The following is a 57,671-nucleotide window of genomic DNA, read 5'->3' on the forward strand; positions in this document are numbered from 1 at the left end:
GCCCAGGGGCTTTTGTTTGGGCGTCGGGGCTTTGAATGCGTTGGCTAGGGCAGGCTGGACAGCCTGGCGGCGGGCCTGAAAATGAATGCCTGACGGAGCCGTCAACAGGGCTGCAAGCCGCGTCAATGCTGATTGTGCCCAATTAACAACGCTCGTGGGCCCAATGGTATTGTGCGGTAAGATTGACCGAGTCAATTGTTGGAGCGTAATCGTGAGTGATACCCAGACCCCCGCGCCCGGTACGGCATTAGACCTGCGCACGCTGACCCATGTGGCCTATGGCTTGTTTGCCTTGGGCTTTCTGACCAGTGGCTTCCTGGGCATTGCTACGCTGGCTGCCGTCGTGCTGATGTACCTGAAGCGTTCGGATGCCGCTGGCACCGTTTACGCTGCCCATTTCGACTGGCTGCTGCGGACCTTTTGGTGGGCTCTGCTGTGGTTGGCCATCAGCGGCCTGGCGCTGGTGATCTATATCGGCTGGATCGGCGTGGTCGCCACGGTTGTCTGGGGCCTGTACCGCCTGATCAAGGGCTGGCTGTCGCTGTTGGAAGGCACTGCACCGACCACCTACGCCTGAACGTACAGCGTTCCCTGGAAAGGCCGGCATGCGCCGGCCTTTTTTATTTCCAGGGTCCATAAGCGCAGCAAGAACAAGGGCGATATGGACAGACAGGCGACCCGAGCGCACTTGAACGCGATGGGAGCCTGGGAGGGAGTGTTCACCTGGAGATATTGACGAGCTTTCGCTCGCTTTCGGATCGGCGTGCATGCGCGTAGCAGCCGCCTCACTGCCGGCGCTGCGGCTGAGCGAAACCCATCAAGCGTGCGGCATGAACGGCCGTCGAGCACATGGTGCGCAGGGCTAAGGAGCGCGCGAGGTGTGTGCGACTCACATGCGCAGGCACCGAAGCGTAGGTCGTGCGTGGGAATTCTGGCCGTGCCCATCGCGGGTATGGGTCTGGCGGCGCTAGGCGGACAGCCTGTGCGGAACTGCTGTGGGCGGTAGGTGCCGGAAGTCGAGTCCGCCCGGCGTTCAAGCCAGGGCGTCGCGACAGTATCGAGGCAGGGACGTACGACGTACGCCCTTTGCCTGCTTACTTCAGATGTGCGTTGACCAGCTTGGTCAGTTCGAACATCGTGACCTGATCCTTGCCAAAGATCGGGCGCAGCTTGGCATCGGCGTTGATGTTGCGCTTGTTGCTGGCGTCTTGCAGGTTGTGCTTCTTGATGTATTCCCAGATCTTCTTGGTGACCTCGGTGCGCGGCACGGCTTCCGAACCGATCACAGCCGCCAATTCGGCGCTGGGAGTCAGGGGCTTCATGAATGCAGCGTTCGGCTTGCGCGCGGTCGCGGGTTTGGAGGTTGTGGCCATAATGCGGCGCTCCTTCTCTGGCTGTTGGAAAAATTGTCCTGCGGCCGGAGCATAACGTGTCTCTCCCGTAAAGACAAAGGCATTTATCCTCTGTAGCAACTAAAATGTCCGGACCGTCCCCCATCCCACGTCATTCTGTAACCTCCTATGTACGCACGTTCTCCTTTGGAATCAATTCGCCTCTTTCATGACGAATTGACGGCGCTGCGGCGCGATTTGCACGCCCATCCGGAATTGGGCTTTGAAGAAGTTCGGACCTCCGGGATCGTCGCGGGTGCGCTGGAGGCGCTGGGAATCGAGGTACACCGCGGCATCGGCAAGACCGGTGTGGTGGGCGTGATCCGCGGCAAACGTTGCGACAGCGGCCGGATGATCGGCCTGCGCGCGGACATGGATGCCTTGCCCATGACCGAAGACAACGACTTCGGCCACAAGTCCACCAAGCCTGGCCTGATGCACGGCTGCGGCCACGACGGCCATACGGCGGTGCTGATCGGTGCGGCCAAGTACCTGGCTCAGACGCGTAATTTCGACGGCACGGCGGTACTGATCTTCCAGCCGGCCGAAGAAGGGCGCGGTGGCGCGAAAGCCATGCTCGAGGATGGGTTATTCGATACGTTTCCGTGTGACGCGATCTACGCCCTGCACAACTGGCCGGGCCTGAAGCCAGGCACCATCGGCATCAATCCGGGGCCGATGATGGCGGCGGCCGATCGCTTCGAGATCCAGATTACCGGCCGCGGCGGCCACGGCGCGCATCCCTATCAGACCATCGACCCGGTGACCATCGCGGGCCAGATCATCACGGCATTGCAGACCATCGTGTCGCGCAACGTCAATCCGCTGGATTCCGCGGTGGTGTCGATCGGCTCGATGCAGGCGGGGCATCCCGGTGCGATGAGCGTGATTCCGCGTGAAGCCAAGCTGGTGGGTACGGTACGCACGTTCCGCAAGTCGGTGCAGGAAATGGTCGAGACGCGTATGCGCGAATTGGTCACTGCCATTGCCGGCGCGTTCGGCGGGACGGCCGAACTGATCTATGAGCGCATCTATCCCGCGACCCTGAACACGCCGCAGCACGCCAATCTTGTCGCCGACATTGCCACCGAGATGATCGGCAAGGAGAACGTCGTGCGGGACCTGGTGCCGTCGATGGGTTCGGAAGATTTTTCCTTCATGTTGCAGAGCAAGCCCGGCGCGTATTTCCGGCTGGGGCAGGGCGGGGCCGATTCCGGCTGCGTGCTGCACAACTCGCATTTTGATTTCAACGATGCCGTCATTCCCCTGGGCAGCGCGATGTTCTGCGCGTTGGCCGAACGGGGCATGCCGCTGGCAGATTAAGAAGCTTCCCATGTCTACGCAAACACCCCAGCAACTGATCATCACCCGCCCCGACGACTGGCATCTGCACCTGCGCGATGGCGCGGCGCTGGAGGCCGTGGTGGCGGACACCGCCAGGCAATTCGCCCGCGCCATCATCATGCCGAACCTGAAGCCGCCGGTGACCACCACCGAACAGGCGCTTGCTTACCGCGGCCGCATCCTGGCCGCGCTGACCAAAGCGGGCGGCAACGCCGACGCGTTCACGCCGCTGATGACGCTGTACCTGACCGACAACACCTCGGCCGAAGAAATCTATCGCGCGCACGAGTCCGGCCAGGTCTACGCCGTCAAGCTGTATCCGGCGGGCGCGACCACCAATTCCGATGCCGGCGTGACCGACCTGCTGGGCAAGTGTGCCAAGGCGCTGGAAGCGCTGGAAAAATGCGGCATGCCGCTATTGGTGCATGGTGAGGTGACCGATCCGTCGATCGACGTGTTCGACCGCGAAGCGATCTTCGTGGAGCGCGTAATGAAGCCGTTGCGCCGCGCATTCCCGGCGCTCAAGGTGGTGTTCGAGCACATCACGACCAAGGAAGGCGCGGAATATGTGCGCGACGCCGAAGGTCCGATCGCCGCGACGATCACGCCGCAGCACATGCTGTACAACCGCAACGCCATTTTCCAGGGCGGCGTGCGGCCGCACTGGTATTGCCTGCCGATCCTCAAGCGTGAAACGCACCGCCTGGCGTTGGTCGAAGCCGCGACCAGCGGCAGCCCGCGGTTCTTCCTGGGTACGGATAGCGCGCCGCATGCCCGCGGCCTGAAGGAGCATGCCTGCGGCTGCGCCGGCTGCTACACCGCGCTGCACGCCATGGAGCTGTACGCCACGGCGTTCGAGGCCGTTGGCAAGCTGGACAAGCTGGAAGGGTTCGCCAGCTTCCATGGCCCGGACTTCTATGGTCTGCCGCGCAACACCGGCACCCTGACGCTGGTGCGCGAGACCTACGAGATTCCGGATGAAGTGCCGTTCGGCAATACGGCGCTGGTGCCGCTGGCCGCGGGAGAAACCCTGGCCTGGCGCGCCGCAGTCTGATCGCGGGCGGCCTCGCCGCCCATCCATGACATGCCACTATCTATATATATAGATAGTGGCAATGTCTTCAGAGGGCGCCTTCGCGGCGCGCCTCCAGCAGTTCCCAGCGGGCGAATTTTTCTTCGAGCTCGCTTTCGAGCTTGGACAGTTCGCCGTTGATGCGTTCGACTTCGGCCGGGGCATCGCGGTACAGGCTGCCGTCGGCCAGCTTGCCGGCCAGTTCGGCCTGCCTGGCCTCGAGCGCGGCGATGGCCTCGGGCAGGCCTTCCAGTTCGCGCAATTCCCATGAGTTCATCTTGGCGGTCTTGGCCGGCTTGGGCTTGGCGGCCTTGGCGCGCGCCGCGGCTTCGTCGGCAGCCTTGATGGCCTTTTCGGCGTCTTCGCCGTTCGCCGATGCCGGGCGCTGGGCAACCCATTCGTCATAGCCGCCCACGTAGTCGCGCCAGCGGCCGTGACCTTCGTAGGCGATGGTCTGCGTCACGACGTTGTTCAGGAAGGCGCGATCGTGGCTGACCAGCAGGACGGTGCCGGAATATTCCTGCAGCAGTTCTTCCAGCAGTTCCAGCGTTTCGATGTCCAGGTCGTTGGTGGGTTCGTCCAGCACCAGGACGTTGGCGGGGCGGGCGAACAGGCGCGCCAGTAGCAGCCGGGCGCGCTCGCCGCCTGACAGGCTGCGCACGGGCGAGCCGGCGCGGGCGGGCGAGAACAGGAAGTCGCCCAGGTAGCTCATGACGTGCTTGCGCGTGCCGCCGATCTCGACCCACTCGCTGCCCGGGCTGATGATGTCGACCAAGGTGGCGTTTTCATCGAGCTGAGCGCGCATCTGGTCGAAGTAGGCGACCGAGACATTGGTACCCAGCCGGGTCTTGCCGCTGTCGGGCTGCATTTCGCCCAGGATGAGTTTGAGCAGAGTGGTCTTGCCGGCGCCGTTGGGCCCGACGATGCCGATGCGGTCGCCACGCAGCAGCGTAGTGGAGTAGTCGTCCACCACGATCTTGTCGCCAAAGCGCTTGCTGACGTGTTCCAGCTCGGCCACCATCTTGCCCGAACGTTGGCCTTCGGCCAGCGCCAGCGACACGTCGCCGACGCGTTCACGGCGCTCGGCGCGTTCGACACGCAGGCGTTCCAGGCGGCGCACGCGACCCTCGTTGCGGGTGCGGCGTGCTTCCACGCCTTTGCGGATCCAGACTTCTTCCTGGGCCAGCAGCTTGTCGAAGCGCGCCTGCTCCAGGCGTTCGGACTCCAGCCACTGCGCCTTGCGTTCCTGCCATTGCGAGAAATTGCCGGGGAAGCTGAGCAGGCGTCCGCGATCGAGTTCGACGATGCGGGTGGCCACCGAGTCCAGGAAGCGGCGGTCGTGGGTGATGATGACCGCCGCGCCCTTCCAGGTGCGCAGCATCTCTTCCAGCCAGGCGATGCCTTCGAAGTCGAGATGGTTGGTGGGTTCGTCCAGCAGCAGCAGATCGGGTTCGTCGACCAGCGCACGCGCCAGCGCGACGCGCTTGCGGGTGCCGCCGGACAGGCCAGCGATCTGGGCGTCCGCGGGCAGGCCCAGTTTTTCGAGCACCGAGCGCACGCGTGACGGGCGTTGCCAGTCTTCGTGGTCGTCGCCCAGGTTGCAGACGACGTCAAAGACCGTGGCGTTTTCGTCGAGCTCCGGTTCCTGTTCGACCGTGGCGACGCGCAGGCCCGACGTACGGGCAATGTCGCCGTCGTCGGGCAGGGTGCGACCGTCGAGCAGGCGAAGCAGGGAAGACTTGCCGGCGCCGTTGCGGCCGATGAGGCCGATGCGCTCGCCGGCCTGGATGGCGAAGTCGGCGTGGTCCAGCAGTGGGTGGTGGCCGTAGGCCAGCTGGATGTCGGTCAGGGTGATGAGAGTTGCGAGGGCCATGTAGTAGTCGTGTCTGCTGCGTCTAGGCGGATCAAGCGCTATTGTCGCAGGAACCCCGCCGGGTCGTTTGGCCCCTCTGGGGGACAGGCTCGCAACCTGTACTAGAATACGCACCGCAAGGCGGGTTGGGCGATCGCGGTGGATGCGAATCCATCGAGGAAGGTCCGGACTCCATAGGGCAGGGTAACGGCTAACGGCCGTCCGGCTGCGTCTTCGGACGCGGACGAGGAACAGGACCACAGAGACGAGTCTGCGGGGCGGGCGCGCCAGTCGCGCACTGATACGGCCATCTCCGTATTGCGCCGGTCGGCAACGATCGGCGGCATCGCAGGGTGAAACGCGGCAACCTCTACCCGGAGCAACATCAAATAGGCATGCGTGCGGCTTTCGGGTCGCGAAGGGCGGCTCCGTCCAAGCATGCGGGTAGGTGGCTACAGCGGCTCAGCAATGATCCGCGCAGAGGAATGATTGCCCGCCAGGGAAACCTGGCGTACAGAATCCGGCCTATAGACCCGTCTTGCATTGAATTTCTCCATCCGTGCGGCGTGGGCGGCTTTTTTTCAAAGCCCGAATCGCGGCAGCCGGCGCGGAACGCCCGCCAGTCTTCGACCAGCGGGCCAGGTAAAACAATGCAAAGGCATCGTTAGCCGCCACTTCTTAAGAAGCACTTTTAGTTAGTGACGCAACCTCCTGATTTAATGGGAGGTTTTTCTTTTTGCGCATTTACAAGTTGCTCTAAGTCCTTGTTGTGATTGAAAAAATTGCAACCGCGCGCTTGACCGCCCCATTGCCATACCGTAGAGTGGGAAATAGTAGGAAATTGTGCAATTAAGTGGGGTAAAAGTGGTGTTTCAGGGAAGCAGCGCGCTCACGCTGGATGCCAAGGGACGGATCTCGATTCCGACCCGGCATCGTGACGCGCTGATGTCGCAGGCGGACGGCCGCCTGACCCTGACCCGCCACCCAGACGGCTGCCTGCTGGTGTACCCGCGGCCCGAGTGGGAAAAGAAGCGCGAGCAGATTGCCGCCTTTCCCATGACGGCTCGCGCGTTGCAGCGGCTGTTGCTGGGCAACGCTCAGGACGTGGAACTGGACGGCTCCGGCCGCGTCCTGATCGCGCCTGAACTGCGCAACGCTTCCGGTATGACGCGCGATGTGATGCTGCTCGGTCTGGGCGCTCATTTCGAGCTGTGGGATGCCGCTACCCTGGCAAGCCGAGAGGCTGAAGACCTGGCCAAGGGTATGCCGGATGTGTTGAATCAGTTTTCGTTCTGAAAAAGTTATGGAATTCGAACATCGGCCCGTCCTGCTGGAGCCGACGGTGGACGCGCTGTTGCTGGCCGATTTCGGCGGCAAGGGCGCGACCCGGTCGCACCTCCAGGACGAGCCGGCCGCGGCTACGCGGGCGGAACGTGGCGTCTTTGTGGACGGCACGTTCGGACGCGGCGGTCACAGCCGGGAGTTGCTCAGCCGCCTCGGGGCGGGGGCGCGGCTGGTGGTGTTCGACAAGGACCCCGAGGCCATCGCGGTCGCCAATGCGTTGGCGGCGGCAGATTCCCGGGTGACGGTGGTGCATGGGGGCTTTGCCACCATGGCCGAAGAATTAGGGCAGCTCGGCATCGACAAGGTCGATGGCGTGATGCTGGATCTGGGCGTGTCGTCGCCTCAGATCGACGATGCCGAGCGCGGTTTCTCGTTCATGCGGGACGGCCCGCTCGACATGCGGATGGACACCACTCGTGGACCCACGGTGGCGGATTGGCTGGCGCAAGCCAGTGTGGATGAGATGCGGGAGGTCATAGCGGATTATGGCGAAGAACGGTTTGCTTTTCAGGTTGCAAAGGCGATTGCTGCTCGCCGCGCAACAAGGCCGCTGCGCACCACGCTCGAGCTTGCCGAGTGCGTCGCCAGCGCCGTCCGCACGCGCGAAAAGGGGCAGCATCCGGCCACACGCACCTTTCAAGCTCTACGGATTTACATCAATCGGGAACTCGAAGAGCTCGCGCGCACCCTCGCGTCAGCTTTAGATCTGCTTGCCCCAGGGGGGAGGTTGGCGGTGATCAGCTTTCATTCGCTTGAAGACCGCATGGTCAAGCAGTGCATCGCGGCGGCGGCTCGTCCGGCGGCCGCGCATGCACGCCTGCCGCTGCGCGAAAGCGAAATGCCCCAGCCTGTGTTGCGTTCCCTGGGACGCGTGTTGGCCGAAGACGACGAAGTCTCGGTCAATGCGCGTGCCCGCTCGGCGGTGCTGCGCGTCGCCGAGCGTACCGATACCCCGTTGTCCGCCGAAGGTGGCGCCGCGTTCGTCAAGATCGGTTCGCTGCCGGGCAGCGACCTGGCCCCGCCGCCTCGCCGCGGTGGCAAAGGAGGGCGCCGCTGATGGGTCGCGTCAACCTGATCGTTGCGGCTTTACTGATGCTGTCGGCCATTTCCCTGGTCACCAGCCGGTATCAGTCGCGCCAGCTCTTTGTCGAGCTGGGCCGCGATCAGGCGCAGGCACGTGACCTGGAAACCAACTGGCGGCGCCTGCAACTGGAACGTGCCGAACTGGCGCGTAACGCGCGGGTCGACCTGATTGCGCGTGACAACCTGAAGATGATTCCCATCGTTCCGGATCGCACGCTGTACCTGAATCAGGCCCCGGTGCCGACCAGCGGAGGCGCCCAATGAAGCGCGTTCCGTTCTTCGACAATCCGGTGCTGCGCGGTCAGTTGCCGACCTGGCGCGCCCGCCTGGTGCTGATCCTGCTGTTCGGCGGTTTTACCGTGCTGGCCGGCCGCGCCCTGTTCCTGCAAGGCCTCTCCAACGAATTCCTGCAGCAGCAAGGCGAGCGCCGCTACGAGCGCACGCTGACACTGTCCGCTACGCGCGGCAAGATCATGGACCGTAACGGCGCCGTGCTGGCCTCGAGCGTGCCGGCGCGGGCCATCTGGGCCATTCCCGAAGATCTGAAGCAGGCCACGCCTGCGCAGCTGGACTCCCTGGCCAAGTTGCTGGAATCCCCGGTTGCCGATCTGCGCCGCCGGGTCGAGGAAGACAAGAACTTCGTCTACCTGAAGCGTCAGGTCTCGATGGATGTGGCCGACAAGATCAAGCAGCTGGGCCTGCCCGGCGTGCACCAGCAGCCCGAGACCCGCCGCTACTATCCGGACGGCGACGTGATGGCGCACGTGGTCGGGTTCAATAGCGTCGAAGACCAGGGCCAGGAAGGCGTCGAACTGACCTTCAACCAGCAGTTGTCGGGCCGCCCGGGCAGCCGCCGCGTCATCAAGGATCGCCTGGGTCGCGTCATCGAAGACGTGCAGGCCGTGACGCTGCCGGTCGATGGTCGCGACCTGCGCCTGTCCATCGATACCCGCCTGCAGTACCTGGTGTTCAAGGAACTGAAGGACGCCATGGACAAGCACCAGGCCAAGGGCGCAACCGCCGTGGTCGTCGACGTGCACACCGGCGAGATCCTGGCGCTGGCCAATGTGCCGACGTTCGATCCGAACAAGCGCGAGACCTTCCACGGTGCCAACCTGCGCAATCAGGCCATCACCGACACGTTCGAGCCCGGCTCGATCATGAAGCCCTTCACTGCCGCGCTGGCGCTGGATCTGGGCCGCATCACCACGAACACCCTGTTTGAAACCGGCAATGGCCGCTTTACCTACCAGGGCAGCACCATCAGCGACGTGAGCCGCAACGGCACGCTGGATGTGGCGGGCGTGCTGCGCAAGTCCAGCAATATCGGCATGACGATGATCTCCGAGAAGCTGGAATCCCGCGAAATGTGGGACCGCTTCACCGAGTTGGGCCTGGGGCAAGCGCCGCAAGTGGGATTCCCCGGCGCGGCGCCCGGTCGCCTGCGCCCCTGGGACCGCTGGCGCCTGATCGAAAAGGCCACCATGGCCTATGGCTACGGCCTGTCTGTGTCGCTGCTGCAGGTGGCGCGCGCCTACACCGTGTTCGCCCGCAACGGCGACATGGTCTCGCTGACCCTGGTCAAGCGCGACAGCGATCCGACCAGCGTCAAGATCTACACGCCCAAGACCACTGCCCTGGTCCGCGGCATGCTGGAAGCGGCTGCCGGACCCGATGGCACGAAGGCCGCCCAGGTGCAGGGCTACCGCGTGGCCGGCAAGAGCGGCACCGCTCGCAAGATCGTCGATGGCAAGTACAGCATGCAGCGCTATCGCAGCTCGTACGTGGGCTTTGCGCCGGTGTCCGATCCCAAGATCGTCGTGGCGGTGTCCATCGACGAGCCCACGGTCGGCGGTTACTACGGCGGCGCGATTGCCGCACCCGTGTTCTCCCATATTGTCGGCGGGAGTCTGCGGTTGATGGGCGTGAGGCCGGACGCGCCCTTCGAATCCACTATTGTTGCCGGTATCAAGGAGCCAGGCAGATGAGCGCCAAAGGCTTCCTCTCATCCCCCGCCGCCACGGTCGAACAAGCCGTGGCGTGGTTGCATTCGCGCGTGTCGTTGACCGCGCACCTGAAACTGGACTCCCGCGAGATCGAACCGGGCGACGTGTTCGTCGCCTGCCAGGGCCTGTCCAGCGATGGCCGCCTCTATATAGAGAAGGCCTTGGCGCTGGGCGCCAGCGCGGTACTGTTCGAAGCGCCCGCCACCGAGGCCATCGAGGCCGCCGCCGCAGCGGGCGATACGCCCATGTTGCCGGTCACGGGCCTGCGCGCCCTGCTGGGCGAGTTGGGCGACACCTGGTATGGCCGCCCCTCGTCGGCGTTGGCCGTGGTAGCCGTCACCGGCACCAACGGCAAGACGTCGTCGGTACAGTGGATTGCTCATGCGCTGGGCCGCAACGACAAGCCTTGTGGCACCATCGGCACCCTGGGCGCCGTGCTGCCGGATGGCCGCACGCTGGGTGGCAGCCTGACCACCCCCGACGTGCTGACCGTGCACCGCCTGCTGGCGGCGATGCGCGACGCCGGCGCCAAGGCGGTGGCCATGGAGGCCTCTTCCATCGGCATCGAACAGGGCCGCATGGATGGCGTGCGCGTGGCGTTGGCCGCGTACACCAACCTGACCCGCGATCATCTTGATTACCACGGCACGATGGAAAGCTACGAGGCCGCCAAGGCCCGTCTGTTCCGCTGGCCTGGCCTGAATGCCGCCGTGGTGAACGCGGACGACGAAGCCGGACGCCGCCTGATCGCCTCGCTGCCGGCCGACGTATCGGTCATGGGCTACAGCCTGAGCGCGGACGCCGCAATTCCCGCCGCGATGCGCGCGCGGGATCTGCAGGCGACCGCCCAAGGCCAGATATTCACGCTGGTGTCACCGCATGGCGAGGCGCAGATCGTGACGCGCCTCTTGGGGGCGCACAACGTGTCCAACCTGCTGCTGGTGGCCGGCGTGCTGTACAAGCTGGGCCTGCCGTTTGCGCAGATTGCACGTGAATTGGCCGCGACCGATCCGGTCGATGGCCGTCTGCAGACCGTGGAACCCGTCGTCTCCAGCACCCAGGCCAATGCCGGGCGCGGGGCGCTGGTGGTGGTGGACTACGCCCACACGCCGGACGCGTTGGCGCGCGCGCTGACTGCCTTGCGCCCGGTGGCGCAGGCGCGCGCCGGTCGCCTCATCTGCCTGTTCGGCTGCGGTGGCGAGCGCGATCCGGGCAAGCGTCCGGAAATGGGCCGCATCGCCGCGGAATTGTCTGACCACGTGGTGGTTTCCAGCGACAATCCCCGTTCCGAATCCCCTGACGCCATCGTGGCGCAGATCCTGGCCGGCATTCCGGCGTCGGCAGGCGCTGACGTGCAGGTCGACCGCGCCCGCGCCATCATGCAGACCATCTGGGCGAGTTCGCCCGAAGATGTGGTGCTGCTGGCGGGCAAGGGCCACGAGACCTACCAGGACATCGGTGGCGAAAAGCTGCCCTTCGACGACCGCGAGTGGGCCCGCCTGGCGCTGCTCTTGCCGCTGGTGAAGGGCGTGTCCACGGACACCCGCCGCATCGGCGCAGGCGAATTGTTCGTGGCGCTGGTGGGCGACAACTTCGATGCGCACAACTACCTGGACCAGGCTGCCGAGCGCGGCGCCTGCGCGGCCGTGGTGGCGCATGCCGTGCCGGAATCGAATCTGCCGCAACTGGTGCTGGGCGACACTCGCCTGGCGCTGATGCGCATTGGCGCCGCCTGGCGCGCCCAGTACACGCTGCCGGTGGTGGCGGTGACGGGCAGCAATGGCAAGACGACCACCAAGGAAATGATTTCCGCCATGCTGGCGGGCTGGAAGGGCGAGGCGACCCGTCTGGCCACTGCGGGCAACCTGAACAACGATATCGGCGTGCCGCTGACGTTGTTGCGCCTGCGGTCCGAGCATCGCGCCGCGGTGTTCGAACTGGGCATGAATCATCCGGGCGAGATCGCGCAGCTGGCTGCCATCGCCGCGCCCAGCGTGGCGTTGGTGACCAATGCGCAGCGCGAGCACCAGGAATTCATGCACACCGTGGAAGCGGTGGCATATGAAAACGGCGCGGCCATCGCGGCCTTGCCCGACGACGGCGTGGCGGTGTACCCCGGCGACGAGCCTTATGCGGCCATCTGGGACAAGCTGGCCGCGCCGCGCCGCGTGCTGCGCTTTGGCCTGCAGCCCGGCCTGGACGTCTATGCGGAACAGATCCTGGCGGACGTCGATTCGACGCGCTGCCGCGTGGTGACGCCGGTGGGCGCCGCCGACCTGACGTTGCCGGTGCCCGGCCTGCACAACCTGCGCAATGCCCTGGCCGCCATCGCCAGCGCCATCGCTGCGGGGGCGCCGCTGGACGTCGCCGTGCGCGCGCTGGCCGGGTTCAGCCCCGTGGCGGGCCGTATGCAGTACAAGAAATTGAGTGACGGAACGTTGCTCATTGATGACACCTACAATGCCAACCCCGATTCGGTTCGCGTCGCCATTGATGTGCTGGCGCGCATCGGCGGCACCCGCGTCCTGGTACTGGGCGACATGGGTGAGGTCGGGGACAACGGCCCCGCCATGCATGTCGAGGTGGGCAATTACGCGCGCGAGCATGGGCTCGACGCGCTCATCACGCTAGGCGAAGCCAGCCGGGCGGCAGCCGCCGCCTACGGTTCGGGCGCGCACGCCTGCGCATCGGTAGACGAAGTCGTTGCCGCGTTGCGCGGCCTGCGCGCGTCCTGCGTATTGATAAAGGGATCGCGCTTTATGCGCATGGAGCGGGTAGTGACGGCTTTTACTTCGACTGACGGGCAAGTGTCCAAGGGGCAGGGAGACCACCATGCTGCTTGAGATCGCCCGTCTGCTTTCCGATGATGTGCGCGTCTTGGGCGTGTTCGAATACATCACGCTGCGCGCGGTGCTGGCTTGCGCCACGGCCTTGTTGATCGGCCTGGTGGCGGGGCCTCGCGTGATTCGCAAGCTGACCGAAATGAAGATCGGCCAGGCCGTGCGTTCGTACGGCCCCGAGACGCATCTGGTCAAGACCGGCACCCCCACCATGGGCGGCGTGCTGATCCTGATTTCCATCGCCATCAGCACGCTGTTGTGGGCCGATTGGACCAACCGCTTCGTGTGGGTGGTGCTGCTGGTGACCTTCGGCTTCGGCTGGATCGGCTGGATGGACGATTACCGCAAGGTGGTCTACCGCGATCCGGAAGGCATGCCGGCACGGCAGAAGTTCTTCTGGCAAGCCACCATCGGCCTGGTGGCCGCGGTCTACCTGGCATTCGCCGTGTCCGCGCCGGCCAATACCGAACTGTGGCCGCTCTTCAAGGCCTGGGTGGGCAGCGGCTTCACGATGGCGCTGCCGACGCGCGCCGACCTGATCGTGCCGTTCTTCAAGACCGTCAGCTATCCGCTGGGCGTGCTGGGCTTTGTTGCGCTGACCTGGGCCGTGATCGTGGGCACCAGCAACGCCGTCAACCTGACCGATGGCCTGGACGGCCTGGCGATCATGCCCACCGTGATGGTCGGCAGCGCGCTGGGCATCTTCGCCTACGTCGTTGGACGCGTCGACTATTCGAAGTACTTGTTGTTCCCGTATATCCCGGGCGCATCCGAACTGATGGTGCTGTGCGCCGCGATCGGCGGCGCCGGCCTGGCATTTTTGTGGTTCAACGCGTATCCGGCGCAGGTCTTCATGGGCGACGTCGGTGCATTGGCTCTGGGCGGTGCGCTGGGCACCATCGCGGTCATCGTGCGCCAGGAGATCGTGCTGTTCATCATGGGCGGCGTGTTCGTGGTCGAGACCCTGTCGGTGATGATCCAGGTGACCTGGTTCAAGTACACGAAGCGACGTTATGGAACAGGTCGACGCATATTCCGCATGGCGCCGCTGCATCATCACTTTGAAGTGGGCGGCTGGAAAGAAACCCAGGTGGTCGTGCGTTTCTGGATCATCAGCATGATGCTGGTGCTGATTGGCCTCTCTACCCTGAAGTTGCGATGAATACGATGGAAACCTCCCGCGCTGACGCGCCGCTCGTCCTGATCCTCGGATTGGGCGAGTCGGGTGTCGCCGCCGCTCGCTGGAGCGCCCGACAGGGCGCCCGCCTGCGCGTGGCCGACACGCGCGCAGCGCCGGGCGGCCTGCCGGCGCTGCAGGAAGCGCTGGCGCAGGCAGAGGTCGAATACCGTCTGGGTTGCGACACCTCGTTCGACGTCGCTCTGCTGGACGACGTGAACCAGGTCGTGATCAGCCCGGGCCTGGCGCCCACCGGTGCGCCGGCCGAAGACCTGCTGCGCGAGGCCAAGGCTCGTGGCATCGAAGTCATCGGTGAAATGGAACTGTTCGCCCGCGCCTTGGCCGAATTGGCCGAGACCCGCGAATACCGTCCCCGCGTGCTGGCCGTGACCGGCACCAACGGCAAGACCACCGTCACCGCCCTGACGCGCGACCTGGTGCAAGCCAGCGGCCTGTCCGTGCTGGCTGCCGGCAATATCAGCCCGGCCGCGCTGACCGCGTTGATGGGGGCGCTGGATGCCGACGAACTGCCGCAGGTGTGGGTGCTGGAGTTCTCCAGCTTCCAGCTGGGAACCACGCATACGCTGATGGCCGACGCGGCCGTCGTGCTGAACGTCACGCAAGACCATCTGGACTGGCACGGCGACATGGACGCCTATGCCCAGGCCAAGGCGCGCCTCTTGAAGATGGCGCGCGTGGCCATCGTCAATCGCGAAGATCCTTATACGGCCGCCATGGTGCCGACGCTGGATGCGCTGAACGCGCGCAGTTTCGGCCGCGACGTGCCCGAGCGCGTGGGCGACATGGGCCTGGAACAGGGCCAGGGCGTGGCCTGGCTGGTTGCCGCCGAGCCGGTCGACTTCGACGAGCCGGTCGCGCCCGTGCGCCGCAAGAAAGACGCGCCGGAGCCCGTGCGTGCCAAGGGCCGCATGAGCCGCCTGATGCCGGTGGATGCGCTGCGTATCCGCGGCATCCACAACGCCTTGAATGCCCTGGCCGCGCTGCAACTGGCGCGTTGCCTGGACCTGGGCTGGGGCGCCATGCTGCGTGCGCTGCGCGACTACGCGGGCGAGCCGCATCGGGCCGCCTTCGTGCGCAACATCGGCGGCGTGGACTACATCAACGACAGCAAGGGCACCAACGTGGGCGCCACCGTGGCCGCGCTGGAAGGCCTGGGTCAGCCCGTGGTGCTGATCGCCGGCGGCCTGGGCAAGGGCCAGGATTTCTCGCCCTTGGTTCCGGTCGTCTCGCGCCATGCGCGCGCTGTCGTGCTGATCGGCCAGGATGGCCCCGAGATCGGCCGCGTGCTGGCTGAAACCGGCGTCGACTGCATCCAGGCCGCTTCCCTGCACGAGGCCGTGCGCCGCGCCGCCGATCTGGCGCAAGCCGGCGACGCGGTGCTGTTGTCGCCCGCCTGCGCCAGCATGGACATGTTCCGCAACTATCCGCACCGCGGGCAGGTGTTCGTGGAAGAGGTCGAAGACCTGGCCCGCGACCGTGGAGAGGTGGCATGAGCCTGATCGCCGATCTCACCGCCAGCGTCAACGCCGTACGGCCCGGCCGTACCCGCATGCGCAACTTCGATCTGCCGCTGGTCATCGCGGCTTCGACGTTGCTGCTGCTCGGCTTGCTGATGGTGTATTCGGCGTCGATCGCGCTGGCCGACGGCCCGCGCTATGCCTCGTATGGCCGCTATTACTTCGTGATCCGTCACGGCCTGTTCGTCAGCGCCGGCCTGCTGGCCGCCGCGATCGTGCTGGCCATTCCCATCCGCGTCTGGCAACGGCTGGCCGTGCCGCTGTTCGTGGTGGCGATGGTGCTGCTGGTGGCCGTGCTGGTGCCCGGCATCGGCCGTGAAGTCAATGGCGCCCATCGCTGGATTCCCCTGGGTCCGCTGAATTTCCAGCCGTCCGAACTGATGAAGCTGGCCGCACTGCTGTACGCCGCCGACTACACCGTGCGCAAGCAGGAACACATGCAGGCCTTTGCCCGCGGCTTTTTGCCGATGGCGTTTGCGCTGGCCGGCGTGGGCATGCTGCTGCTGCTCGAGCCCGACCTGGGCGCCTTCATGGTGATCGTGGCCATTGCCATCGGCATCCTGTTCCTGGGCGGCATCAACGGCAAGTACTTCAGCAGCCTGCTGGCGGTGCTGGTCAGTACCTTCCTGATGCTGATCTGGCTGTCGCCGTGGCGCCGTGCGCGCCTGTTCGCCTACCTGGACCCCTGGAACGAAGACAACGCCTACGGCAGCGCGTATCAGCTGTCGCACTCGCTGATCGCGCTGGGGCGCGGCGAATGGTTGGGCGTGGGCCTGGGCGCCAGCGTCGAAAAATTGCACTACCTGCCCGAAGCGCACACCGACTTCCTGATGGCGGTGGTGGGCGAAGAACTCGGTTTTGCCGGCGTGATGCTGGTGATCTCGCTGTTCGCCATCATCGTATATCGCGGCTTTGACATCGGCCGCCAGGCCATCGCCATGGAACGCACCTTCGCGGGCCTGGTAGCGCATGGCGTGGCGATGTGGTTCGGCGTGCAGGCCTTCATCAACATGGGCGTGTGCCTGGGGCTGTTGCCCACCAAGGGCCTGACCCTGCCGCTGATGAGCTACGGCGGTTCGGGCGTGGTGATGAATCTGTGCGCCCTGGCCATGCTGATCCGGGTGGACGTCGAAAACCGCATCATGATGCGCGGGGGGCGGACATGAGCGCCACGCCCCGCACCATCCTGATCATGGCCGGCGGCACCGGCGGCCACATCATGCCCGGCCTGGCCGTGGCCGATGTGCTGCGCCAGCGCGGCTGGCGCGTGCTGTGGCTGGGCAATCCCGACAAGATGGAAGGCAAGCTGGTGCCGCCACGCGGCATCGAGCTCGTGCCGCTGCGCTTTGCCGGCGTGCGCGGCAAGGGCGCTGCCGCGCTGCTCAAGCTGCCGTTCCTGCTGGTGCGCGCGTTTGCGCAGGCGTGGGGACGGCTGTCCGCGGTGCGCCCCGACGTCGTGCTGGGCATGGGCGGCTATGTCGCCTTTCCCGGCGGGGTCATCGCGGCGCTGCGCGGCACGCCGCTGGTAGTGCACGAACAGAACGCCGTGGCCGGCACCGCCAACAAGTGGCTGGCCCGCATGGCCCGCCGCGTGCTCAGCGGCTTTCCCGGCGTGCTGCCCAAGGGCGAAGCCATGGGTAATCCGGTACGCGCCGACCTGTGCGCCTTGCCCGATCCGGCCCAGCGCTACAGCGGCCGCAGCGGTGCGCTGCGGGTGCTGGTGGTGGGCGGCAGCCTGGGCGCCCAGGCATTGAATACCGCCGTACCCCAGGCGCTGGCGCGCCTGCCGCAAGACCGTCGGCCGGTGGTCGTGCACCAGGCTGGCGAACAACATTTGCCGGCGCTGCAGCAGGCCTACGCCCAGGCGGGCGTGACGGCCGACTGCCGCGCTTTCATCGACGACATGGCCGGCGCCATGGGCGACGCCGACCTGCTGATCTGCCGCGCGGGCGCCATGACGGTGTCCGAAGTGGCCGCAGCGGGCGTGGCGGCACTGTTCGTGCCGTTCCCCCATGCCATCGATGACCACCAAACCGCCAACGCGCGCTTCCTGAGCGACGCGCAGGCCGCCTGGCTGCAGCCGCAGAACGCCTTGAGCCCCGAATGGCTGGCGGACTGGCTGGGCCAGCGCACTCGTCAAGAACTTCAGGCTGTCGCCGAACGGGCCCGCGCGCATGCGCACCCCGAAGCGGCGGCCCATATCGCCGACGTCTGTGAACAAGCAGCGGGGCGTTCATCATGAAACACAGAATTCAACATATCCATTTCGTAGGCATCGGCGGCTCGGGCATGAGCGGCATTGCCGAGGTGTTGCTCAACCTGGGCTACACCATCAGCGGTTCCGACCTGAACGAGTCGGCCGTGACGCGCCGCCTGGCGGGCCTGGGCGTGAACATCGCCATCGGCCACGTCGCCAGCAACGTCACCGGTGCGGGCGCGATCGTCACGTCGACCGCGGTGGCGGGCGACAACCCCGAGGTCATTGCGGCGCGCGCCGCGCGCATCCCGGTGGTGCCGCGCGCCATCATGCTGGCCGAACTGATGCGCTTGAAGCGTGGCATTGCGGTGGCCGGCACGCACGGCAAGACCACCACGACCAGCCTGGTGGCCAGCATCCTGGCCGCGGGTGACCTGGACCCGACCTTCGTGATCGGCGGCCGGCTGAATTCCGCCGGCGCCAATGCGAGGCTGGGGCAGGGCGACTACATCGTGGTCGAAGCCGACGAATCCGATGCTTCGTTCCTGAACTTGCTGCCGGTGATGGCCATCGTGACCAACATCGATGCGGATCACATGGACACCTACGGCCATGACGTGGCGCGGCTGAAGAGCGCGTTCATCGAGTTCACGCAGCGCCTGCCGTTCTACGGCAGCGCCGTGCTGTGCACCGACGACGCCAACGTGCGCGAGATCATGCCATTCGTGTCGCGCCCCATCACCTCGTACGGCCTGAACGACGAGGCCATGGTGCGCGGCTACGAAGTGCAGCCGGAAGGCACGCGCATGCGCTTCAACGTGCAGCGCAGCCATCGCGAAACGCTGCTGCCGCCGCTGCAGGTGGTGTTGAACCTGCCGGGCCTGCATAACGTGCGCAACGCGCTGGCGGCGATTGCCGTGGCGACCGAGCTGGGTGTGTCCGACGAAGCCATCTGCGACGCATTGGCCTCGTTCAAGGGCGTGGGCCGGCGGTTCACGCAGACCGGCGAATTCCCCGTGCCTGCTTCGCATGGCGGCGGCACGTTCACGGTGATCGACGACTACGGCCACCACCCGGTCGAGATGGCCGCCACTTTGGCGGCCGCCCGCGGCGCCTGGCCGGACCGCCGCATCGTGCTGGCGTTCCAACCGCACCGCTACACGCGTACGCGCGATTGCTTTGAAGATTTTGTGCGCGTGCTGGGTACGGCCGATGCCGTGCTGCTGACCGAAGTCTATTCCGCAGGCGAACCGCCGCTGGTGGCTGCCGATGGCCGCGCCTTGTCGCGCGCCTTGCGCGTGGCCGGCAAGGTCGAGCCTGTCTTTGTCGAAGACGTCGCCGACCTGCCGCAAGCCGTGGTGGATTTCGTACGCGACGGCGACGTGGTGATTGTTATGGGAGCGGGTTCGATCAGCAAGGTCCCCGCCCAAGTTGGAGAATTGGCATGAGCGCGAAATTCGGCAAGGTAGGCGTGTTGTACGGCGGTCGTTCCGCCGAACGCGAGGTGTCCCTGATGTCCGGGGCCGGCGTGCACCAGGCGCTGCTCAGCGCCGGCGTCGACGCGCACCTGTTCGACACCGGCGAGCGCAGCCTGGCCGAACTGGCCAGCCAGGGCTTTGATCGCGTGTTCATCGCGCTGCACGGTCGCTACGGCGAAGACGGCTCGATCCAGGGCGCCCTGGAACTCCTGGGCATTCCTTACACCGGCAGCGGCCCGCTGGCCTCGGCACTGGCCATGGACAAGACCATGACCAAACGCGTCTGGCTGCAGCAGGGCCTGCCGACGCCGCAATTCGAATTGCTGGACGCCGACACCGAGTTGCGCCTGGTGCCTGACCGGCTGAGCCTGCCGCTGATCATCAAACCGCCGCATGAAGGCTCGACCGTGGGCATCACCAAGGTGGTGGGCTATTCCGACATGAAGGAAGCCTACGCGCTGGCCGCCAAGTTCGACGCCGAAGTGCTGGCCGAACAGTTCATCCAGGGCCGCGAGCTGACCGTGGCGGTGCTGGGTGGCGGCAAGACCGCGCGCGCACTGCCGGTCATCGAGATCGCCGCGCCCGGTGGCAACTACGACTACGAGCACAAGTATTTCTCGGACGACACGCAGTATTTCTGCCCGGCCACGCTGCCGCCAGCGGTGGCGGAAGAAGTCGCCGACGTCGCCGTGCGCGCCTACCGCGCGCTGGGCTGCGAAGGCTGGGGTCGCGCCGACTTCATCCTGGATGCCGACAACCGCCCCTGGCTGCTGGAAATGAATACTTCGCCCGGCATGACGAGCCATTCGCTGGTTCCCATGGCCGCCCGCGCCACGGGGATGAGCTACGCCGATCTGTGCGTGGCGATCCTGGCCGACGCTTCGTGCAAAGTGCACAGCATCGCTCGCAACGCTTGACCTGGATACTCTGTGTGGAACGACGCTCGCACTACCAACCTGATTGCCAACACGCTAGCCGTGCTGGCGGTCTGCGCCATGCTGATGGCGGGCGTGGTGTGGGTAGCGCAACGCCCGTATTTCACGCTGTCGGCCATCGAACTGGAGTCCACGCCGGACACCGAGCTGCACTATGTATCGCCGGGGGCGGTGCGTGCGGCTATCGCCGGACGCTTCAAGGGCAACTTCTTCACGGTGGACCTGGACGACGCTCGCGAGATCTTCGAATCGGTGCCCTGGGTGCGGCACGCCACCGTGCGCCGCATCTGGCCCAATGTGCTGCGCGTGCGCATCGAAGAGCAGCAGCCGCTGGCGCTGTGGAACGAAAACCAGATGATCAACACCTGGGGCGAAGCGTTCACGGCCAACACGGGCGAGGTGGACGACGAAACGGTCTTGCCGCAGTTCTCCGGGCCCGAGGGCACCGAATCGCTGGTGGTGCAGCGCTACGCCGAATTGGCACGCTGGTTTGCGCCGCTGGACATGCACGTCAAGCAGTTGGAGCTGAGTCCGCGCTATGCCTGGCGCGTGGTGCTGTCCAACGGCATGTTGCTGGACCTGGGCCGCGATCCGGGCGCCGATGCGCCGGATCCGCATGGCCTGCCCGGCGCGCTGCCGTTCGCAGCTCGCATTCAACGCTTTGTGCAAGCGTGGCCCGCCGTGTCGGGGCGCCTGGAAGGGCGCACCATCACGCAGGCCGACCTGCGCTATCCCAATGGTTTCGCCCTGGCGCTGGCTCCGTTGCCCGCGTCGGAAACCAAATCCAAATCCACACCGAAACCTCCCAAGAAACGCTAACGCCATGACCCGTGACATCAAGGACCTTATCGTCGCCCTCGATATCGGCACCAGCAAGGTGGTGGCTGTGGTGGCTGAAATCTTGCCCGAAGGCCGATTCGAAGTGCTTGGCCTGGGCCAGCACGAATCGCGCGGCATGCGCAAGGGCGTGGTCGTCAATATCGAGACCACTGTGAATTCCATCCAGCGCGCGCTTGAAGAAGCCGAGCTGATGGCAGATTGCAAGATCCGCGACGTCTACACCGGCATCGCCGGCAGCCATATCCGCAGCTTCAACTCCAGCGGCATGGTCGCCGTCAAGGACAAGGAAGTCACCGCCACGGATGTCGCTCGCGTCATCGAGACCGCCAAGGCCGTGAACATCCCGACCGACCAGCAAGTGCTGCACGTGCTGACGCAGGAATTCATCGTCGACGGCCAGGAAGACATCCGCGAGCCCATCGGCATGAGCGGCCTGCGCCTGGAAGTGCGCGTACACATCGTGACCGGCGCGGTCAGCGCCGCGCAGAACATCGTCAAGTGCGTGCGCCGCTGCGGCCTGGAAGTGCAGGACCTGATCCTGCAGCCGCTGGCCTCCAGCCTGGCCGTGCTGACCGCTGACGAGAAAGAACTGGGCGTCGTGCTGGTGGATATCGGCGGGGGCACCACCGACGTCGCCATCTTCACCGGCGGCGCCATTCGCCACACCGCCGTGCTGCCGATCGCCGGCGACCAGATCACCAACGACATCGCGGCCATGCTGCGCACGCCGACGCCCGATGCCGAGGAAATCAAGCTGCGCTATGGCGTGGCCAAGCAGGTGCTGGCCAGCCCGGACGAGTCCGTGGAAGTGCCGGGCCTGGGCGACCGTGGCCCGCGCCAGGTCAAGCGCCAGGCGCTGGGCGCCGTCATCGAGCCGCGCGTGGAAGAACTGTTCACGCTGGTGCAGCAGGTGGTGCGCGATTCGGGCTACGAAGACCTGCTGGCTTCCGGTGTGGTGCTGACCGGCGGCTCGGCGCAGTTGCCCGGCATGATCGAACTGGCCGAGGACGTGTTCCTCAAGCCGGTGCGCGTGGCGGTACCCGAATACGAAGGCAGCCTGGCCGACGTGATGCGCAATCCGCGCTTCTCGACCGTGATGGGCTTGCTGCAGGAAGCGCGCATGCAGCGTGTGCGTGGCCGCAAGGTCGCCGCGCAGACGGGCAATTTCAAGAGCCTGCTGGCGCGCATGAAGGAATGGTTCATGAATTGAAAGAGGGGGGCAGGTTGGGGCCTGCTCCTTGGCGTGATCCGCAGCGGCATCGCGGGTCGGGCCAGAAGGGGAGGCGTCTCAAACCCGTTGCGGATCAAACCGGTCGGCTTCGGCTTTGAGGCGATTCACAAAATATAGGTTGTTGGGGAATTTTTGTGATTTGCAAAATCGGACTTGTGAGGGAGTCATCATGATGAACTTTGAGATGCTTGAGAACAACACCAAAGGGACCGTAATCAAGGTCGTTGGTGTGGGTGGTGCGGGCGGCAATGCCGTCGCGCACATGATTCGCAGCGGCGTGCACGGCGTGGATTTCATCTGCGCCAACACCGATGCGCAGGCACTGGCGGCGACCAACGCCCCGGTGCAGATCCGTCTGGGCCGCACGGGCCTGGGCGCGGGCGCCAAGCCCGAGCAAGGCCGCGCGTCGGCTGAAACCGCACGCGAGGAGATCCGTGCCGCCCTGAACGGCGCGCACATGGTCTTCATCACCGCCGGCATGGGCGGCGGCACCGGCACGGGCGCAGGTCCGGTCGTGGCCGAAGTGGCCAAGGAGCTGGGCATTCTGACGGTGGGCGTGGTGACCAAGCCCTTCACCTTCGAAGGCAACAAGCGCCTGAAGATGGCTGAAGACGGCATCGCCGAACTCGCCAAGCACGTGCATTCGCTCATCGTGGTGCTCAACGAGAACCTCTATGAACTGATGGACGAGGACGCGACGCAGGAAGACTGCTTCCGTTCGGCCGACGATATCCTGCACAACGCGTGCGCGGGCATCGCCGAAATCATCAACGTCGAAGGTAACGTCAACGTCGACTTCGAAGACGTCAAGACGATCATGGGCGAGCAGGGCCAGGCCATGATGGGCACGGCATCGGCTTCGGGCGCTGACCGCGCCCGCGTCGCCGCCGAGCACGCCATTGCCTGCCCGCTGCTGGAAGGCGTGGACCTGAACGGCGCTCGCGGCGTGCTGGTCAACATCACTGCCAGCCGCTCGCTGAAGATGCGCGAAACGCGCGAAATCATGGAAACGATCCGCAGCTACGCTTCGGACGACGCCACCGTGATCTTCGGCACCGCCTACGACGAGTCGATGGGTGAAAATCTGCGCGTGACCGTGGTTGCGACCGGCCTGGGCCGTGCGCAGGCGCGTCCGCAACTGGTGCAGAGCACCGCTGAAGTGCTGCGTACCGGTACCGACAACATGCCCATGGGCACGATGCCGGCCGCCGGTCAGGGTGATTACCGCAATCTGGACATGCCGTCTGTCATGCGCAACCCGCGCAGCCAGGCGTCGGCCCAGGTGCGTGCACTGGAAAGCTCGGGCATGGATCATTTCGACATCCCGGCTTTCCTGCGCAAGCAGGCGGATTGAACCTGGAGCCTGATTCAGGCTCTATATGCACTCCCTCATCTCCGGCTTGCCTGTCCCCGCAGGCAAGCCGGAGGCGGAGCGGCCCGTGTTTCCCTTGCACGGCTTGAATAGGGGACGGTTTTATCGGTCGGTCCAGGCGCCCTTGATGGCGTTGGGAACCGGACAGAGTTACAATACGTCAGTTACGCCGGCAATCTCTTCTTAACTTGTCGGCTTCCTGGCTCAAAATACCTTAGTCTCATGTTCCGACAGCGCAGCATTCAGAATCTCGTCCGCACGACTGGTGTCGGCGTCCACTCCGGACGGCGGGTCGAGCTCACCCTGCGCCCGGCGGCGCCCAATACGGGCATCGTGTTCCATCGCGTCGATCTGCCCGAAGTCGTCGACCTGCCCGCGCAGGCCACCGGCGTGGGCGACACCCGCATGGCATCCGTGCTGCAGCAGGGCAATGTTCGCGTGTCCACGGTGGAACATCTCATGTCGGCATTGGCCGGCCTGGGCATAGACAACCTGCATATCGACCTCACTGCCGAAGAAGTCCCCATCATGGACGGCAGTGCGGCCACCTTTGTTTACCTGTTGCGCTCGGCGGGCATCGTCGAGCAGAACGCCCCGAAGCAGTTCATCCGCGTGTTGAAGACGGTGGAAGTGCGCGAGGGCGAAGGCCGCACCGAGAAGTGGGCCCGGCTGGAACCCCATGAAGGGTACGCGCTGGCCTTCTCGATCGACTTTCGCCACCCCGCCATCGACTCGACCGCCAATTTTGCCGAAATCGATTTCGCCACCCATTCGTACGTGCGTGAAATCGCTCGCGCGCGCACGTTCGGCTTCGTCAACGAAGTCGAAGCGCTGCGCTCGATGGGCCTGGCCCGTGGCGGCAGCCTGGACAACGCCATCGTCATGGACGAGTACCGGGTGCTGAACAGCGACGGCCTGCGTTACGACGACGAATTCGTGAAGCACAAGATCCTGGACGCCATCGGCGACCTGTATCTGCTGGGCAAACCCCTGGTGGCGCGCTATGTGGCCTGCAAGTCGGGCCACGGCCTGAACAACCAGCTGGCGCGCGCACTGCTGGCGCAGCGCGACGCCTGGGAATTGGTGACCTACGAATCGCAAGCCGCGGCGCCGCAGGCGTTTCGGCACGAATGGCAACTGGCTTGATGCCGGTTCGCCGCTAAGGGCGGCATCGTCGGGGTCCGTCCCCAGCTGATGCCCAGCCCTGTCCGGGGATGGCGCCTGCCGCCGCCCCTCCGCCTTCGGATGCCATCCAGGTATTTCCCGAGGCATCATCCGGTCCGACAACTTGGTTTCGCTTGGTATCCGGGCGGGCTGCGTGCCGGACAAGCTAGGCTATCTCAGCTACTCTTGTGGTGCTTCAAAAGCTTGGCGACCGCGTCGGCCAGGGGGCCGGGGCGCAGGGTGTCGTGCAGCGCTTCGAAAGCGCCCAGGGCGGTATCGCCCAGAGGCTGCGCCTCTTTCGGGGGCAGCGGCTGGCGGGCGCCGGGCTTGGGTAGGCCGGCTTGTACCTTGACGGCAATTTCGTTAAGGTTCCAGCCTTGGTCCGACAAGGCCTGCGCGATGCGCGGGGCCAGTTGACGCATCTTCGCCGCGTGCGCGGCACTGGGCACCACCAGTTGAAGGCGCTGGTTTTCCAGCTTGCCGACCTGGCACACGGCGCCCAACGGGGCGGGCAGAATCGCCGCCACCGCATATTGGATTTGCAAGTGCTTGCGGGCGGTCGCCAGTACGCCGGCGCCCCGCATGTCATGACCCAGCCATCCCAGGGCGGTATTTTCTTTCCGCCGGCTGGAACTGGAACGTTGACGGTATGAAGTGGGTCTATTCATCCCGGCTCTAAGAATTAGGAAGCAAACCTTGAAAATCGTGATTATGCATGCCCGCGACGGGCAGGACGGGCATTTCACCCTGGGAGGCGCGCGATTGGCGTTGTTTCTGGGGGGCGCGTTGATGACGGCCGCCATCTTTGGCGCCGCGCTTCAACGGTACATTACTCCTATCCTGCCCGCCGTACACACCGTGGGTTGGCCGCTGTCCGAGCAGCCGGGGCGCGATGCGGACTTCCTGCGCGGCAACATGAACCTGCTGGCTGCCAAGGTGGGGGCGTTGCAAGCCAAGCTGGTCAGCATCGACGGCCTGGGTCAGCGCGTGGCCCAGGTGGCCGGCGTGGCCTATACCGATCCGGAAGTGGCCAAGCAACTGGCCGCTGCGGCGACCGATGCGAACCATGCGCCCGAGGCGACCCAGGTCATGGACGATCTGTTCACCGACCGGGCGCCGCCCAGCGCGGCATCGGCCGAAGCGCTGGGCCGCCAGCTGGACGAAATCCAGGAACGGCTGGCGCTGCAGACCGATAACCTCAAGCTGCTGGATGCCGCGCTGACGCGGCGTTCGGCAGACCAGGCGCGCATGCCCACGGCGATGCCGATCACCGATTACCCCTATCTCAGTTCGTCCTATGGCTGGCGCCGCAACCCGGTGACGGGGCGTTCCGCCATGCACGAAGGCCTGGATTTCGCCGCACCGCCGGGCACGCCGATCCTGGCGGCCTCGGGTGGGGTGGTGCTGGAAGCCAAGTTCCAGCCCGGCTACGGCAACATGGTTGAAATCGACCACGGCGATGGCCTGATTACCCGCTACGCCCATGCCTCGTCCCTGATGGTCAAGCAGGGGCAACTGGTCGAACGTGGCCAGCAGGTGGCCCGGGTCGGTTCGTCCGGCCGGTCCACCGGCCCGCACCTGCACTTCGAGGTCCGGCTGGCCGGGCAGCCGCTGGATCCGCGCCTGTTCCTCGGGCCGCAGCAACATGCGCCGCCGGCCGTGGCGCAGGTCGGCGCCAACGGCGCCGCGCGCTGAGGCCCGATCCGGGCTACAGTGCCAGCCTGGCCATAGGATCAGGCTATTGCGCTCCAGGTGCGTTAAACTGGTTCGTTTCCCAGCGGACCCCCGCTCAACCAAATAACATCAAGTCACGGGCGACGCTGCCCTCAGCCTGTTTGCGGGCGCGGCGTGGTTCGTGCGGCCGACATACGCATGGTTTCTCTGCTCAAAAAACTCATAGGTAGCCGCAACGACCGGCTGCTTAAGCAGTATCGCAAGCTGGTAACCCAGATCAACGGGCTGGAGCCCAAGATCTCCGCGCTCTCCGATGCGGAGCTGGCGGCCAAGACCGAGGAGTTCACCTCCCGCCACGCCCAGGGCACTTCCCTGGACGACCTGCTGCCGGAAGCCTTCGCCGTCGTGCGCGAAGCCGGCAAGCGGGTCTTCGGCATGCGCCACTTCGATGCGCAGCTGCTGGGCGGCATTGCCCTGCACAGCGGCAAGATTGCCGAAATGCGCACGGGTGAAGGCAAGACGCTGATGGCGACGCTGCCGGTCTACCTGAACGCGATCGCCCGCAAGGGCGTGCACGTGGTCACGGTGAACGACTACCTGGCCCGCCGCGACGCTGAATGGATGGGGCGCCTGTATCACTTCCTGGGCCTGTCCACGGGCGTGGTGGTGCCGCAGCAGCCGAACGAAGAAAAGAAAGCCGCCTACGCGGCCGACATCACCTACGGCACCAATAACGAATTCGGTTTCGACTACCTGCGCGACAACATGGAATACCGTGTTGAAGACCGGCGCCAGCGTGCGCTGTTCTACGCCATCGTCGACGAAGTGGACTCGATCCTGATCGACGAGGCGCGCACGCCCTTGATCATTTCGGGCCAGGCCGAAGATCACACCGAGCTGTACATCCGCATGAACGCGGTGCCGCCGCTCTTGACCCGCATGGCCACCGAGCCCAAGCCGCAGGAACCGGAACCCGAAGGCGACTACTGGGTCGACGAAAAGAGCCAGCAGGTCTACCTGTCGGAAGCCGGTCACGTCAACGCCGAAGGCATCCTGGCGCGCCTGGGCATCCTGCCCGAGGGCGAGTCGCTGTACGACCCGCGCCACATCGCGCTGATGCATCACCTGATGGTGGCGTTGCGCGCCAATTCGCTGTTCTTCCGTGACCAGCAATACGTGGTGCAGGACGGCGAAGTCATCATCGTCGACGAATTCACCGGCCGCCTGATGGTGGGGCGCCGTTGGTCCGACGGCCTGCACCAGGCGGTCGAGGCCAAGGAAGGCGTGAAGATCCAGCACGAGAACCAGACGCTGGCGTCCATCACGTTCCAGAACTACTTCCGCATGTACGAAAAGCTGTCCGGCATGACCGGTACGGCCGACACGGAAGCGTACGAATTCCAGGAAATCTACGGGCTCGAAACGGTCATCATCCCGACCAACAAGCCCATGATCCGCAAAGACCAGAACGACCAGGTCTTCAAGACGGACGCGGAAAAGTACAACGCCATTCTCGAAGACATCCGCGACTGCCACGAACGCGGCCAGCCGGTGCTGGTGGGTACCACCAGCATCGAAAACTCCGAGCTGCTGTCGGGCCTGCTGAAAAAGGCCAAGCTGCCGCACGAAGTGCTGAACGCCAAGCAGCACGCCCGTGAAGCCGAGATCGTCGCCGAAGCCGGCAAGCCGGGCCACATCACCATCGCCACCAACATGGCCGGCCGCGGCACCGACATCGTGCTGGGCGGCAGCGTCGACAAGCAGGTCGACCTGATCCGCGCGGACGAATCGCTGTCCGAAGCCGAAAAGAACGCGCGCATCGAAAAGATCCGCGCCGACTGGAAGCCGCTGAACGAGCAAGTGAAGGCCGCCGGCGGCCTGCGCATCATCGGCACCGAGCGCCACGAATCGCGCCGTATCGACAACCAGCTGCGTGGCCGTGCCGGCCGCCAGGGCGACCCGGGCTCGTCGCGTTTCTACCTGTCGCTGGAAGATTCGCTGATGCGCATCTTCGCGGGCGACCGCGTGCGCGCCATCATGGAACGCCTGAAGCTGCCCGAGGGCGAGCCCATCGAGGCAGGCATGGTGACCCGTTCGATCGAAACCGCGCAGCGCAAGGTGGAAGGCCGCAACTTCGACATCCGCAAGCAATTGCTGGAATACGACGACGTCGCCAACGACCAGCGCAAGGTGCTGTATTCGCAGCGCAACGACGTGCTGGAAGCTGCCAGCGTCGGCGCCACGGTCGAAAACCTGCGCGATGCCGCGGTGACCGAGCTGTTCAACACCTATGTGCCGCCGGAATCGGTGGAAGAGCAGTGGGACATCCCGGCCCTGCAAAAGGCGCTGGAAGCCGACTGGCAGATCCGTCTGCCGCTGGTCGAGATGCTCGAAAAGGAAGCCACCCTGACCGACGAAGACCTGCGCGAGCGCGTGGTCGCGGCGGCCCGCGACATCTACCGGGCCAAGGTCGAGCAGGTGGGCGCGGAATCGTGGTCGCAGTTCGAACGTTCGATCATGCTGCAAGCGATCGACACGCACTGGCGCGAGCATCTGTCGGCGCTGGACTACCTGCGCCAGGGTATCCACCTGCGCGGCTACGCCCAGAAGAACCCCAAGCAGGAATACAAGCGCGAAGCCTTCGAACTGTTCTCGGGCATGCTGGATCGCATTCGTGACGACGTGGTGCGCGTGCTGATGACGGTGCGCGTGCAGTCTTCCGAGCAGGTCGAGCAGGCTGAAGCCGAAGCGGCCCAGCCGCACGTGCAGAACGTGCAGTATCACCACTCCGACTACGACGAGGCCCTGGCCCAGTCGGCCACGGAAGAGGGCGCGCAGCCGCAACGCAACGTGCTGCCCAAGGTGGGCCGCAACGATCCGTGCCCTTGCGGCAGTGGCAAGAAGTACAAGCAGTGCCACGGCAAGCTGGTCTGACCGGATAGACGCCATGCTGCATTCCGTCGGCCACACCGAATTCGACCATGCCGTGGTCATGGTGCGCGACCGGTTGGATGCGCTGGCGCCGCACTTCGAGCGGCAGGGCTTTCACCTGAGCGAGAAGGCGGTGCACAACCTGGGGTCGTGCAATCGCCTGATCGTGCTGGAAGGCACCTACGTCGAATTGCTGGGCTGGCCGCCCGGCGCGCCGCCAGCCCGCAAGGAAATCGCCGATTCTCCGTTCGGGCTGGAAGCGCTGGTGTTTCGCACCTATGACGCCCAAGCCACGCGCGAGCGCCTGCTCGCCGCCGGCTTCGCGGTCAATCCCATGCAGGAATTGAGCCGGCCGGCCATGCTGGATGGCCAGGAAGTGCAGGCTCGTTTCCATACCGTGCGCTTCGCCGAGCAGCCGCTGCCCGGCATCCGCATGTATTTCTGCCGCCATCTGACACCAGAGTGCGTGTGGTCGCCTGAACTCATGGCGCACCCCAATGGCGCCCGCAGCCTGACACGCATCGATGCACGGGCTGCCCAGGCGCGCCAGGTGGCTGAGCGCCTGGCCCTGGTGGCCGGCGTGAAAGCCGAAGCCGCCGCAGGGGGCTGGGATGTGCCGCTGGCCAACCTGCGCATCCACGTGCAGGAAGACCCGTCGGCAACCGTGCCGACCTTGTCCACGCTGACGCTGGAAAACCGCGACGGCGCGCACTACACGCTCGATACCGGTCTTTGAGCCCCAGGCGCGGCCACTCGGCCGCGCTTCTGTTTTTCCCATTTCCTGCGCATTGCCCTGTAAAAGGGGGGCGGATTGCTCGTGCTCGCTTTCCGGGCAAACCCGGGTTGCGGGGCAAAGTGTATGCACTTTAGTATGCACTTCATCACTGCTTGGAACGCCCTGACGGCAGACCCTTCCGATGACGCAATCCCGACCCGCAGCCCGCACCTCGGCCGGACAGACCGAGCTGTACAACGCCGTCAAGGCGATGGCAGTGAGCTTCGAGTTCAAGCCGGGCGAGCGCATCAATGAAGTGGAGCTGGCCCGGCGCCTGAACGTGAGCCGCACGCCGCTGCGCGAAGTGCTGAACCAGCTGATGGTCGAGGGGTTTCTGACCCGGTCGGTGAATCGCGGCTTCATCGCCCGCTTGCTGGACGCCAAGCAGATCCACAGCCTTTACGAGTATCGCGCGGTGCTCGAGGCAGGGATCGTGCGCGCAGCTTGCGAGCGCGCGACCGATGTAGAACTGGCCGAACTCAGGGCGTTCGTGGAGCGGTCGCGCGACGAGCCTGAAGACAGCGAGGCCACCCGGCTGCTGGCGCTGGACGAAGCCTTTCACCTGACGCTGGCGCGCCTGACGCGCAACGAGGAATTCGTGCGGGCGCTGGAAAGCGTCAATGCGCGTATCCATTTCGTGCGCTGGATCGACATGCAGCAGGGGCGCCGCAGCCATACCCAGGGCGAGCACATGCGCATCGTCCAGGCGCTGGAGCGGCGCGACGTGGACGCGTTGCCGGACATGATGCGCAGCCACATCGGGCGCCGCCTGGACCAGATCACGGATGTCATCCGCACCGGTTTTTCCACGATTTACATGCGGGACCAGGCCGAACCCGCCGCGGCAGCGCCGGCCAACACCACAACATCAGGGGAAAGAACATGACCTACACAACGATCCGGCGCGCCTTGGCGGCCGTCTGCGCGCTGGCCGCGCTGGGAGGCGGCCTGGCGGCCGCGCCCGCGCGGGCAGCGGACGAAAAACCGCTGATCCTGGTGGTGCCGTATCCGCCGGGGGGCAGCACCGACATTCTGGCCCGCATCCTGCAGCCGCGTCTGTCGCAGGAGCTGGGCGGCCGCGCGGTGGTGGTGGAAAACCGCCCCGGGGCGGCCAGCCAGATCGCGACCGCATTCGTGGCGCGGGCGGAACCGGACGGCAGTACGCTGCTGGTCAGCTTCGACAACCACGGCATCAACCCCGCCGTGAAGCCCAAGCTGCCGTATGACACCTTCAAGGACTTCGTCGCCATCACCCAGACCGTGCGCTTTCCGCTGGTGCTGGGCGCCAACCCGGGCGTGCCGGGCGACAACCTGAAGGAATTCCTGGCGGCGGCCGCCAAGCAGCCGCCCAACAAATTCAACTACGCGTCCACCGGCGTCGGTTCGTTGAACCACCTGGCGCCCGAAGAACTCAAGCGCCTGTCCAAGGTCGACCTGCTGCACGTGCCGTACGGCGGCGGCGGACCGGCCATCCAGGCGGTGGTGGGCGGACAGGCCAACATGACCTGGCTGAGTTTCGCGGCGCTGCGTGGCCAGATCCAGGCGGGCAAGATCAAACCCCTGGCCGTGGCCGGCGAGAAGCGCCTGCCCGACCTGCCCAATGTGCCGACCGTGGCCGAGTCCGGATTTCCCGGCTTCGTCGCGTATTCCTGGAGCGGCATGTTCGCGCCCAAGGGCACGCCCGACGCCACCATCAAGAAGCTGACCCAGGCATTCAACACGGTGCTGGCCGACCCCGACGTGAAAAAGAAGCTGCAGGAAGCGGGCTTCGAGATCGTGGCGTCCAACGGCCCGGCCCTGGATGCCTACGTGAAGGCGGAATACGACCGCTGGAGCAAATTCATCAAGAGCAGCAACATCAACCTGGATAACTGAGCGGAGCGCGGCGGGACGCCCGGCGTTCCGCCCGTCCCGCGCATCGCGTGGAGAAGACATGGATACCTTGACCGGCGCCGAAGCAATGGTGCGGATGCTGCAACACAACGGCGTCCAACATATTTTCGGCCTGTGCGGCGACACCAGTCTGCCGTTCTACGACGCGCTCTATCGCCTGGACCATGGCATGCAGCACGTGCTGACCCGTGACGAGCGCAGTGCCGGCTACATGGCCGACGCCTATGCGCGCGTGACCGGCAAGGTCGGCGTCTGCGAAGGCCCGAGCGGCGGCGGCGCGACCTATTTGTTGCCGGGCTTGGTGGAGGCCAACGAGTCGTCCATTCCGGTGCTGGGCATCACGTCCGATGTGGCGGTGGGCTCGCGCGGCAAGTACCCGTTGACCGAACTGGACCAGGAAGCCCTGTACCGGCCACTGACGAAATGGAACCGCACGATCGACCGCGCGGACCAGATTCCCGGCATGGTGCGCGCCGCGTTCCGCGCCATGACGACCGGCAAGCCCGGCTCGGCGCACCTGTGCTTTCCGTATGACGTCATGAAGCAGCAAGTGGACGCGGCCGACGTGTGGGCACAGCCCGAGCACGCGCGCTTTCCGTCGCTGCGCTTTGCGCCGGACCCCGCCGATGTGGCGCGCGCCGCGCAGCGGCTGGTGGGGGCGCGCTCGCCCGTGATCATCTGCGGTGGCGGCGTGGTGATCGCCGGCGCCAGCGGCGCCTTGCAGGAACTGGCCGAAACCCTGAAAGCCGCGGTCTGCGTGACCGTCAGCGGTCAGGGCAGCCTGGCCGACACGCATCCGCTGAACGCGGGCGTGGTGGGTTCCAACGGCGGCGTGATGGCGACGCGCGACGTGGTGGCTGCGGCCGACGTGGTGCTGTTCGTCGGCTGCCGCGCGGGCTCGACGTCGACCGAACACTGGCGCTTCCCGAACCGCGACGTGCCGATCCTGCACATCGATATCGATCCGATGGTGATCGGCGCCAACTACCTGACCGAGGTCGGCCTGGTGGGCGATGCCAAGCTGGCGCTGGAGGCGCTGGGCGCCGAGGTGCAGGCGCGCCGCGCGCATCGACCGTCCGATGCCGTGGATGGCGCCGTGCTGGCCGGTCGCGCCAAGGCCGCGCGCCGGGCACAACTGGAGCCGCTGGCTGCCAGCCTGGATACGCCGATTCGTCCGGAGCGCGTAGTGCAGTCGCTGAATCGTCTGTTGCCCGATGACGCGGTGGTATGCGCAGACCCGGGCACCCCCTGCCCGTATTTTTCGGCCTATTACGACGTCTCGCGCCCCGGCCGCCATTTCATCACCAACCGTGCGCATGGCGCGCTGGGCTTCTCGATGTCGGCGGCCTTGGGCGCCTGGGTGGGCCGGCCGCAGTCCAAGTGCGTGTCCGTGATGGGCGACGGCAGCTTCGGCTTCACGGTCGGCGAGTTGGAAACCATCGTGCGCCACAAGGCGCCGCTGCTGATGATCGTGTTTTCGAATTCGGTCTATGGCTGGATCAAGGCCAGCCAGAAGGCCGGTTACGACCAGCGCTATTACAGCGTGGACTTCGATCGCACCGACCACGCCCGCATCGCCGAGGCCTACGGCGTGAAGGCCTGGCGGGTGGAAGATCCGGCCAAGCTGGACGCAGCGATCAAGGCGGCGATGGAACACGATGGCCCGGCGCTGATCGACGTGGTGGCGCAGCCGCTGCAGGATACGGCGGCGCCAGTCAGCCAGTGGATGGGTTGAGGCCCTCGCTGCAGCAACGGGGCCCGCGGGCCCCGTTTTTTTGGCCCCCGGCCAGCGTATTCTGCCCCGGGATTGGCGGCCTGTCCTTGCCGCACTTGCTCAGTGCGGGGCGGGCGTGGCGACCAGGTGGTTGACGCCGGTGCACAGGTCGGCCTGGGCCACGCCATAGATGTGCAGCGACACCGCGACGTCCGGGCCGGCATTGCCCAGCCGGTGAATCTGCTGCAGCCCCTGGCTGGCGGTGACGATGTCGCCGGGTCGGCGGCGGACTTCACCGCAGGCGATGGCGGCATCGGCCTGGGCATCCCAGCGGTAGTGGGTTTCAGTCAATTCGCCCTGCAGGACCTGGTAGGTGCACCAGGTCTTGTGGCCATGCACCGGGCTGAATTGGCCCGGGCGCCAGATCAGGTAGGCCACCGTGAAGGCGCCCAGCGGGTCGGCGTAGGCGATGTGGCGGGTGTAGGTGTCGGGGCGGCCGGCGCGCAGGTCGGCGGGCAGGGCCTGCAGCATGTCGCCGGCATTGGCGACGCTGGCGGCCAGGTCGCGCAGCAGGGAGCGGGCCGCGTTCATCTGGGCGGCCTGCACCGATTCGCACAGCGCACGCAGGTCAGCGGTGGCAAGGTGGACGGATGGCATGGGGATGCGCCTGAATGACAAGCCTTCATCATAGGGATTCGGGCGGGAATGCCTTTGCCAAATTCGGCTGCCGGCCATGCAAGATTAGAAAAAAATTCCATCCCGGCGGCCGGCCGGCGCTCCTATACTGATCCGCTTCTTGGCACAACTCTGGGGAGTCAGGCATGGATCTGGGTATCAGCGGCAAGACCGCATTGGTGTTCGGCGGCAGCCGCGGCATGGGCCGCGCGTGCGCCCTGCAATTGGCGCGTGAGGGCGTGGCGGTCACGATCGCGGCCCGCAATCCCAAGACGCTGGAGGCAGCCGCAGCCGATATTTCCCGCGAGACGGGCGTCGGGGTGGGCTGGGTGTCCGCCGACCTGACGCTGGAGGCGGGGCGCGAGGCCGCGCTGGCCGCGTGTCCGCATCCGGACATTCTCATCAATAATGCCGACGGCCCGATGCCCGGCGACTTCCGTGACTGGAGCCACGAGGACTGGATCGCGGCGCTGGATTCGATGATGCTGGGCCCCATCGACATGATCCGCCGGGTGGTGGACGGCATGATCGAGCGGCGTTTCGGGCGGATCGTCAATATCGTGTCTCGCAGCGTCAAGGCACCGCACGCCGAGCTGGGACTGTCCAACGGCGCCCGGGCCGGCCTGATCGGCTTTGTCAGCGGCCTGGCGCGCCAGACCGTGCGCCACAACGTGACCATCAACAACCTGCTGCCCGGCGCCTTTGCCACCGATGCGCAGGCCCGCCACATTCGAGGCATGCTGGAACAGACGGGCAAGACGTTCGAGCAACTGTGGGACGAGCGCGGCCGCGCCAGCCCCGCCGGCCGCTATGGCCAGCCCGAAGAACTGGGGGCGTTGTGCGCCTACGTCTGCTCGGCGCAGGCCAGCTACATGACGGCGCAGAACATCCTGCTGGACGGCGGCGGCTACCCCGGGACCTACTGACCGCTTGCGGGCAAGGGTGTTCCACGGCTGGACGGGCGCAGGTCGACAGGGCAAGATTGGGCCGACATTGCTTGAGGAAACCCCATGGACCAGACGGACATCAAGATCTTGGCGTTGCTGCAGAAGGACGCCACCTGCTCGGTTGCCGAAATCGCCGAGCAGGTCAATCTGTCCGTCACGCCATGCTGGCGCCGCATCCAGAAGCTCAAGGACGACGGTGTCATCGCGCGCAACGCCATCCTGCTGGACCCGCGCGCGCTGGGCTTGAACCTGACGGTTTTCGTGTCCATCAAGACCAGCCAGCACAACGAGAAATGGACGCAGAGCCTGATCAACGCGGTCATGGCGCTGCCCAATGTGGTGGAATTTCACCGCATGGCGGGCGACATCGATTACCTGCTCAAGGTGGTGGTCGAAGACATGGCGGCCTATGACCGGTTCTACCGTCGCCTGATCGCGGCGGTGGATCTGCTGGACGTCAGCGCCAGCTTTTCGATGGAAGTCATCAAAAGCACCACCGAACTGCCGCTGGACGCCGTCTAGCGCCCGGGGCGGGCCCCCCTGGCGCCCGGTCGGGATCTTGGGCGCGCAATTTTTTTCTCTTGCCGCCCCTTCCCGGGAATACAAATTTCTTTCGGGGTGTTGCGAGACGGCAATCTCGCAATTCTTTTGCGCGGCAGGCGGCGTAGCATATCCGTCATTCCTGCTATGGAATGAACCGGGATATCAGAGGACCCTATGTCGTTGGCAGTACCCACCGGCTGCGCCGGATTGGCGAAGACGCAACCCGCGTCGGTAGACGAGCTTTTGGCTGGATGGAACGGCACCGACGACCTGTGGGTGTTCGCCTACGGTTCCCTGATATGGCATCCCGGTTTTGCCTGGCGCGAGCGTCGTCTGGCGACGGTGCGTGGCTACCACCGGTCTCTGTGCCTGTGGTCGCATGACCATCGTGGTTCCCCTGACAATCCCGGATTGGTGTTCGGCCTGGACCGCGGCGGCTGTTGCCGCGGCGTGGCCTTCCTGATTGCCGCGAGCGATGTGCCGGCCGTGTTCCAGGCGCTGTGGCGCCGCGAGATGGTCACCGGCGCCTATACCCCGCGTTGGCTGGCCTGCCATACCGAGCAAGCGCCGGTGCGGGGCCTGGTGTTCCTGCTGAACCGCGCCTGCCAGGAATACGCCGCCGACCTGTCCGATGATCGCCTGCTGGCCTCGGTGCGCAATGCGGTGGGGCATTCCGGGCCTTGCCTGGACTACGTGGTGGAAACCGAGAGGGCCTTGCGGGCCCACGGGATCGATGACTGGCGCCTGGGTGAGCTGGTGCGCAGGCTGGGCCTTCAGCCCTGCTGAGGCGGCGCCGACAGACGAACGGGGCCTTTCGGCCCCGTAAATATCAGACGCTATCCTGTGGCGTGGCCGCGTCAGAACGCCCAGCGGCCGAACATGAACAGCACGTTACCCGCGCCGCGCGAACCGGGAATGTACGTGGCGTACAGCATGGTGTCCTTGTAGCCGGCCGAGACCAGCGGCAGCACGCCGGGAAATGGCACGTAGCTCATGATGTCGTGGCGTGCCGTCAGGAACACCGTGTAGCCGGCGCCCAGGCGGAAGTTCTCGCTCACGCGGCCGATCTTCAGGAACCCGTAGCCGGCGATGGGTTCCACCTTGCTGTGCGAATCCAGGAACGCCATGGCGTACAGGCCCTGCCAGTCGCCGTCTTCGTCGTAGATGCTGCGGCCGTAGCCGCCGCCCCAGGCCAATTCGTTGAAGCTGTTGATCTTGTCGCGGCTGTACATCGCGCGGTTGTGCCACGCATAGCCACTGAAATAGAGGTCGTTGCCGCCTTCCGTCCAGATCTGGTCGATCCGGTTGCAGGCGGACTGCGCCCAGGAAGGCAGGTTGTCACAGGCGTGCGCGGCGGCGCTGAAAGTCGAGAGCAGCAGGCAAAACAGCGCTGCCCGGAGTCTGGCGGTCATGGGTGGAGCAGTGAATGGAATGACAATTCCGTTACTGTAACGGAGCGCCTTTCACATTGACTGTCACTTAGCTGTCACCTGGCCGCTGATGACATCCGATGAAACACTGATGCACGCGTCCGTTGCGGACGCGCTACAGCAGGAAAATGGTCGCCAGCCCCAGGAAGATGAAAAAGCCGAGCGAGTCCGTCGCGAAGGTGAGCAGCACCGACGAGCCCATGGCGGGGTCCTTGCCGAAGCGGGCCCGCAGCATGGGCACCAGCACGCCGACGGACGCGCCGACCAGCATGTTGCAGATCATGGCGGCCATCATGACCAGGGCAATCGACAGCGAATGCGAGATGGCCCAGGCGAACAAGGCGGCCACCAGGCTGCCGCACAGCCCCACCATCAGGGTCACGAAGAGCTCGCGCTTGACCAGTTGCCACAGGTTGCGCCCGGTGATGCGGCCCATGGCCAGCGCGCGGATGATCAGCGTCATGGTCTGGTTGCCCGAGTTGCCGCCGATGCCGGCAACGATGGACATCAGGAACGCCAGGATGACGATCTGGCTGACCGTGCCTTCGAATTGCGATGCCACGAACGACGCCGTGGCCGCGGTACAGAGGTTGAACAGCAGCCAGGGCGCGCGGTTGCGCAGCGCGGTGCTGACCGGCGCGAAGATGTCTTCTTCTTGCAGACCGGCACGTGACAGGGCCTGCTCTTGCGAGTCTTCGCGCATCACGTCGACGACGTCGGCGATGGTGACGCGGCCGATCAGGCGACCCTGGTCGTCCATGACGGGGGCGGACACCAGGTCGTAACGTTCGAAGGCGCCGGCGGCATCGGCGTCGGAATCCAGCGGGTTGAGCGCCAGGAAGTCCGAATTCATGACCGCGCGCACTTCGGTTTCGGGCTCGCTGACCAAGAGGCGCGACAGGGGCAGGATGCCTTGCAGCTTGTCTTGCCGGTCGACCACGAAGATCTGGTCGGTGTGGTCGGGCAGTTCGTGCAGGCGGCGCAGGTAGCGCAGCACGACCTCAAGCGTGACGTCTTCGCGCACGCGGACCATTTCGAAGTCCATGATGGCGCCGACGCTGTCTTCCGGATAGCCCATGGCTTCCAGCAGTTGCGCACGCTCTTCTTCGGTCAGGCCTTTCTGGACTTCGGCGACGACGTCGGGCGGCAGGTCGGGCGCCAGGTCGGCCAGCTCGTCGGCGTCCATGTTGCCGGTGGCGGCCACCAGGTCCTGGCGGTCCATCGCTTCGATCAGCGATTCGCGCACCCAGTCTTCGACTTCGAGCAGCACGTCTGCATCGTGCTCGGGGCTGACCAGCTTCCAGATGGCCTGGCGTTCATCCTTGGGCAGCGATTCCAGGATGAAGGCGATATCCGCCGGATGCAGGCCGTCGAGCAGGGTCTTGAGTTCGGCTTCGTGCTGGCGATGCACCAGGTCTTCGACCAGGGTGGCCTTGGCATCGCCTTCTTCCTGGCGATGGACCAGGTCGGCAACCAATTGCTGGCGGCGCAGACGTTCCTGGACTTCCGCCAGGGCGTGTTGCGCGTCTTCCGGGTCGAGGCGACGGGGCGTCGCAGGCGGTTTCTGCGCGGCGGCGGACTGCGTCATGCGTTACGGCTCAAAGAATGGGGAGGGGGCGGCTGCGCCGCGCTTCGTCGGTGGCCACGTAGGTCAGTGTGGCTTCGGTGACCTTGACGACTTCGGCATCCAGCCGTTGGCGTTCGGCGTAGACCTCGACCGATACCGTGACGGACGTCTTGCCGGTCTTGATGACCGCGGCGTAGAAACTGAGCAGGTCGCCCACGAAGACGGGCTGCTTGAACTGGAAGGCGTTGACGGCGACGGTGGCTACACGGCCGGCCGCGCGGCGGGCCGCGGGGATGGACCCCGCGATGTCGACCTGGGACATGATCCAGCCGCCGAAAACATCCCCGTGGATATTGGCGTCCGCCGGCATCGGCATGACGCGCAATACCGCGTCGCGATCGGCGGGCAAAGTCGTGAAGGGGGTTTTGGTGCTGGAGGTCATGCGGCCGGCTCCAATGCAAGGCAACCAGCCGATTATGCAGGAAAAACGTGGCCCCCGGGCGCGTGCCGGGGGCCTGCCGCAGCGGTTTATCGCCGGATCACGAAGCCAGCTTGACGATGCCGTAGCCGCCCACCAGCAGCCAGGCGTACAGGATCAGGCCCAGCGCCATCACGCGGGGACCGGCCTTGCGGATCTGGGCGAAGCGGGTTTCGATGCCCAGCGCCGTCATGGCCATGGTCAGGGCGAAGACGTCCAGGCGGCGGATGGCGGCGACAACGTCGGCCGGGATGATGTTGAGCGAATTGATGATGGCCAGGACCAGGAAGCCGACCGCGAACCAGGGGATGGGCAGCTTGGCGCCCTTGGCCTGGCCGCCGGCGTGGCTGGCGGCGCTGCGCAGGTACAGGCCCAGCACCAGCAGCACGGGTACCAGCAGCGCGACGCGGGTCATCTTGACGATGGTGGCGACTTCGGTGGTGGCCGGGTCGATGTTGCTGGCGGCGCCGACGACCTGGGCCACTTCATGGATGGTGCCGCCGATGTAGATGCCCAGGGCCTGGGTGTCGAACTGAAGCCAGCCGGCGTGGTACAGCACCGGGTACAGGAACATGGACAGGGTGCCGAACAGCACCACGGTGGCGACGGCCACGGCGCTTTTGTGCGGCGCTGCGCGCAATGTGGGTTCGAAGGCCAGCACGGCGGCCGCGCCGCAGATGGCGCTGCCGGCGGCCGTCAGCATGGCGGTGTCGCGGTCCAGGCCCAACAGGCGCTGTCCCACCAGGGTGCCGATCACGAGCGTGCCCACCACCACCGCCACCGATACGGCCAGGCCGGGCAGGCCGACGGCGGCGATCTGCTGGATGCTGATGTTCAGGCCATAAAAGGCGACGGCGATGCGCAGGAGGCGGCGCGCGGTGAAGTTGACCCCCACACCCCAGTCGACCGGCATGGTGCCGCGCAGGAAGTTGCCGTACAGCATGCCGCAGACGATGCCGACGACCAACGGCGAGAAACCCAGTTGCCGGATGGCGGGCAGGTCCGCCAGCTGCATGACGGCGGCGGCCATGAGGCCGACGAACAGCACGCCGTTGAGCTTGTCGCGCCAGGGCGTGGCGGTTGCCGCAGGGGCGGCGGCCGGGGAGGCGGGGAGAGGGGCGGTGGCGCTGGTGGCGGAGCTCATGGCGGGCCTTTGGGCATATCTACATAACTAGACGAAATATTAATTTCCGGCCCGTTATTTGAAAAATCTTTATTTTGAATATGTAATATCGGAAATCCTGATAGTTAATCGGACCCGGGCCGCCTGCCCTGGGATTGGGTGCTTCTTCATGACTCCAGACCAACTGCTTACCTTTGCCGCCGTTGCCGATGCCGGCAACATCAGCCGCGCCGCGCAGGCGCTGCATCTGTCGCAGCCGGCGGTGTCCGGCCAGTTGCGGGCCCTGCAGGAATGGTTCGGCGAGCCGCTGTACCGCCGCAGCGGCCACGGCATTGCGCTGACGGACGCGGGCGAGCGCCTGGCCGAACAGGCGCGCCAACTGCGTCAGGTGTACCGACAGGCGCAGGCGGTGCGCGAATCCTGGCGCGGGCTGGAAACCGGTGCGCTGCGACTGGGGGCCAGCACGACGCCGGCCAGTTACCTGCTGCCGGCGCTGGTAGCCGATTTCCGGCATGCCTTTCCGGCGGTCAGCCTGCACCTGTCCGATGGCAATACCCGCGAAATCGTTGAACGCCTGCCGGCGCTGGACCTGGCTTTCATCGAAGGCGATGTGCCGGCCGGCCTGCCTGCCGACACGGCGGTGCACGCCTGGCGGCAGGACGAAGTGGTGGCGATCGTGCGGGCCGATCACGCCCTGGCGGGCAAGGGGGCCGTCACGCTGCGTGACCTGGCGGCGTCGGCGCTGGTGATGCGCGAGCCGGGTTCAGGCGTGCGCCGACTGGTCGAACGCGCTTTCGCGGATGCGGGGCTGGCGCCGTCGATCGGCCTGGAACTGGCGGGGGTGGAAGGGGTGAAGCAGGCGGTGCGCGCCGGCCTGGGCGTGGGATTCGTGTCGGCGATGTCGATGCGGCACGAAGACGGCGCGCTGGCGGCCTTGCGGCTGCTGCCCCGGCCGCTGACGCGCACGTTGAGCATCCTGGTGCCGCATGCCGATGCAGCGGCCCGCGCGGCCCGGCGTTTCCTGGCGATGTGCCTGGCGGTGGGGGCAGGCCAGGCCGCGAATTAGCCGCGGCCGGCCCCGGGGACTCAGGCCTTGGCCAGGCGCTTGAGCGCCAGTTGCACCCAGTAAGTGCCGCCCAGCGGCAGCAGGTCGTCGTTGAAGTCGTAGCTGCCGTTGTGCAGCATGCAGGGGCCCAGGCCGTGGCCGGCGGCGCGGTGGTCGCCCGTGCCGTTGCCGATCCAGACATAGGCGCCAGGCAATTCCTGCAGCATGAAGGCGAAGTCTTCGGCGCCCATGGTGGGCTGGACGTGATCGTTGACCATGTCGTCGCCGACGATGCCGCGCATGACGTCGGCACAGAAGGCGGCTTCGTCGGGGTGGTTGATGGTGGGCGGGTAGTTGCGCTGGAAGGTGAACTGCACTTCGCAGTCCATGGCCGCGCAGGTGTGGCGCGCGATTTCTTCCATACGGCGTTCGATCAGGTCAAGCACGTCCAGCGTGAAGGTGCGCACGGTGCCGCGCAGTTCGGCGTGGTTGGGCACGACGTTGTCGGCGCTGCCCGCGTGGATCTGCGTGATGCTCAGCACGGCGGCATCCAGCGGATTGCGGTTGCGCGTGATGATGGTCTGCAACGACTGCGCCAACTGCACGGCAGCCATCACGGGATCGATGCCCAGGTTGGGCATGCCGGCATGGGTGCCCTTGCCCTTGATCACGATCGAGAATTCGTTGCTGGACGCCATGATGGGGCCGGCGGTCACGCCGAACTGGCCGGCTTTCATGCCGGGCCAGTTGTGCATGCCGAACACGGCCTCCATGGGGAAGCGGGTGAACAGGCCGTCGTCGATCATGCGCTTGGCGCCGCCACCGCCTTCTTCGGCGGGCTGGAAGATGACGTAGACCGTGCCGGCGAAATCGCGGTGCTGCGACAGGTAGCGCGCGGCCGCCAGCAGCATGGCCGTGTGGCCGTCGTGGCCGCAGGCGTGCATCTTGCCTTCGTGCTTGCTGGCGTGGTCGAAGGTGTTGGCTTCCTGCATGGGCAGGGCGTCCATGTCGGCGCGCAGGCCGACGGCGCGTTCGCCCGGCTGGTTGCCGCGGATGATGCCGACCACGCCCGTGCCGCCCAGGCCCCGGTGGATCTCGATGCCCCATTCTTCAAGCTTGGCCGCCACCACGTCCGCCGTGCGGAATTCCTCGAACGCGAGTTCGGGATGGGCGTGGATGTCGCGTCGGATCTGGGAGATGTCGTGGTGCCAGGCGACGATGGGTTCGAGCAGTTTCATGGGAGGGATCAAGCGGAATTTGGGAACGCAACAAGGTTATCATCAATCAAAAGCCAATTTAATGGAGACAAACACCATGACCCGCCCGTGGCTTGCCCATTACCCGCAAGGGGTTCCCGCCGATATCTCCACCGACGGCTACACCTCGCTGACCGATCTGCTGGACCGCGCCTGCAAGCAGTATTCGTCCCGCATTGCGCTGACGGCCATGGGTAGCGACATCACCTATGCGCAACTGGACGCGCATGCCCGGGCGTTCGCAGGGTGGCTGCAAAGCCTGGGGCTGCCCAAGGGCTCGCGCGTCGCGCTGATGATGCCCAACGTGCCGGCCTACCTGGTCGCCATGCTGGGCACGCTGCGAGCCGGCCACGCGGTGGTCAACGTCAATCCGCTCTATACCGCCGACGAACTGCAACGCCAGTTGCTCGATAGCGGGGCGTCCGTCATTGTCATTCTCGAGAATTTCGCGCACACGCTGCAAAGCGTCACCGACCGCGGTTCGCTCAAGCACATCGTGGTGACGGGCCCGGGCGACCTGCTTGGCGGCCTGAAGGCGCCGCTGGTCAATCTGGCGGCCCGCTATATCAAGAAGCTGGTGCCCGCCTGGCGCATCGACGGCGCGCTCATGCTGCCGCAGGTGCTGGCCCAGGGCGCGCGGCTGCCGTTCGCCGCGCCCGCCATATCAATGGACGATCTGGCGGTGCTGCAATACACCGGCGGCACCACCGGCGTGCCCAAGGGGGCGATGCTGTCGCACCGCAACCTGACCGCCAACGTGATGCAGATGGAAGCGGTGGCCAGCCCCGCGCTGCACGACATGGCGGGGCGGCAGATCACCATTCTCAGCGCCTTGCCGCTCTACCACGTGTTCGCCATGACGGTCTGCGGCCTGTATGGCCTGCACGCGGGCATGCGCAATGTGCTTGTCATCAATCCGCGCGACCAGCCTTCGCTGATCGGGGCGTGGCGCAAGACGCCCATCAACGTGTTTCCGGGCGTCAATACGCTGTTCAACGCGCTGGCCCACAACGAGGATTTCGCCAAGCTCGATTTCTCCGGCTTGCGGCTGACCTTGGGCGGTGGCATGGCGGTGCAGCAGGCGGTGGCCGAGCGCTGGCTGAAGATCACCGGGCGGCCGTTGGTCGAGGGCTACGGCTTGTCCGAGACGTCGCCGGTGGCCACGGTGAACCCGACCAACGCCACCGCGTATTCCGGGTCCATCGGCCTGCCGCTGCCGTCCACCGAGGTGGCGATTCTTGACGACGCGGGCAACGAAGTGCCGTTGGGCGAGCGCGGCGAAGTCGCCATCCGCGGGCCGCAGGTCATGCTGGGCTACTGGCAAAAGCCGGAGGAAACCCGCCACGCCATGACCGCCGACGGCTATTTCCGCACCGGCGACATCGGCATCATGGACGACAAGGGCTACACCCGCATCGTCGACCGCAAGAAAGACATGATCACGGTGTCCGGCTTCAAGGTCTATCCGAACGAGGTCGAAGCGGCGGTGGCGCAGATGCCCGGCGTGCTGGAATGCGCAGCCATCGGCGTGCCGGACGAACATTCGGGCGAGGCCGTGAAGGTGTTCGTCGTGAAGAAAGACCCGTCGCTGACCGAAGCCCAGGTGCAGGCGTGGTGCAAGGACAAGCTGACCGGCTACAAGCGGCCGCGTTTCGTGGAGTTCCGCGACGAGCTGCCCAAGAGCAACGTCGGCAAGATCCTGCGGCGTGAGCTGCGCCCCGATGCCGATGCCAAGGCCGCTGCGCCGCAGGGCCACGCAGCCTGATCTGCGCTGATGCGCGGCGGCCGGGCGTCAGCCCGGCGGGGCCAGGTGCGGGGCAATCATGTCGTGCAGGGCGCGTTCGATGTCGCGGTTGCCGGCTACCACGCGCCCGCCGATGGGCCAGGAATCCGTGCGATGCATGTCGCTGCAGGCGCCGCCCGCTTCGCGCACGATCAGGGTGCCCGCCGCCACGTCCCAGGGGGCCAGCCCCATTTCCCAATAGCCGTCATAGCGGCCGCAGGCCGTCCAGGCCAGATCCAGCGCCGCGGCGCCCATGCGCCGCACGCCGCGCGCGCGGTTGATGGCCTCGTGCAGCATCGGCATGTATTGGCTGGCGAAAGAAAAATCGCGGAACGGAAAACCCGTGGCCAGCACCGAGTCTTCGAGCGTGCGGGTGCGTGAACACGAGATGCGGCGACCGTTGAGCCACGCGCCCAGGCCATACACGGCGGTGAAGAGTTCTTCGCGGCAGGGGTCGTAGACCACGCCGACGACGGGGGTGTCGACGGCCAGGCGTTCGTTGGCCGAAATGGCCGTGCCGGCATGCGCGATCAGGGCGATCGACACCGCATAGTGGGGGATGTCGTGCAGGAAATTGGTGGTGCCGTCGAGCGGATCGATGTACCAGGTGGCAATGCCCTGGGCCTGGCCGCCGGTTTCTTCGGCGACGATGCCGAACTTGGGCGTGCGGGCCTGCAGCTCCTGGATAATGACAGCCTCGGCTTCGCGGTCAGCCTGCGATACGAGATCATTGCGCGCCTTGCGGTCGATCACGAGATCGGTGCGGTGATGCGCGTAGGATTGCAGGATGGCGGCACCGGCATGCGCCGCTGTGACGGCCGCGTCGATGGCGGCGCACAGGTCAATGGATGAAGCCAGCGAGCGGGGCTGATCATAGGTTTCCATGAATCGAGTGTAAGCCCAGGTATGCGTCAAATTCGTGGCCACGCCCGCAAAACCCGCATGGTGCGTGGCGTCCATCCAACGCCGCCCCCCGCGTCGTCCGATAATCCTTAGTGTCAGACATTCGTTCCATACGCCGTTTCCATGTCCTCGTCCTACGTTCCCCTGACCCCCGCCGCCGCTGAATTCGATGCGCAGGGCCGCCTTTACAGCCCGGTCTATGGCGACGTGTATCACTCGCCGTCGGGGGCGTTGGGGCAGGCGGAACATGTGTTCCTGCGTGGCAATGGCCTGCCCGAACGCTGGCGTGGGCGAGGCGCCTTCACGGTATGCGAGACCGGATTCGGCCTGGGGCTGAACTTCCTGGCGCTCTGGCGCGCGTGGCGCGACGATCCGCAGCGGTCGCGGACCCTGCACGTGGTGTCGCTGGAAGCGCATCCGTTTGCGCGCGCGGATCTCGCAGCGTTGCTGGCGCGGCATGCCCCGGAGCCGCTGGCGGCGCTGGGCGCGCAACTGGCGGCGCAATGGCCGCCGCTGCTGCCAGGCCTGCACCGCCTGGAATTCGAGGGCGGTGCGGTGACGCTGACCCTGGGTCTGGGCGATGCGCAGACGCTGGCCCCGCGCCTGTCTGCCAGGGTGGACGCTTACTTTCTCGACGGCTTTGCGCCCGAGCGCAATCCGCACATGTGGCAGGCGCCGCTGCTCAAGGCGCTGGCGCGGCTGGCGGCGCCCGGCGCCACCGTGGCGACCTGGGCATGCACGGGCGAATTGCGGCGAGCCTTGCAAGAGGCGGGTTTCGAGGCGCGTCGGGCGCCGGGTTATGGCGGCAAATGGCACATGACCGTGGGCTCGGTGGCGGCGCCCGGCGCCGCGGCAGGGGCGCCTGCCGTGGCCGACGCGGACCGCCATGCCGTAGTGGTCGGGGCGGGGCTGGCCGGGTCGGGGATCGCGCAGTCGCTGGCGCTGCGCGGATGGCGCGTGACGGTGCTGGATGCCTCGCTGGCGCAAGGCATTGCCGCCCATGCGGGCCACGCCGCCGCGGCGTTGACGCCTGTGCTGGCGCGGGACGATAACGCGCGGGCGCGCTTGTCGCGCGCGGGCAGCGCCCGGGCGTTGGCGCGTTGGGCGGGCTTGCCTGTTGGCGCGGCGCCGACGGTCTGCGGTACGGTGCAGCTCGAACGCGACGCGGGCCGCGCGGCCGCGCTGGCCGGCACGCTGGAAACCCTGGCCTTCCCCCGCGATTGGGTGCGCGAAGTCAGTCGCGATGAAGCCAGCGCGTTGGCCGGACTGCCACTGGCACGCGGCGGCGTGTTTTTTGGCCAGGGCATGTTGGTGCAGCCCGACCGGCTGGTTCCCGCGTTGCTGGCGACGCCCGGGGTGCAGGTCGTGCCCGGCGCGGTGGCGCGGGTGCTGGCCGAGGCAGGCGGCTGGCGTGTCCTGGATGCGGCGGGCCACGAATTGGCGCGGGCCGACACCGTCATCCTGGCCAACGCCTTCGGGGCGCAGGCGGTATTGGAGGCCAGCGGCTGGCTGGCGCCCCTGCCGCGGGTGGCGCAGATGCATGCGCTGGCCGGCGAAGTGACCCTGGTGCCGGCCGTGGCCTTGGCGGGCGGCCCCCGCTGCGTGGTGGGGGGCGAAGGTTATCTGCTGCCGGACACCGGAGCCGGTTGCGTCGTGGGCAGCACCTATGTGCATGGCGCGACGCAGGCGGGCATCGGCGCCGAGGGCCAGCGGGTCACGCTGGACAAGGCGGCGGGGCTGCTGGGGGGCGCATTTCCGGCGTTCGACGCGTTGGTGCCGGGCGCCTTGCCGGGTTGGGCGGGGTGGCGCGCGGTGTTGCCGGGGCGCCTGCCCGCCGTGGGGCCGCTGGCGCATGCGCCGGGCGTGTGGCTGGCCGCCGGTTATGCGTCGCGGGGGCTGTCGTGGTCGGCATTGATGGGGGATCTGATTGCCGCGCGCCTTTGCGGCGAACCGTCACCCCTTGAAACCGATCTGGCCCAACTTATTTCGCCGCGCTGAAAAAAACTTCAGCGCCCCGGGGGGAGTCGGGCGAGGTGGCGTAGAATTGCGGGAAATGCCAGGATTTGGCGCCAAATAGCCCGCTTTGGGCTCAAAGTTGGCGTTCCGGCGGCGCACCGGTGGTTGGCCGGACACGCGTTGGCGGGGGGCTTTGTGACCCCTTTTTTGGATGATATCGCCATCCAAAAGAGGGACCGAGTTTATTTCAAAGCTCAAATCCGTCAAAATAGCGTCTTTTGATGGTTTTTGGCTTAAGCCGGGGGATGCTCTGTGCCGCCCAAGTTCGACTTTGCCCATACTACCCAGCTCGACACCATCGAGCTGCTGACGTCCCGCCCCAGTCGCATCGATTTCGACGCGGGCGATGGGTTGCACCTGGTAGTCGAGGCGCATGCGCCTGGTGTTTTTCGCCTGCGCTGCGGCGAGGCGAACCACCTTACCGATGACAAGCCCGGCGCGCGTGCGCGTGCCGTGGCTGAAATGCTGCTCGCGCGCCAAGAGGCCGTGGGCGAGGCCGCCATCGCGCCACGCGAAGGCGGGGACGGTTGGCGCATCACCCAGGGCGACGTTGCCCTGGAGATCCAATCCAACCCCGTGCGGATTGCGTTGTACCGCAATGACGAGCGGGTGTTCGAGTCCGAGGTTTCCGCGCATACGCCCGCATTCGGGCACAACGCGCTGGACCAGGCCGACGACGCAGCCTGGACGGCGGGGTTCACCCTGCTGCCGGACGAGCGCGTCTACGGCCTGGGCGAAACCCCGGGCGACCTGAACCGCCGCGACGAATCCGTCGTGTCAGACGATCCCGAGCATCGCGCCTTGCCGCTGGCATGGAGCCCGCGAGGCTGGGGCGTCTACGTCAACACGATGCGCCGGGTGCAGCATTCGGTGGGCGCCGCGCCGGCCGATTCGGCCTACATCGTCAGTGTCGACGATGCCGTGCTCGACGTCTTCCTGTTTGCCGGCGAGCCCGCTGAAATCCTGAACCAATACACTGCGCTGACCGGCCGCGCCGGCCAGCCGGTGCTGTGGGCGATGGGCGCGTGGCTGCAGCAGGCGAGCGGCGAAATGCCGACGCAGACCGTGGCGTTGCTGGCCCGCATGCGCGAAAACCAGATTCCGGTCGACGCCGTCACGCTGGCGCAGCCGGCGGCCTGGGGCTTTCAGTCCGACAAGGCCGTGTTCGAATGGGATGCCCAGCGCTTCCCGGACGCCAAGCAGATGCTGGCCCTGTTCCACAAGCACAACGTGCACGTCGCCGCCTCGGGCTTTCCGGGCGTGATCAAGACCAGCCCGCTGTTCGAGGAACTCGAAGACCGCGGCTGGCTGCTGGCCAAGGACGACGGCTCGGCACAGGTATTCGACGGCAACGCCGCCACTTCGGGCCAGCCTTATGGCCTGTTGGACCTGACTTACCGCGACATCTACAACCTGTGGGTCGAGCGCCATCGCCAACTGATCGAAGATGGCCTGGACGCGCCCGCGTGCGATGCCCAGATCGCCATTCCCGATGGCGTCAACGCCCGCAACGGCGAAACCGGCCCGGCGCTGCGCAGCATGTATCCGCTGCTGGTGCGCCGCGCGCTGTTCGACGCGGTTGCCGGCCTGAAGGTGCCGCCCGAAGGCGTGGTGCCCAGCACCGACCTGTTTCCGGCGGCGCAGCGCCTGCCGTGGCAGGTGGGGCCGCAGGTCGACAATTCCTGGGACGGCCTGCGCCACACGTTGCGCACGGCCCTGTCCATCGGCGCCTCGGGCCTGCCCGTGCAGGTGCACGGCATCGGCACGGCCTCGCGCAGCGCGGCCGGCATGACGCCGGAGCTCTACCTGCGCTGGCTGACCGCAGGCGTGTTCTCGGCGAACTTCTCCTTCCAGGGCGTGGCCGGCCTGATGCCTTGGGACTTCGGCGACGAGACCCTGGCCCAGGTCAAGACCTGGATGCAATGGCGCTATCGCCTGGTGCCCTATGTGCTGGGCGCCATCGAAGACGCCGCGCGCACCGGCCTGCCGGTGCAGCGGTCCATGGCGCTGTCGTTCCCGAACGATCCGCATGCCCACGAATGGGACCTGCAATACCTGCTGGGCCCGGCCCTGCTGGTGGCGCCGATCACCGAACCGGGCAAGCAGGTTAGGGTGTACCTGCCCAAGGGCGAGGCCTGGTGGGACTTGAACACCGGCCACCGCTACGAAGGCGGCACCACCTGGACTATCGACTGCGAGCTGGGCCAGTTCCCGGTGTTCGGTCGCGAAGGGCACATGCTCTGTCTGGGACCCGCCGCGCAGCATACGGGCGAGTTCAATTCGGCGCGTATCCTCGACGAAGTCTGGATGTTCGGCATGCCGGTGCACAACCCGGTGGTCATGCGCAACAAGATCCGCGTCATGCAGATGCAGGGCTCCAGCTACATCAAGGGCCTGGAAGGCTTGCGCATCTCGCCGTCCGAGGGGCTGGAGGTCAAGCGCCGCGGCGCCGAAGTGCGCATCTCGCGCGCTCGCTGAACCCGGGTGGCCGGTCAACCGGCCACCAATGAATAAAAGGGCAGTCAGGAAGGCTTTCCTTCCTGGCTGCCCTTTGCGTCTTTGCGCGGACGCATCCTATATTACTGTTAGTTATTAAAAATGGAAAAAACGGTCGTTCTCTTTAGAAGAGAAAAGATACAAAATCGCTTGCCATGATCCAGATCGAGAACCTATCCAAGACCTACGCCACGCCGCATGGCCAGTTCCAGGCGCTGCGGGGCATCAACCTGCATATCCAGCAGGGCGAGGTCTTCGGCATCATCGGCCCCAGCGGGGCCGGTAAAAGCACGCTGGTCCAGTGCATCAACCTGCTCGAGCGCCCCAACGAAGGCACCATCGCCATCGGCGGCCAGCAACTGACCGGCCTGAACGAAGCGCAACTGCGTGCCCAGCGCCGCCGCATCGGCATGGTGTTCCAGGGCTTCAACCTGCTGTCGCGCCGCACCGTGTACGGCAACGTGGCGCTGCCGCTGGAAATCGCCGGCGTGGCCAGGAACGAAATCCCCGCGCGCGTCGAGCGCCTGCTGGCCCTGGTGGGCCTGGAGCACCTGCGCGACCGCTATCCCAGCCAGATCAGCGGCGGGCAGAAGCAGCGGGTGGGTATCGCCCGCGCGCTGGCCAACAATCCGGACGTGCTGCTGAGCGATGAAGCCACGTCCGCGCTGGACCCCGAAACCACCCACAACATCCTGGCGTTGCTGCGCGACATCAACCGCAAGACCGGCGTGACCGTCGTGATGATCACGCACCAGATGGAAGTGGTGCGCGAGGTCTGCGACCGTGTGGCCGTGCTGTCGCAAGGTGAAGTCGTGGAAATGGGCAGCACGCGCGAAGTGTTCGCGCAGCCGCGCCACGAAGTGACCCGCGCCATGGTGTCGGCCGCCACCGCATCGGACCTGACCGATGCCACGCTGGCCGCCGTCAAGCAGCGCATCGAGACGCTGGCCGCCGCCAAGCCCGGCCAGGCTGTGCGCCTGTTGCGCCTGTCGTTGACCGGCACCGACGCGTCGGGCTCGTTCCTGTCCGACCTGTCGACGCAGTATTCGCTGGACGTGGGCCTGGTGCAGGCCCGCGTCGAAGACATCCAGGGCGTTGCCGTGGGCACGATGTTCGTGCTGGCGCAAGGCACCCCCGCCGCGGTCAAGGACGCGATTGCCGCGTTGACCGCCCGTGACATTACCGTTGAAGAAATTGCTCATGAGCCCGCAACTGATCGACCTGCTTATTACGTCGCTGCTTGACACCCTGCTGATGGTGGGTGTGGCCAGCGCCATTGCGGTGCTGGTCGGCATTCCGCTGGGCGTGATCCTGACCGTCACCGCGCGTGGCAGCATGCTGGAGAACCAGCCGGTGAACCACGCCCTGGGCGCAGTCATCAACGCCACGCGTTCGGTGCCGTTCGTGATCCTGATGGTCGCCATCATTCCGTTCACGCGCCTGGTGGCCCAGACTTCCATCGGCACCACCGCCGCCATCGTGCCGTTGTCGGTGGCTGCGATTCCGTTCATGGCGCGCATTGCCGAGAACGCGATGCGCGAAGTCGACCCGGGCCTGATCACCGCCGCGCGCGCCATGGGCGCATCGCCGATGCAGATCATCATGAAGGTGCTCTTGCCCGAGGCGCTGCCCGGCCTGATCGCCGCCACCATCGTCACCGTGGTCAGCCTGATCGGCTATTCGGCCATGGCCGGCGCCATCGGCGGCGGCGGCCTGGGCGACCTGGCCATCCGCTACGGCTACCAGCGTTTCCAGTCCGACGTCATGGCCGCCGTGGTCATCGTGCTGATCGTGCTGGTGCAGTTGATCCAAAGCCTGGGCGACCGCTACGTGCGCCGCATTTCGCACCGTTGAGCATCCAGGGCCATTCTTCCTCTACTTCCGACATTCGGGATATTCGCAACATGAGCATCAAGGTTTTGAAGTCGCTGGCCGCGTTCGCCCTCGGCGCCGCCGTATTCGCCCAGCCCGCCCTGGCCCAGGACAAGCCGCTGAAGGTGGGCGTCACCGCCGGCCCGCACGCCCAGATCTTCGACGTGGTCAAGCAGGAGGCCGCCAAGCAGGGCCTGAACATCCAGGTGATCGAGTTCACCGACTACGTGCAGCCCAACGTCGCGCTGGCTTCGGGCGACCTGGACGTGAACAGCTACCAGCACCAGCCCTACCTGGACAACGCCAACGCCGACCGCGGCTACAAGCTGGTCAGCATCGCCAAGACCGTGATTTTCCCGATCGGCATCTACAGCAAGAAGATCAAGTCGCTGGCCGAACTGAAGGATGGCGCCCGCATCGCGCTGCCCAACGACCCGACCAACGGTGGTCGCGCCCTGTTGCTGCTGCAGGCCAACGGCCTGATCAAGCTGCGTCCGGAAGCCGGCCTGAAGGCGACCCCGATCGACGTGATCGAGAACCCCAAGAAGCTGCGCTTCATCGAGCTGGACGCCGCCCAGCTGCCGCGTTCGCTGGACGACACCGACGCGTCGGCCGTGAACACCAATTTCGCGCTGGAAGCGGGCCTGAACCCCGCCAAGGACGCGATCGCCCAGGAATCGCCCAATTCGCCGTACGCCAACGTGCTGGTGGTGCGTGAAAAGGACAAGGACCGTCCCGAGTTCGCCAAGCTGGTCAGCATCTATCACAGCCCGGCTGTGAAGCAATTCATCGAGACCAAGTTCAAGGGCGCCGTGGTGGCCGCCTGGTAAGCCAGGATTGGTCGCCCGATACCAGGACGGCCGCGCGAGCGGCCGTTTTTCATTGATTTTTGACAGCGCCATCGAAATAAGCCATAATTTCGGGCTTCGGTCGGGCTGATAGCTCAGTCGGTAGAGCAGCGGACTTTTAATCCGTTGGTCGCGAGTTCGAGTCTCGCTCAGCCCACCACCCTGATTTTGTGTAAAGCGCCGCTAGTTTTTTAGCGGCGCTTTTTTTTCGGGCGCGCGCATCGCGTCACCGATGCGGTCGCTTACGCATTGGGCGACCCCTTTCGCGGAATCCCAGAAGTTTCTAGTTTTCACCATGGTGCGTCTATTCATGGTGGGTTTGCTTCATCCTGGCTTCTCTTTCGAATCTGGCGCCGATGGCGCCGCTTTTATTCGCGCGACGAGTCAGTGTGGAGTGGGCTTCACGCAGCGTGGCATGGCCACGCGAAGGCCTTTCCTTATTGCCTGGTTGCGCACGAGGAAAGCCAATGCCCAATGCAAGTATCTTCCCGAGTCAAACGAACGACGCGCAGCGTGCTGCATTGCCGGCGATGCCCACCACGGCCCCGCATCACCGTGCGGCGCTGTCAGTAGCGGTGAGTGCCGTCCTGTGCGCTTTTGGGCCCGCATCATTGGCGCGAACGATAGATGGCGTGGGCCAATCGGTCACGGTCGATCGCAATAGCGCTTCGGATGGGTGGCTCGTCACCAATGGCGCCCACTTGCGGGTGAGGGACGGTGGGATCATTCAAGGTTCTGTTGCCCGTTTGGGCGGGACCATCAGCCTGGATGGTGGCGCCCGTGCGATGAGTAATGGCTACGGCAGCGCACTGTTGCTTTACGGCGCGACGGCGATCATCCGGGATTCCTCGGTCGTATCCCAACATCCAGCCTCCCATGGACTCTATCTGGGGGGGCGCAGACCGCCAGCCGTGGCCACCGCGACCATTATCAACAGTGACATTACCGGCGGCGGCTCAGGGGTGTCCGTGGACGGCAAGAGCCGCGTGGATATTTCGCTTAGCCGCCTCAAGGGGGACGCCCAAGGCTTGGAAGTCGCCTATGGCGGCCACGCCGACGTGAGCGATACGCGTATCGACGGTCGTCTGGCAGGTATACACGTCGTCGCTCCGGCACCGGATGGTACGGTTTCTTCGTTGACTGCGACGAGGATCCACGTCAACGCGGGAGACCGGGTTCTCTGGGTCCGCGATGGCGCAAGCGTCGACATCAGCGATTCAACGATAGAGGCTTCATGGCCTATAGCGGGCGGAGGACTCCAGCTCGCAAATGGCGTCGTGCGTGCGACAGATGTGAATGTCATCGCGAACGAACGCGACTCGCGGGGGGTCTACGTGCTGTTCGACACGTCGCTTCTCACCTTTCAGCGAGGAAGTATTCGTGCCGAGGGCGCCCGAGGCTTGGGCGCGACAGTTACCTACGGTGGTGTCCTGTCGATGGACGGCACGCGCATTCAAGCTGACAACATCGGGGTACTGGCCGAGCGAGGCGGCATTGCCCGGCTGAAAAATGCGGCACTCACGACCGCCAGCGCGGGTTCCGAGGGGACCGTCTATGCACGCAATGGCGGCGTCATATCCATTGCGGCAAGCACGCTTCAGTCCGCGGGACGGGTGATGTTTTCGACGGCGGGGCAGGGGTACACCAATACCTTCCGTGTGCAAGACAGCCGCCTGACCGCGGCGGACAACGCGATCATGGCAGTCGGCGCTGGCCATGCATCGTTCGACCTGCGGGACTCCGAGGTCACGAGTGCGGCAGGCAATCTCTTTGCGGCGGATGGCAACGGCTCCAGCAGCTTCGTGGCCAGCGGCTCGTCCCTGCAGGGCGATATCGGCGTGCCCCCAGGCTTCTCGGCCGATTTTGCGCTCGCAGAGGGTTCGCGTTGGCTGGGGCGCGGCGAGGGGGTGAATCACTTGTCCATCGATCCGACCAGCCAATGGCGCATGACGGGCGCTTCTGACACGCGTTCCTTGCATAACGAGGGTACGGTGATCTTTATGCCGGGGGCTTTCAGTACGTTGACAGTGGAGGGCGACCTGACCGGTGCGGGTCTGTTCGAGATGAACACGGACCTTGCCGCCAACCACGCAGACTTGCTGCGGGTCGGGGGTATGGCGAACGGAGACCACCGCATTCTGGTTCGAAATTCAGGCGGCGAACCTACCGCAGCCGGGTTGCATCAAGAAATCGTTCGCACCGAGGGGGGCGGCGCATCGTTTACCTTGGCTAACCGTCGCCAGGTCGTGGATGCGGGCACCTACCGCTACACGCTGCAACGCAGCGATGCTGTCGGCGGGCGCGCCAGTGATTGGAGTCTGGTCCACGTCGGCTCAGTGCCGCCGGTTGTCCCGCTCCAACCCGGCCAGGTCGTGCCGCCGGTTGTCTCGCTTCAACCCGGCCAGCAGTTGTCGACAGGCGCCAATGCGGCGGTCAATACTGACGCGGGCGTGGCCCAGGGCATTTGGTATGCAGAGATGAATGCGCTGGTCAAGCGATTGGGGGAACTCCGGCTCGGTAACGACCAAGGCGGAGCATGGGCGCGCGCTTTCGGCCAAAAACAACTGATCAACAATAGGGGGGGCCGCGGCTATTCGCAAAATGTCGGCGGGATGGAATTTGGGGCGGACAAGCTGAAACATGCGTCCCAGGGGCGTTGGTATCTGGGCGGGCTGATGGGCTACAGCCACGCTCAGCGCAAATTCGAGGACGAAGGACGCGGCGGGACCGACAGCTACCACGTAGGCGGCTATGCCACGTATATCGCGGACAGCGGTTGGTACCTGGACGCGGTGGCCAAGGTCAATCGCATGAAGCACGACTTCAAGGTGCAGGCGACCGATGGGGCGAATGTTGAGGGGGGGTACCGCAATCGTGGTGCTGGGGCCTCACTGGAAGCCGGGCGTCAGATGGGATTCGGCAATGGGTGGTTCGTCGAGCCGCAAGTGGAAGTCTCGGTATTTCATGCCAGCGGGGCGAGCTATCGCATGAGCAATGACATGCGGGTGGTTTCGGGATCAGGGAATTCAACATTATTGCGGGCGAACGCTCTCGTTGGCCGTCGCATCGAACTGACCAACGCAAAGCAGGTGCAGCCCTACGTGAAATTCGGCTGGTCCCATGAGCTGGATGGCAAGAGTGTGGTGACAACCAATGGCATCGACACGCGTACCGATCTCTCGGGCGGGCGCGCCGAGCTGGGGGCGGGCGTCATTGCCGCTTTGGGAGGCAGGCACAGGCTGTATGCGGACTACGAGTACAGGAAGGGCTCACGCTTCGAATCGCCCTGGGGGATCAACGCAGGTTATCGTTACGTTTGGTAGAGGGCCAGGCACCGCGCGGGTCCGATCTGGTCATTGCCGTGCCAACAGAATGGGAGTTCGCGAAGTCATGTGCCACCACGTGTTGTGTCCTCCCGAAACAGGGCCCTCGAAATGAGTCGGATGTCGCTGTATTTGCGCCGCCAGTCGCCTGCGGCGTGGGCGCTGTGTGTCGCTGTCGTTGTTGGCGGCCACGTCAGTGCCGCCCCGCGGACCGTGTACACCGGCACCCTGCAGGGCGCCGGCGACGTCGTGATGGAACTGGACAGCCAGCCGGCGGCCGACGGTTCCGTGGCCGGCCGCTACTTCTATCCGAAGCATGGCGTGGACATCCCGCTCAGGGGCACGCCGCAGGCCCTGCGCGAACCCAGGACCTACTACGAGATCAAGGAAAGCGGCGCAGACCCGGAGTCGGACGCCGCGCCGCCTGCCGCCACCTGGTCGGGCAAACGCGACGCTGCCGGCTACCAAGGGAAATGGGTCGACGCGCGCACGGGCAAGTCGCGCAGCTTCAGCCTGCGCCGCGTCGCCGAATATGATCCCGACGCGTTGGCGCCGGATGCGGTTCAGGCCGTCACCGATGCGATCAGCGGCGGCGTGGGCAGTGGCATCAGCGTCAATGCCCGTATCGATACCCGGCACGCCCCCTACGAAACGCTGAAGCTCGCCGGCCACGCCGTGCCGGTCGGCCACGACGTCGGTGGCGCCGGGGTGGCCTACCGTCTGTGGCGAGACCCCCGCACCAAGTTCAGCTACCCGCGGCTGAGCCGGCACCCGGATCCGCAGGTCTTCCAACGCATCAACGATCTGCTCGAACAGCGCCATTGGCAGATGAGCCTGGCGGCGCTGGGCTGCATGGCGACGATCTATACCGACGGCAATCCGGCGGCGGGCACGCTGGGCAGCTATGACGACGAAAGCATCTCGGTCGACTGGCTGTCTCCGGCGTTGATGACGGTGACCGAATCCGGCAGTCTGTACTGCGGCGGTGCGCATCCCGACAATCATTTCGAGCCATACACGTTCGACTTGCTGCGTGGTGAATACCTGGACTGGAATCGCCTTTTCGACGCCTATAGGCCGGGCGAAGACGGCTGGCGCAAGGCAAGTCCGACGTTGCTGGCATTGATGGAGAAGGCGCGTGCGCCGCTGGCGGCGGACAAGCGCCAGGACAAGACCTCGGGCAAGACTCAAGATTTGGCTCAGGACCCGGCCGACGGCGAATCGCTGGAGGGCTGCTCGGACATCTGGCCTGACTACCTGGCCTTGAGCGTTGGGGCGCCGGGCGAACTGGTCCTGTCGGTGTCCGGCATCGGACATGCCATGGGCGCATGCCTGGGCCCCCATGCCAGCTTGCCATTCAAGGATCTGAAGCCCTACTTGAAGCCTGGCGGCCAGGCTTACCTGGTGACCGAATAGCGCCGGGCGATCCGTATGGAAAAAATGGCCGCGCAGGGCTGCGGCAGGCGGCCGGACGAAATGGGCCTGCGGCGAGGTCGACCGGCCTCAGGCGGGTGG

At 65.8% G+C, this 57,671-nt stretch carries 46 protein-coding genes, 1 tRNA gene and 1 other RNA gene; 38 read left to right on the plus strand and 10 right to left on the minus strand.

The features are described from left to right. The first annotated feature begins 211 nt into the window (after positions 1–211). Positions 212–577 (plus strand): DUF4870 family protein, encoded by a 366-nt coding sequence (locus AC6LJ2_RS06275; protein ID WP_445658185.1) that lies wholly within the window; start codon positions 212–214, stop codon positions 575–577. A gap of 517 nt (positions 578–1,094) precedes the next feature. Here AC6LJ2_RS06275 and AC6LJ2_RS06280 read toward each other — a convergent pair. Continuing rightward, entirely contained in the window at positions 1,095–1,373 is a 279-nt protein-coding gene (locus AC6LJ2_RS06280) for an SWIB/MDM2 domain-containing protein (protein WP_006217453.1), read from the minus strand. Positions 1,374–1,520: 147 nt separating this feature from the next. Between AC6LJ2_RS06280 and AC6LJ2_RS06285 the strand changes: the two genes are divergently transcribed. Continuing rightward, on the plus strand, positions 1,521–2,714 hold the full coding sequence (locus AC6LJ2_RS06285) for a M20 aminoacylase family protein (protein ID WP_025136617.1): 1,194 nt from the start codon (positions 1,521–1,523) through the stop codon (positions 2,712–2,714). A 10-nt stretch (positions 2,715–2,724) separates the two neighbouring features. Further along, the gene (gene pyrC, locus AC6LJ2_RS06290) at positions 2,725–3,789 is read left to right on the plus strand and encodes a dihydroorotase (protein WP_263913833.1); all 1,065 of its coding nucleotides are present in this window, start codon (positions 2,725–2,727) and stop codon (positions 3,787–3,789) included. A 67-nt stretch (positions 3,790–3,856) separates the two neighbouring features. Here the strand turns inward: pyrC and AC6LJ2_RS06295 are convergent, their stop codons facing one another. Next, entirely contained in the window at positions 3,857–5,680 is a 1,824-nt protein-coding gene (locus AC6LJ2_RS06295) for an ATP-binding cassette domain-containing protein (protein WP_263913834.1), read from the minus strand. Between the two features lie 117 nt (positions 5,681–5,797). Here AC6LJ2_RS06295 and rnpB point away from each other — a divergent pair. The 16 genes from rnpB (at position 5,798) to lpxC (ending at position 24,846) form a co-directional block, all read left to right on the plus strand. Beyond that, an RNA gene (gene rnpB / locus AC6LJ2_RS06300) (RNase P RNA component class A) lies at positions 5,798–6,203 on the plus strand. 323 nt (positions 6,204–6,526) lie between these two features. After that, positions 6,527–6,955, plus strand: a complete 429-nt coding sequence (mraZ, locus tag AC6LJ2_RS06305) for a division/cell wall cluster transcriptional repressor MraZ (protein ID WP_006226256.1) — start codon at positions 6,527–6,529, stop codon at positions 6,953–6,955. A 7-nt stretch (positions 6,956–6,962) separates the two neighbouring features. Continuing rightward, positions 6,963–8,060, plus strand: a complete 1,098-nt coding sequence (gene rsmH / locus AC6LJ2_RS06310; RefSeq protein WP_263913835.1) for a 16S rRNA (cytosine(1402)-N(4))-methyltransferase RsmH — start codon at positions 6,963–6,965, stop codon at positions 8,058–8,060. Further along, entirely contained in the window at positions 8,060–8,350 is a 291-nt protein-coding gene (ftsL, locus tag AC6LJ2_RS06315; RefSeq protein WP_498151031.1) for a cell division protein FtsL, read from the plus strand. The genes rsmH and ftsL overlap by 1 nt, the downstream gene beginning before the upstream one ends. After that, on the plus strand, positions 8,347–10,074 hold the full coding sequence (locus AC6LJ2_RS06320; protein ID WP_263913837.1) for a peptidoglycan D,D-transpeptidase FtsI family protein: 1,728 nt from the start codon (positions 8,347–8,349) through the stop codon (positions 10,072–10,074). Before ftsL ends, AC6LJ2_RS06320 begins: the two co-directional genes overlap by 4 nt. Next, positions 10,071–12,935: a bifunctional UDP-N-acetylmuramoyl-L-alanyl-D-glutamate--2,6-diaminopimelate ligase MurE/UDP-N-acetylmuramoyl-tripeptide--D-alanyl-D-alanine ligase MurF gene (gene murF, locus AC6LJ2_RS06325; protein WP_498151032.1), complete on the plus strand. Its 2,865-nt coding sequence runs from the start codon at positions 10,071–10,073 to the stop codon at positions 12,933–12,935. The genes AC6LJ2_RS06320 and murF overlap by 4 nt, the downstream gene beginning before the upstream one ends. Next, entirely contained in the window at positions 12,925–14,094 is a 1,170-nt protein-coding gene (gene mraY, locus AC6LJ2_RS06330) for a phospho-N-acetylmuramoyl-pentapeptide-transferase (RefSeq protein ID WP_498151033.1), read from the plus strand. The genes murF and mraY overlap by 11 nt, the downstream gene beginning before the upstream one ends. Continuing rightward, positions 14,091–15,623, plus strand: a complete 1,533-nt coding sequence (murD, locus tag AC6LJ2_RS06335; protein WP_498151034.1) for a UDP-N-acetylmuramoyl-L-alanine--D-glutamate ligase — start codon at positions 14,091–14,093, stop codon at positions 15,621–15,623. The genes mraY and murD overlap by 4 nt, the downstream gene beginning before the upstream one ends. Continuing rightward, positions 15,620–16,813, plus strand: a complete 1,194-nt coding sequence (gene ftsW / locus AC6LJ2_RS06340) for a putative lipid II flippase FtsW (RefSeq protein WP_263913840.1) — start codon at positions 15,620–15,622, stop codon at positions 16,811–16,813. Before murD ends, ftsW begins: the two co-directional genes overlap by 4 nt. Then, on the plus strand, positions 16,810–17,889 hold the full coding sequence (gene murG / locus AC6LJ2_RS06345) for an undecaprenyldiphospho-muramoylpentapeptide beta-N-acetylglucosaminyltransferase (RefSeq protein ID WP_263913841.1): 1,080 nt from the start codon (positions 16,810–16,812) through the stop codon (positions 17,887–17,889). Before ftsW ends, murG begins: the two co-directional genes overlap by 4 nt. Continuing rightward, entirely contained in the window at positions 17,886–19,292 is a 1,407-nt protein-coding gene (murC, locus tag AC6LJ2_RS06350; RefSeq protein WP_263913842.1) for a UDP-N-acetylmuramate--L-alanine ligase, read from the plus strand. Before murG ends, murC begins: the two co-directional genes overlap by 4 nt. Next, positions 19,289–20,239, plus strand: coding sequence for a D-alanine--D-alanine ligase (locus AC6LJ2_RS06355; RefSeq protein WP_445658191.1), 951 nt, complete (start codon positions 19,289–19,291; stop codon positions 20,237–20,239). Before murC ends, AC6LJ2_RS06355 begins: the two co-directional genes overlap by 4 nt. A gap of 12 nt (positions 20,240–20,251) precedes the next feature. After that, the gene (locus tag AC6LJ2_RS06360) at positions 20,252–21,076 is read left to right on the plus strand and encodes a cell division protein FtsQ/DivIB (RefSeq protein ID WP_263913844.1); all 825 of its coding nucleotides are present in this window, start codon (positions 20,252–20,254) and stop codon (positions 21,074–21,076) included. 4 nt (positions 21,077–21,080) lie between these two features. Then, positions 21,081–22,307, plus strand: a complete 1,227-nt coding sequence (gene ftsA / locus AC6LJ2_RS06365; RefSeq protein ID WP_006217473.1) for a cell division protein FtsA — start codon at positions 21,081–21,083, stop codon at positions 22,305–22,307. A 190-nt stretch (positions 22,308–22,497) separates the two neighbouring features. Then, on the plus strand, positions 22,498–23,682 hold the full coding sequence (gene ftsZ, locus AC6LJ2_RS06370) for a cell division protein FtsZ (RefSeq protein ID WP_025136632.1): 1,185 nt from the start codon (positions 22,498–22,500) through the stop codon (positions 23,680–23,682). 240 nt (positions 23,683–23,922) lie between these two features. Further along, entirely contained in the window at positions 23,923–24,846 is a 924-nt protein-coding gene (gene lpxC / locus AC6LJ2_RS06375; RefSeq protein ID WP_025136633.1) for a UDP-3-O-acyl-N-acetylglucosamine deacetylase, read from the plus strand. A gap of 194 nt (positions 24,847–25,040) precedes the next feature. Here the strand turns inward: lpxC and AC6LJ2_RS06380 are convergent, their stop codons facing one another. Then, positions 25,041–25,448, minus strand: coding sequence for a flagellar hook-length control protein FliK (locus AC6LJ2_RS06380; RefSeq protein WP_175190689.1), 408 nt, complete (start codon positions 25,446–25,448; stop codon positions 25,041–25,043). A gap of 127 nt (positions 25,449–25,575) precedes the next feature. Here AC6LJ2_RS06380 and AC6LJ2_RS06385 point away from each other — a divergent pair, with 127 nt between their 5' ends. The 6 genes from AC6LJ2_RS06385 to AC6LJ2_RS06410 all read left to right on the plus strand — a co-directional run bounded on the left by AC6LJ2_RS06385 (position 25,576) and on the right by AC6LJ2_RS06410 (position 33,872). Beyond that, positions 25,576–26,559 (plus strand): M23 family metallopeptidase, encoded by a 984-nt coding sequence (locus tag AC6LJ2_RS06385; RefSeq protein ID WP_263913975.1) that lies wholly within the window; start codon positions 25,576–25,578, stop codon positions 26,557–26,559. 177 nt (positions 26,560–26,736) lie between these two features. Then, entirely contained in the window at positions 26,737–29,472 is a 2,736-nt protein-coding gene (gene secA / locus AC6LJ2_RS06390; RefSeq protein WP_263913845.1) for a preprotein translocase subunit SecA, read from the plus strand. 13 nt (positions 29,473–29,485) lie between these two features. After that, a complete protein-coding gene (locus AC6LJ2_RS06395) occupies positions 29,486–30,205 on the plus strand; it encodes a VOC family protein (RefSeq protein ID WP_263913846.1) in 720 nt (239 codons plus the stop codon). 181 nt (positions 30,206–30,386) lie between these two features. Continuing rightward, entirely contained in the window at positions 30,387–31,130 is a 744-nt protein-coding gene (locus tag AC6LJ2_RS06400; protein ID WP_263913847.1) for a GntR family transcriptional regulator, read from the plus strand. Next, positions 31,127–32,119 (plus strand): tripartite tricarboxylate transporter substrate binding protein, encoded by a 993-nt coding sequence (locus AC6LJ2_RS06405; protein WP_445658193.1) that lies wholly within the window; start codon positions 31,127–31,129, stop codon positions 32,117–32,119. The genes AC6LJ2_RS06400 and AC6LJ2_RS06405 overlap by 4 nt, the downstream gene beginning before the upstream one ends. 58 nt (positions 32,120–32,177) lie before the next feature. Further along, complete coding sequence (locus AC6LJ2_RS06410) at positions 32,178–33,872, plus strand: thiamine pyrophosphate-binding protein (RefSeq protein WP_498151035.1); 1,695 nt, start codon at positions 32,178–32,180, stop codon at positions 33,870–33,872. 99 nt (positions 33,873–33,971) lie between these two features. Here the strand turns inward: AC6LJ2_RS06410 and AC6LJ2_RS06415 are convergent, their stop codons facing one another. Continuing rightward, entirely contained in the window at positions 33,972–34,508 is a 537-nt protein-coding gene (locus AC6LJ2_RS06415; RefSeq protein WP_445658195.1) for a cysteine dioxygenase family protein, read from the minus strand. A 164-nt stretch (positions 34,509–34,672) separates the two neighbouring features. Here AC6LJ2_RS06415 and AC6LJ2_RS06420 point away from each other — a divergent pair, with 164 nt between their 5' ends. From AC6LJ2_RS06420 to AC6LJ2_RS06430, 3 genes are all read left to right on the plus strand, one after another. Next, complete coding sequence (locus AC6LJ2_RS06420) at positions 34,673–35,452, plus strand: SDR family oxidoreductase (protein WP_263913851.1); 780 nt, start codon at positions 34,673–34,675, stop codon at positions 35,450–35,452. Between the two features lie 84 nt (positions 35,453–35,536). Next, a complete protein-coding gene (locus AC6LJ2_RS06425) occupies positions 35,537–35,995 on the plus strand; it encodes an Lrp/AsnC family transcriptional regulator (RefSeq protein WP_025136643.1) in 459 nt (152 codons plus the stop codon). A 195-nt stretch (positions 35,996–36,190) separates the two neighbouring features. Beyond that, on the plus strand, positions 36,191–36,802 hold the full coding sequence (locus AC6LJ2_RS06430; RefSeq protein WP_175190696.1) for a gamma-glutamylcyclotransferase: 612 nt from the start codon (positions 36,191–36,193) through the stop codon (positions 36,800–36,802). A gap of 71 nt (positions 36,803–36,873) precedes the next feature. On the opposite strand, the gene pagP is transcribed toward AC6LJ2_RS06430, so the two are convergent. The 4 genes from pagP to AC6LJ2_RS06450 all read right to left on the minus strand — a co-directional run bounded on the left by pagP (position 36,874) and on the right by AC6LJ2_RS06450 (position 40,635). After that, positions 36,874–37,428 (minus strand): lipid IV(A) palmitoyltransferase PagP, encoded by a 555-nt coding sequence (gene pagP, locus AC6LJ2_RS06435; RefSeq protein ID WP_263913852.1) that lies wholly within the window; start codon positions 37,426–37,428, stop codon positions 36,874–36,876. 133 nt (positions 37,429–37,561) lie between these two features. Continuing rightward, a complete protein-coding gene (mgtE, locus tag AC6LJ2_RS06440) occupies positions 37,562–39,034 on the minus strand; it encodes a magnesium transporter (protein WP_263913853.1) in 1,473 nt (490 codons plus the stop codon). Between the two features lie 10 nt (positions 39,035–39,044). After that, positions 39,045–39,455, minus strand: a complete 411-nt coding sequence (locus tag AC6LJ2_RS06445; RefSeq protein WP_263913854.1) for an acyl-CoA thioesterase — start codon at positions 39,453–39,455, stop codon at positions 39,045–39,047. A 97-nt stretch (positions 39,456–39,552) separates the two neighbouring features. Beyond that, positions 39,553–40,635, minus strand: a complete 1,083-nt coding sequence (locus AC6LJ2_RS06450; RefSeq protein ID WP_263913855.1) for a YeiH family protein — start codon at positions 40,633–40,635, stop codon at positions 39,553–39,555. Positions 40,636–40,783: 148 nt separating this feature from the next. On the opposite strand from AC6LJ2_RS06450, the gene AC6LJ2_RS06455 reads away from it, so the two are divergent. Continuing rightward, positions 40,784–41,680: a LysR family transcriptional regulator gene (locus AC6LJ2_RS06455; RefSeq protein WP_263913856.1), complete on the plus strand. Its 897-nt coding sequence runs from the start codon at positions 40,784–40,786 to the stop codon at positions 41,678–41,680. A gap of 20 nt (positions 41,681–41,700) precedes the next feature. On the opposite strand, the gene AC6LJ2_RS06460 is transcribed toward AC6LJ2_RS06455, so the two are convergent. Then, positions 41,701–42,897, minus strand: coding sequence for a M20 aminoacylase family protein (locus tag AC6LJ2_RS06460; RefSeq protein WP_263913857.1), 1,197 nt, complete (start codon positions 42,895–42,897; stop codon positions 41,701–41,703). A 76-nt stretch (positions 42,898–42,973) separates the two neighbouring features. Here AC6LJ2_RS06460 and AC6LJ2_RS06465 point away from each other — a divergent pair, with 76 nt between their 5' ends. Continuing rightward, positions 42,974–44,680, plus strand: coding sequence for an AMP-binding protein (locus AC6LJ2_RS06465; RefSeq protein WP_498151036.1), 1,707 nt, complete (start codon positions 42,974–42,976; stop codon positions 44,678–44,680). A gap of 27 nt (positions 44,681–44,707) precedes the next feature. Here the strand turns inward: AC6LJ2_RS06465 and AC6LJ2_RS06470 are convergent, their stop codons facing one another. Further along, positions 44,708–45,583 (minus strand): inositol monophosphatase family protein, encoded by an 876-nt coding sequence (locus AC6LJ2_RS06470; protein ID WP_498151037.1) that lies wholly within the window; start codon positions 45,581–45,583, stop codon positions 44,708–44,710. Positions 45,584–45,724: 141 nt separating this feature from the next. On the opposite strand from AC6LJ2_RS06470, the gene mnmC reads away from it, so the two are divergent. The 8 genes from mnmC to AC6LJ2_RS06510 all read left to right on the plus strand — a co-directional run bounded on the left by mnmC (position 45,725) and on the right by AC6LJ2_RS06510 (position 57,572). Continuing rightward, entirely contained in the window at positions 45,725–47,599 is a 1,875-nt protein-coding gene (mnmC, locus tag AC6LJ2_RS06475; protein ID WP_498151038.1) for a bifunctional tRNA (5-methylaminomethyl-2-thiouridine)(34)-methyltransferase MnmC2/FAD-dependent 5-carboxymethylaminomethyl-2-thiouridine(34) oxidoreductase MnmC1, read from the plus strand. A 270-nt stretch (positions 47,600–47,869) separates the two neighbouring features. Beyond that, a complete protein-coding gene (locus AC6LJ2_RS06480) occupies positions 47,870–50,095 on the plus strand; it encodes a glycoside hydrolase family 31 protein (RefSeq protein WP_498151039.1) in 2,226 nt (741 codons plus the stop codon). Between the two features lie 173 nt (positions 50,096–50,268). Then, positions 50,269–51,357, plus strand: coding sequence for a methionine ABC transporter ATP-binding protein (locus tag AC6LJ2_RS06485; protein WP_025136655.1), 1,089 nt, complete (start codon positions 50,269–50,271; stop codon positions 51,355–51,357). Continuing rightward, positions 51,314–51,967: a methionine ABC transporter permease gene (locus AC6LJ2_RS06490; protein ID WP_025136656.1), complete on the plus strand. Its 654-nt coding sequence runs from the start codon at positions 51,314–51,316 to the stop codon at positions 51,965–51,967. The genes AC6LJ2_RS06485 and AC6LJ2_RS06490 overlap by 44 nt, the downstream gene beginning before the upstream one ends. A 50-nt stretch (positions 51,968–52,017) precedes the next feature. Continuing rightward, a complete protein-coding gene (locus AC6LJ2_RS06495; RefSeq protein WP_199164342.1) occupies positions 52,018–52,815 on the plus strand; it encodes a MetQ/NlpA family ABC transporter substrate-binding protein in 798 nt (265 codons plus the stop codon). A gap of 102 nt (positions 52,816–52,917) precedes the next feature. Beyond that, positions 52,918–52,993 (plus strand) — tRNA-Lys (locus tag AC6LJ2_RS06500). 307 nt (positions 52,994–53,300) lie between these two features. Further along, complete coding sequence (locus tag AC6LJ2_RS06505) at positions 53,301–56,156, plus strand: autotransporter outer membrane beta-barrel domain-containing protein (protein WP_498151040.1); 2,856 nt, start codon at positions 53,301–53,303, stop codon at positions 56,154–56,156. Positions 56,157–56,276: 120 nt separating this feature from the next. Next, positions 56,277–57,572 (plus strand): hypothetical protein, encoded by a 1,296-nt coding sequence (locus tag AC6LJ2_RS06510; protein ID WP_498151041.1) that lies wholly within the window; start codon positions 56,277–56,279, stop codon positions 57,570–57,572. The last annotated feature ends 99 nt before the right edge of the window (positions 57,573–57,671 follow it).

Source organism: Achromobacter sp. 1014246743 (assembly GCF_059760725.1).

Coding starts and splice junctions, on each gene's coding strand:
- AC6LJ2_RS06280 (WP_006217453.1), bottom strand. CDS start 1,373: ATGGCCACAACCTCCAAACCCGCGACCGCGCGCAAGCCGAACGCTGCA.
- AC6LJ2_RS06285 (WP_025136617.1), top strand. CDS start 1,521: ATGTACGCACGTTCTCCTTTGGAATCAATTCGCCTCTTTCATGACGAA.
- pyrC (WP_263913833.1), top strand. CDS start 2,725: ATGTCTACGCAAACACCCCAGCAACTGATCATCACCCGCCCCGACGAC.
- AC6LJ2_RS06295 (WP_263913834.1), bottom strand. CDS start 5,680: ATGGCCCTCGCAACTCTCATCACCCTGACCGACATCCAGCTGGCCTAC.
- rsmH (WP_263913835.1), top strand. CDS start 6,963: ATGGAATTCGAACATCGGCCCGTCCTGCTGGAGCCGACGGTGGACGCG.
- ftsL (WP_498151031.1), top strand. CDS start 8,060: ATGGGTCGCGTCAACCTGATCGTTGCGGCTTTACTGATGCTGTCGGCC.
- AC6LJ2_RS06320 (WP_263913837.1), top strand. CDS start 8,347: ATGAAGCGCGTTCCGTTCTTCGACAATCCGGTGCTGCGCGGTCAGTTG.
- murF (WP_498151032.1), top strand. CDS start 10,071: ATGAGCGCCAAAGGCTTCCTCTCATCCCCCGCCGCCACGGTCGAACAA.
- mraY (WP_498151033.1), top strand. CDS start 12,925: ATGCTGCTTGAGATCGCCCGTCTGCTTTCCGATGATGTGCGCGTCTTG.
- murD (WP_498151034.1), top strand. CDS start 14,091: ATGAATACGATGGAAACCTCCCGCGCTGACGCGCCGCTCGTCCTGATC.
- ftsW (WP_263913840.1), top strand. CDS start 15,620: ATGAGCCTGATCGCCGATCTCACCGCCAGCGTCAACGCCGTACGGCCC.
- murG (WP_263913841.1), top strand. CDS start 16,810: ATGAGCGCCACGCCCCGCACCATCCTGATCATGGCCGGCGGCACCGGC.
- murC (WP_263913842.1), top strand. CDS start 17,886: ATGAAACACAGAATTCAACATATCCATTTCGTAGGCATCGGCGGCTCG.
- AC6LJ2_RS06355 (WP_445658191.1), top strand. CDS start 19,289: ATGAGCGCGAAATTCGGCAAGGTAGGCGTGTTGTACGGCGGTCGTTCC.
- ftsA (WP_006217473.1), top strand. CDS start 21,081: ATGACCCGTGACATCAAGGACCTTATCGTCGCCCTCGATATCGGCACC.
- ftsZ (WP_025136632.1), top strand. CDS start 22,498: ATGATGAACTTTGAGATGCTTGAGAACAACACCAAAGGGACCGTAATC.
- lpxC (WP_025136633.1), top strand. CDS start 23,923: ATGTTCCGACAGCGCAGCATTCAGAATCTCGTCCGCACGACTGGTGTC.
- AC6LJ2_RS06380 (WP_175190689.1), bottom strand. CDS start 25,448: ATGCGGGGCGCCGGCGTACTGGCGACCGCCCGCAAGCACTTGCAAATC.
- AC6LJ2_RS06385 (WP_263913975.1), top strand. CDS start 25,576: ATGCATGCCCGCGACGGGCAGGACGGGCATTTCACCCTGGGAGGCGCG.
- secA (WP_263913845.1), top strand. CDS start 26,737: ATGGTTTCTCTGCTCAAAAAACTCATAGGTAGCCGCAACGACCGGCTG.
- AC6LJ2_RS06395 (WP_263913846.1), top strand. CDS start 29,486: ATGCTGCATTCCGTCGGCCACACCGAATTCGACCATGCCGTGGTCATG.
- AC6LJ2_RS06400 (WP_263913847.1), top strand. CDS start 30,387: ATGACGCAATCCCGACCCGCAGCCCGCACCTCGGCCGGACAGACCGAG.
- AC6LJ2_RS06405 (WP_445658193.1), top strand. CDS start 31,127: ATGACCTACACAACGATCCGGCGCGCCTTGGCGGCCGTCTGCGCGCTG.
- AC6LJ2_RS06410 (WP_498151035.1), top strand. CDS start 32,178: ATGGATACCTTGACCGGCGCCGAAGCAATGGTGCGGATGCTGCAACAC.
- AC6LJ2_RS06415 (WP_445658195.1), bottom strand. CDS start 34,508: ATGCCATCCGTCCACCTTGCCACCGCTGACCTGCGTGCGCTGTGCGAA.
- AC6LJ2_RS06420 (WP_263913851.1), top strand. CDS start 34,673: ATGGATCTGGGTATCAGCGGCAAGACCGCATTGGTGTTCGGCGGCAGC.
- AC6LJ2_RS06425 (WP_025136643.1), top strand. CDS start 35,537: ATGGACCAGACGGACATCAAGATCTTGGCGTTGCTGCAGAAGGACGCC.
- AC6LJ2_RS06430 (WP_175190696.1), top strand. CDS start 36,191: ATGTCGTTGGCAGTACCCACCGGCTGCGCCGGATTGGCGAAGACGCAA.
- pagP (WP_263913852.1), bottom strand. CDS start 37,428: ATGACCGCCAGACTCCGGGCAGCGCTGTTTTGCCTGCTGCTCTCGACT.
- mgtE (WP_263913853.1), bottom strand. CDS start 39,034: ATGACGCAGTCCGCCGCCGCGCAGAAACCGCCTGCGACGCCCCGTCGC.
- AC6LJ2_RS06445 (WP_263913854.1), bottom strand. CDS start 39,455: ATGACCTCCAGCACCAAAACCCCCTTCACGACTTTGCCCGCCGATCGC.
- AC6LJ2_RS06450 (WP_263913855.1), bottom strand. CDS start 40,635: ATGAGCTCCGCCACCAGCGCCACCGCCCCTCTCCCCGCCTCCCCGGCC.
- AC6LJ2_RS06455 (WP_263913856.1), top strand. CDS start 40,784: ATGACTCCAGACCAACTGCTTACCTTTGCCGCCGTTGCCGATGCCGGC.
- AC6LJ2_RS06460 (WP_263913857.1), bottom strand. CDS start 42,897: ATGAAACTGCTCGAACCCATCGTCGCCTGGCACCACGACATCTCCCAG.
- AC6LJ2_RS06465 (WP_498151036.1), top strand. CDS start 42,974: ATGACCCGCCCGTGGCTTGCCCATTACCCGCAAGGGGTTCCCGCCGAT.
- AC6LJ2_RS06470 (WP_498151037.1), bottom strand. CDS start 45,583: ATGGAAACCTATGATCAGCCCCGCTCGCTGGCTTCATCCATTGACCTG.
- mnmC (WP_498151038.1), top strand. CDS start 45,725: ATGTCCTCGTCCTACGTTCCCCTGACCCCCGCCGCCGCTGAATTCGAT.
- AC6LJ2_RS06485 (WP_025136655.1), top strand. CDS start 50,269: ATGATCCAGATCGAGAACCTATCCAAGACCTACGCCACGCCGCATGGC.
- AC6LJ2_RS06490 (WP_025136656.1), top strand. CDS start 51,314: ATGAGCCCGCAACTGATCGACCTGCTTATTACGTCGCTGCTTGACACC.
- AC6LJ2_RS06495 (WP_199164342.1), top strand. CDS start 52,018: ATGAGCATCAAGGTTTTGAAGTCGCTGGCCGCGTTCGCCCTCGGCGCC.
- AC6LJ2_RS06505 (WP_498151040.1), top strand. CDS start 53,301: ATGCCCAATGCAAGTATCTTCCCGAGTCAAACGAACGACGCGCAGCGT.
- AC6LJ2_RS06510 (WP_498151041.1), top strand. CDS start 56,277: ATGTCGCTGTATTTGCGCCGCCAGTCGCCTGCGGCGTGGGCGCTGTGT.